Source organism: Massilia sp. Soil_C_3 (assembly GCF_057657035.1).
Window position 1 is genome coordinate 122,383 of sequence record NZ_JBDGJG010000011.1, and the last position, 45,574, is coordinate 167,956.

Here is a 45,574-nt window from a genome sequence, read left to right on the forward strand (position 1 = left end):
GCGGCGGCGAAATGGTGTCGAGCGCGCCCGTCACGAGCCAGGTACGGCTGCCATTGGGCATCAGGTCGGCGGCGTTGGTGTCGGCCAGTACCTCGGGCCGTCCGGCGCTCGGCGTGCCGGCCAGTTGCGCGAGGTCGCGGTCGCAGCTGGACTTGATCAGTGCCGCCTCGTGGCGCAGGTCGGCCAGGCCGCCTAGGCTGACGATACGGTCGACCTTGACGCCATCGGCGCGGTACAGAGGGCTGCCGGCCGGAATGCGCGACCGGCCCGCGATCCACTGCACCAGCTGGCCGCCGGCCGAGTGGCCGACCGCGACGATGCGTTCCAGGTCCAGCTTGTGGGCCGCCGCATTGGCCGCGAGCAGGTCGAGCGCCGCATGCATGTCGAGGTACATGCCGGGATAGCCGCCGCCTTCCTCGTCCACGCGCCGGTATTCGACGTTCCAGACGGCGATGCCGCGCGCGGCCAGGGCGCCGGCCATATTGCGCAACTGCGTGATGCCGCCGAACTTGCTGGTCCAGCAGCCCCCATGCACCAGCACCGCGACCGGAAACGGTCCGGCGCCCTGCGGCACGAACAGTTCGGCGTATTGCGAGGGGGCGGGGCCGTAGGCAAGCTTGGCCGTGGGGGAGGGGCCGGTCAGGGCCAGGTAGGCGTCGAGTTTCATCGGGGCGGCGGCGTGGGCGTTCAGGAGCGCGCCGAGCAGGAGGGCAGGAAGCAGGCTGGCCAAGCGCATGGGAAGTATTGCCTAAGTGGGTAAAACGCCACTATAGCCGAGTTGTTATTGCTGAAGGACATTGCATTGGTGCTAGCTCAATCGAAAAACCGGGCTGCTTGATCCGTGCTAGTCTGCGCACGAATGCACCACAGGCAACCGCGTTGCCTTCCATGTCATCGCGCGCCCGTCGGCATCGCCGCGGCGCGCGTCCAACCTGAGAGGCCCATATGAGCGAACTACAGTCGTACGAATCCTGGCGCGAGCGCGTCAATCAGCACCTCCATTCCACGCCAGACCCGGAATATCCGGGCGAACCGCCGGCGCCGCCAGCGCCGCCGCCGGTGCCGGACGACGTCCCCGACCCGGTGAATGCCCCGGTCGAGGAACCACGCCTGCCCGAACCGCCGATCCGGGCGAACTAAGTAGTCCGGGGCTCAGACCCCGGGCGTTCCCTGGCGGTTGCCTTCCGGCGCACCGCCGCCTTCATTGCCTTCCTTGCCGCCATGCGGCACGCCGTCTTCGGCCTGCCGGTTCGATGGCAATGGAGGAATTTCGCGAATCATTTCATCGGTTTCATGCTGTCCCGGAGAACGTTCGCCGCTGCCGATGTCCGCCTCGTCGTACATCGTGCGGCCCTTGTTCTTGGGATCGATACTGGGCGTCGGGTCGTTCATGCTGTGCTCCGCTAAAGTTGTCAATGTCGTACGATCCTAACAGGCTGCCCACGGTCCCGGCGCGCGGCACGAAGCCGCCCATGGTGTTGCTTTTTCGTCGTCCGCAACGTGGGGTGTGCCCGCTGTCACACTGCGGCAACGATGGGGTTTCTATAATGAGCTTGTAACAATAAAAAAACAGGAGGAGATGATGGGTTCGACCTTGTACAACAAGATTTACCTGGGCCGCCGCCCGCTGCTGGGTTCCGACCGTGGCCGGCTAGCACTGCTGCTGGGGGTGATTGCCGGCGCCGGGATCGGCTGGTACGCGCTGCGTTCGCTGCGCTGAAGGTTGCCGCGATGGGCCGGGGCGCGTACCATGCGCCCTTTGCTTAATTGAATGCGGTAATGAAAAACGAAAAGCTGACAACGGACGAATACGACGCGCTGGAACTGGTGCGCCGTGGTGGCAAGCAGGATCTGGCGACGGCCTGCGTCGGGCGCAACACCAAGCGCCTGTGCGGCATCAAGCTCATGTCCTTTGGCCGCGACAAGCGGCTGACGCTCACCGAAAAGGGCGAAGAAGTGCTGTTCCTGCGCCGCTGCGTACTGGGCCTGCGCGCGCTCGCGGCCGACCCGATGGCGGCGGTCGACGAAGACGTGCTGCGCTTCCTGGGCCGCAAATCGCACATCCTGCCGCTCGAGGCGGGCGGCCATGCGCTCAGCGAGCGCGGCCGCGAATCGCTGGCCGACATCGACCAGCAGGAAGAACGCCGCTGATCCTGGCGTCTAGCGCCGGCACCTGGGGTCTGTCTGATTGAGGGTGCAGGTGAGGGTGCAGGATTAGCAAAATGTTTTTCACGTCAGTCTCGCGACCCTGGCACGTCATTCCCGCGCAGTCGGGAATCCAAGTCTTATGCTTCACTGCTGCCCCTCCACGAAGTGGCTGCGCGACGAACTTAGATTCCCACCTGCGCAGGAATGACGTGCTGAGGCTGCGGGACTGGGGTGTTCAGGCTGCGGGACTGGCGTACAAACGAACGCTGCGACTCCGGATTCAGTCAGACCCTAGCTGGCGCGCCGCAGCTTCGGATAGACCAGCGCCCGCACCGCCACCTCGGCCGGCACGTTCATCGTGGCCAGGAATTCCGCAGCGCGCGCCAGGCCGAGCGTCGGGATCGACGCTATCGCCTGGTTCACCAGGTCGCGCGTGCGACTGTCCACACGCTGCCTGCGGCCGGCCTGCACGCCGGACTCGCTTGCCGCGTCGGGCGTCTCGTTGATCATCATGGTTCGTACTCCATCAGTGCAAGATAGGCACGAGTATTGTACGTCTACCGATGATCAAATGGCTATGGAAATGTTTTCGAGAAAGCAATTTTGATGCTGCGTGGATAAAGGCGTTGCGGCGCCGCCTCGGGTGCGATGCCACGCACGTATTTAGACGGGTAGCGACGCTTCCTGCTCGACGATCTGCGCCGGCAGCGCGCGGCGCTGGCGCAGCATCTGTTCGAATTCATGGGCCACCAGCGGCTTGCTGAAGTAATAGCCCTGCATCTCGTCGCAGCCGCGGCTGCGCAGGTAATCGAGCTGTTCCGCCGTTTCCACGCCCTCGGCGATCACCGCCAGTTTCAGGTTGTGGGCCAGGGCGATGATCGAGGTCACGATCGCGGCGTCGTTGGCGTCATGCGTGATGTCGGCCACGAAGGAGCGGTCGATCTTGAGCACGTCGATCGGGAAGCGCGACAGGTAGGAGAAGCTCGAGTAGCCGGTGCCGAAATCGTCGATCGACAGGTTCACCCCGAGCGCCTTCATCCGGTGCAGCAACTCCACCGCCGGCGTGACGTCGCTCATGAACAGGCTTTCGGTCAGCTCGATCTCGAGGCAGGCCGGGTCCAGGCCGGTGTCGTTCAGGGCCGATTCCAGGCTTTGCAGCAGGTCGGGGGCGCCGAACTGGCGTGCCGACAGGTTCACCGCCACCCGCAGGCGCGGCAAGCCGGCGTCCTGCCAGGCCTTGTTCTGGGCGCAGGCGGTGCGCATCACCCATGCCCCGATCTGGACGATCAGGCCGGTCTCCTCGGCCACGCCGACGAAGCGGCTCGGCGGCACCATGCCCAGCTCCGGATGGTTCCAGCGGATCAGCGCTTCCATGCCCACGATCTGGCCGCTCTTGAGGTCGACCTGCGGCTGGTAGTGCAGCACGAATTCATCGCGTTCGAGGGCATTGTGCAGCGCGCTTTCGATGCGCACCCGCTCCAGCGATTCCTCGTTCATGGCCGGGGTATAGAACTGGAAGTTATTGCGGCCCAGTTTCTTGGCGCGGTACATGGCGATGTCGGCATGTTCGATCAGGTTGTCGCTCGACGTGCCTTCGCTTGGATACACCGCCACGCCGATCGAGCAGGTGACGAAGAACTCCTTGTTGCCGAGCATGACTGGCTGCGCCACGGCATCCATCACCCGCTGCACGATGGCCGGATTGAGCGGCTCGTCGGCGTGCTCGTTGAGGATCACCACGAATTCGTCGCCCGACAGGCGCGCCACGGTGTCGGCGTCGCGCAGCGACGAGCGCAGGCGCGCCGCCACCGTCACCAGCAGCACGTCGCCGGCCTTGTGGCCCATGCTGTCGTTGACGAACTTGAAGCGGTCGAGGTCGATCAGCATCACCCATACCGGACGTCCGCTGCGATTGGCGTAGGCGATCGCCTGGCCCAGGCGGTCTTGCAGCAGCGAGCGGTTGGGCAGGCCGGTCAGCACGTCGTGCTGGGCCACGTGGTGCACGCGCTGCTCGGTCAGCTTGCGTTCGGTGATGTCGCTGCCAGTGCCGCGGTAGCCCTGCAACACGCCATCGTCATCGAAGACGGGCTGGCCGTTCACGCAGAACCAGCGGGTGTCGCCGCGGTCGTCGACGATCTGGTATTCGAGGTTCGCGAAGGCTTCATGGGCCTGCATCCTGGCCAGGTGTTCGCGCCCGCTCTCGCTGTCGAGCAGGCCCTGCACGTATTCCCAGCGGGTCTTGCCGAGCAGGCCCTGGACCGCCACGCCCGACTTCTCGGTGAAGCCGCCGGTGATCATCGTGAAGCGGAAATCCTGGTCCTGCTCCCAGTACCAGTCGGACGACATCGCGACCAGCTGGCGGAAGCGCTGCTCGCTTTGCAGCAGCGCTTTTTCGGCGCGCTCGCGCGCAGCCATGTCCTCGATCAGGTGACGGTTGCTGCGGCGCAGGTCCGAGGTGCGCTGGCGCACCAGCTGCTGGACCTTGCGCGCGCGCATGCCCGCCGACTGGACGAAGGCGGTGCCGAGCAGGGTCACCAGGATGCCGCCCACCAGCAACGCCACCGAGGCCATGTGGTCGGCCAGGAAGGGGCGCGGCGCGGCGGCGACCTCGACCCGCCAAGGGCGTCCGCCGGCCTGCAGCACGGTGGCGCGCTCGCCATGGTCCGGCCGCAGCCAGCTGGCGAGCGCCGGGCGCGCCCGGGGCCCGGTGGGACCGGTCGACATCAGCAGCGCCGCCGGATCGGCCCGTTCGCCGGCATACACCGACACGAAGATATCGGTGCGGTCCAGCAGGCCGGTCTCGAGCAGCGATTGGTGGATCAGTTCCTTGCCCCGAACGACGACCGCGGTATTGCCGAGCAGTTCGCCGCGCTTGCCGAGCACCGGCATGACCAGGTCGAAGACCGTGGTCCCCGTCCGCCTGAGCGTAAACAGGCTGGTGGCGGTAGGCTGGCCGCTGTTCTTCGCTTCGTCGAGCGCGGTCATGAGCGATGCATCGCGGCCCAGGTCCAGGCCGAAGGCGCCCTCGTTGCCGGCCATCGGCTCGACGTACTCGATCACGTGGTAGCGGCCGCGCGCCGGCGCCGGCGCCAGGCCGTTCGGTGTCATTTCCGTCAGGACGGCGCCCGGCCGCACGCGCTGCAGCTCGGCCTCGACCGCCGCGCGCTCTTGGGCCGGCACCACCCGGTGGTAATGGAAGGCCTGGATGAAGCGGTGCCGCTCCAGCAGGCGCGAGGTGAAGTCGGCGAAGCGTTCGCGGCTGACCGGCTCGCCATTCGAGAACAGCTGGTTGGTCACCGCCAGCACTTCGATCGCCCCGTCCATCCCCTGGCGCACCGCCGCCACCCGCTCGTCGGCGCGCTGGGCGAAGGCCAGCGCCATATTGTCGTACTCGAGGTGGCTGACGCCCACGAACAGGCCGAAGGAAGCGGCCAGGCCGCCGCCCAGGGTGAGGGCCGCCGCGAGTGTCAGTGAACGGATCGGTCGGCGCGGCATCGGGTCGTGTTCCTGGGTGTGACAGTGTAGGTGTTAAACGAAAACTGCTTGCCGGTAGGCATTAATCCGCGCAAGTGTGTCATAAACCCGATTAGCTCGCAAACGAATCGTATCGTGCGAGACAATTCGTCCACACGCTCACATCCGGCGCCGCGCCAGCCAGGCCACCAGCAGGCGCGCCAGCAAGCGGTTGCTCCAGCCCAGGCCGCGGTCTTCCTTGCATGCCATGCGGGTAAGCAGGCGTTCGCCGCGCCCCGGCGTCGCGCCCGGGTGGGCGGGGCGGATCGCGAACAGGATGCGGTTATTGCCGGCGATGCGGGCAAACCAGGCCAAGCGGCCGTCGAAGGCGGCGCGCAGTCGCTGCAGCGCGCCCGCATACTGGGGATCGTAGGTAAACACGTTCGCCACCAGCACGCCGCCCGGATGCAGGGCGCGCCGGCAGGCGGCATAAAAGGCGCTGCCTGCGAGGGCTGACGGCAGGCCCTGGCTGTCGAAGCCATCGACCAGCAGCACGTCGCAGCAGCCCGGCATGCGCGCCAGGTAGTCGGCCGCATCGCAGTGCAGGACGCGCAGGCGGGCGTCGTCGGGCGGCAGGCAGAACTGGTCGCGCAGGGCGATCACGTCATCGCGAATCTCGAGCACGGTGATGCGGGCGCGCGGAAAATGGCGGTGGCAGAATTTGGCCAGCGAGCCGCCGCCCAGGCCGACCATCACGATGTGGCGTGGATCGGGCACGAACAGCGCGAAGCACATCATGGCGCGCGTGTATTCGAGCACCAGCGCGTCGGGGCGCGAGAGCAGCATTTCGCTCTGGACGTCGCCTGGGGTGAACTCGAGGGTGCGGCGGTCGCCCTCGGTGCGTACCAGGGGAGGACGGGTGTCGTCGGTGGCGGGGCGGTCGAGGGGAGCGGGCATGCGGCAAAGTATATGCGAGCGGGGCGCCCGGTTGGCGCCGCCCGCATCGTGGTGTCAGGCGCCCGGCCCCATCAGCGGCACCACGCCGAAGATGACGGCGGCCACCAGCATTACCAGCGAGGCCGAGATCGACCAGATCAGGGTATAGCGCTGGTGGTCGCCGAATTCGACCTTGCACATGCCGACCAGCAGGTAAGTCGAAGCGACCAGGGGGCTGAGCAGGTGGACCGGCTGGCCGATCACCGAGGCACGGCCGATTTCCGCCGCCGTGATGCCATACACCTCGGCCGCCTTGGCCAGCACCGGCACCACGCCGAAATAGAAGGCGTCGTTCGAGATAAAGAAGGTGAACGGGATGCTGAGAAGGCCGGTGACGATCGCCATATAAGGCCCCATCCAGTCCGGCACCGCGGCGATCACGCTCAGGGCGATGGCGTCGACCATTTTCGTGCCCTGCAGGATGCCGACAAAGATGCCGGCCGCGAAGATCAGCGAGACCACCGGCAGCACATTGGCCGCATGCGCCTCGATACGCGCCTTCTGCGCTTCCAGGCCCGGATAGTTCACGGTGATGGCGATTGCGAAGAAGATCATGAACAGCACCGGCAGCGGCAGGGCGCCCAGCACCAGCAGCACCAGCAGCGCCACCGTCAACAGGAAGTTCACCCAGATCAGCTTGGGACGCGCGGTGTCGGGCGAGGATACGCCGACCGGCGGCTCGTCGCCACCGCCGGAATTGCCCGAGCCGCCCGACCCGCCGACCGGGCCGGCATCCGCCTCGATGCGGCCGGCCGAGAAGGCGTGCACATTGCCTTCGCGCGCGGCGGCTGGCGCAGGGCTCCATTGGCCGGTGGTGCCGTTCATGCTGCCGGCTACGGCGAGTTCAGCGAAGGCCGGCTGCAGGACGGGCGCCGGCGCCGCTTTCCTGACCTCGGCCCTGGCCTGGCCCGGCAGGCTCACGGTGCCCAGGCGCTTGCGTTCCTTCATACCCAGCATATAGGCCACGAACAGCACCCATACGGCGGTCACCGCCATCGCCGGGATCATCGGCACGAAGATGTCGCTCACGTCCACGCCCAGCGCGGTGGCGGCGCGTGCCGTCGGACCGCCCCAGGGCAGGATGTTGAAGACGCCGCCGGCCAGCATGATGACGCAGGCCATCACCAGGCGGCTCATCCCCAGGCGCATGTACAGCGGCAACATGGCCGACACCGTGATCATATAGGTGGTGGCGCCGTCGCCGTCGAGCGAGATGAACATCGCCAGCGCAGCGGTGCCGACCACGATCTTCATCGGGTCGCCCTGCACCAGTTTCAGGATGATGCGCACGATCGGATCGAACAGGCCGGCGTCGATCATGACGCCGAAATACAGGATGGCGAACATCAGCATGACGCCGGTCGGCGCCAGGGAGCGGATCCCGTCCAGCATCATCGGCCCCAGGCCGGCGCCGAAGCCGCCGATCAGGCCGAAGGCGATCGGCACGACGATCAGCGCCACCAGCGCCGGCAGGCGCTTGGTCATGATCAGGAACATGAAGACGACGACCATCGAATAGGCGAGGATGGTCAGCATGTCATGCTCCGCGAGGGATAAGGGATGGCGTGGCCAGGACGGCGCGCGCGAAAGCCGGCTGCTTCATGATGTCTCCGATCGTTGTCGTTGTGGGGTAGGCCCCCGTTTTCGCCAACTATAGGCCGCGCAAGCTTTCAATCAGCTTTCAGCGCGCGGCGCATCGAAGATCACTTCCACCTTAAGGCCGCCGGCCTCCGCGCGGCTGAGCGCCAGGGTGGCGCCGTGCAGGCTGGCGACGTCGCGCACGATGGCCAGCCCCAGCCCGGTGCCGCCGGGATTGGCTTCCAGCGTGGACTGGGCGCGGTAGAAGGGCATCACCACCTTGTCGATCTCGGCCTCGGTGATGCCGGGACCGCTGTCGCTCACCGCCAGAACGATACGATCGTCGCGCCGACTCACCCACAGCAGCACGCTGCCGCCCGCCGGTGTGTAGCGGATCGCGTTGTCGACCAGGTTGGCCACCAGTTCGTGCAGCAGCAATTCCTGGCCGACGACCGTGGTGTCGGCGTTGGCCTCTGCCTCGAGCGCCAGGTCGATGCCCTTTTGCACCGCCGGCAGGGCCAGTTCCAGGCCCACCTGGCGCGCAATGGCCGCCAGCGCCACCGGCCGCGCCAGCTCCGAGCCGCCGCCGTGCTCGATGCGCGCCAGCACCAGCAGGCGGTTGGCCAGGTGGATGGCCGAGTCGGTGGTGCCGGCGATCGAGGCGACGATGGCGCGCATCGCCGCCGGATCGTTTTCGCGCAGGGCCAGCGCGGCCTGGGTCTTGAGCACCGCGAGCGGGGTGCGCAGCTGGTGCGAGGCATCGGCGATGAAGCGGCGCTGGCTGGCGATCAGGTCCTGCATGCGCGCCATGGTGCCGTTCATGGCGGCCACCAGCGGCCGCACCTCCTTGTGCACCAGGGCCTGGTCGATGGTCGACAGGTCGGACAGCGGGCGCGTCTCGACCTCGTTCTTGAGCCGCATCAGCGGCCGCAGCACCAGGCGCACCGCGAACCACACCAGCGCCGCCACCGCCAGCACCAGCAAGGCCTGGCGCCACAGGGTGTTGAGGAGGATGTCGCGCGACAGGGCGTTGCGGGCGTCGAGCGTCTCGCCGACCTGGATCAGGGCGATGCCGCGCATCGAATCGTCGTAGACCGGCTGCAGCAAGGCCGCGATGCGCACCGGCTCGCCGTTGTAGCTGGCGTGGTAGAAGCGCACCAGGGCCGGGTACAGGTCGCTGCGCGGCACGTCGGCCGGCACCGGCGGCAGGTCGCCGTAGCCGCTGACGGTCTCGCCATCCAGGCCGGTGACCTTGTAGTAGATGCGGCCCAGGGTGTCGGTCTCAAAACTGTCCAGCGCCACATAAGGCACGTTGGCCACCACTTTGCCGTCTCTCACCGTCACGCGTTCGGCCAGCGCGCGCGTGGACGACAGCAGCGAGCGGTCGTAGGCCACGTCGGCCGCTTCCAGCGCGTCGCGGTACAGTGACACGGCATTCGCCGCGACCAGCGCCACCAGCGGCAAGATCAGCCAGCGCAGCAGCTGCTGGCGCAGGCTGCCGAGCGGCCGGGCCGCCGCGCGTTGCAGCAGGGAGATGCGCTGGGCCATGGCCTCAGGCGGGTTTTTCTTGCATCAGGTAGCCGATGCCGCGCAGGGTGACGATGGCGGCGTCGCCGCCGGGGCGTTCGAGCTTTTTGCGGATGCGGTGGATGTACAGCTCGATGGCGTCCAGATTGGCGTCGTCGCTCAACGCGAACACTTCCTGGAACAGCTTTTCCTTCGACAGCGCGCGGCCCGGCCTCGCGATCAGCGCTTCGAGCACGGCGTGTTCGCGCGGCGTCAGCGCCAGCGGCTCGCCGCAATAGGAAAACATCCGCGAGACGGTGTCGAAGGCGAGCTGGCCGCAGCGGTGCACCAGCGCCTCGTTGCCGCTGCGCCGGCGCAGCAGCGCTTTGACGCGCGCTTCGAGCTCGGCCAGCTCGAACGGTTTGGCCAGGTAGTCGTCGGCGCCCAGGTTCAGGCCCTGCACCTTGTCTTCCAGGCCGCCGCGCGCGGTCAGGATCAGCACCGGCGTGCCGCCGCGCGCGCCGCCGCGGGCGCGCAGGCGGCGCAGCACGTCCAGGCCATCCATGCGCGGCAGGGTCAGGTCCAGGATCACCAGCGCGTAGTCCTGGGTGTGCAGCAGGGCGTCGGCATCGGCGCCGGTGCTCGCGCATTCGACGGTCAGGTGGGCGTCGCGCAGCGCCTTCGACACCCAGTGCGACAGCTCGACGTGGTCTTCAACTAGCAGGATTCTCATCGCGCCAGTGTAAGCGGAAAGGGCGGACGGCGGTAGGGTGGACGGCTCCGCCGTCCACGCGGTGATGGTTGGCAGCCAATTCATCCGGCACGAAAGTGGAGCCAATATTGAAAGCAAACTGAAAGGTAGCCGCGCATATAGTCGAGCGATAAAGCAGCACAACCATAACAAAATCCGGAGACATCATGAAGCAGTCGGCCCTCGCGCTCGCCGTCCTGGCAGCGCTTTCCCTGAACCATTCCGCCCACGCCCAGAGCAATGTACAGGTCTATGGCCTGATCGATGCCGGCGTCGAATACGTCAACCACGCCGGCGAGGACGGCGGCAACATGGTGCGCGTGATCTCGGGCGGCAAGAACACCTCGCGCTGGGGCTTTCGCGGCAGCGAAGACCTCGGTGGCGGCCTCAAGGCGATCTGGCAGCTCGAGGGCGGCATCCTGATGGATACCGGTGAAAGCGACGGCGCCGTGTTCAAGCGCCAGGCTTGGGTCGGCCTGGACGGTTCGCTCGGGCGCCTCGTCATCGGCCGCTCGTTCACTACCACCTATGAACTGGTGATCAAGTTCGATCCGCTGGGCTTCGCCCCCAATTATTCCTGGGCCACCGGCGCCAGCGCCACCGGGCCATCGAAGTACGGCATGACGACCCAGTTCGACAACCTGGTCAAGTACACCGGCAAGAGCGGCGGCTTCACCTATGGCGCCACGGTCGGCCTGGGCGAGCGCTCGGGCAGCCTGGCCGAAGGCCGCAAGCTGGCGGTGGGCGGCTCGTGGTTCAACGAGCGCGGCCTGGGCCTGATGGCCTCGTATGAGCAGATCAATGGTAACGCCGTTGCCGGCGTGCCCGCGCGCGACGAGACCACCGCCTACCATCTGGCGGCGGATTATCAGACGGGCAAATGGCGCTACACCGCCGGCATGCGCGGCTTCAAGCTCGAAGCGGCCCGCGCCGGCGCCGACCTGCGCGCCGACACCTATTGGGGCGGCATCTCGCGCACGATCGACAACGTAACCCTGACCGGCGCCGTTTATCACGTCAATACGAAGGACGTACCCGTGCTGGAAGACGCCGACCCTACGATGTTCGTCGTGCGCGGCATGCTCGCGCTGTCAAAACGGACGACGCTCTACGTGTCGGCCGCGCATGCAAAAGCCGACCACGGCCAGCTGGTCGGCCTGTCGCGCGACGAGCCGGGCTTCGGCTCGACCCAGACCGGCATCACGGCTGGCATGCAGCATCGTTTCTGAGGCGGACCGTCACTGCGGCCGGCATGGCGCTATCATGCGTCCCATGAGATTCGTGCACATCCTCCTCGCCATCCTGGGCCTGGCGCTGGCCGCGCCAGGCGGCGCCCAGCCGCGCGCCGAATGCCTGATCCCATCCAAGCCCGGCGGCGGGATGGACCTGACCTGCAAGCTGGCCCAGAAAGCCCTGCACGGCCAGCCCGGGGCGCGCGAGCTGCAGCTGAGCTACTTGCCTGGCGGGGTGGGCGCCGTGGCCTGGCACACGATCGTGTCGCAGCGCCGCGCCGAAGCCAATACCCTGGTCACCTTTTCCGGCGGTTCGGTGCTCAATCTCGCCCTCGGTAAATTCGGCGACGCCGACGTCGACGACGTGCGTTGGGTGGCGGCCTTCGGCGCCGACTACGGCATGATCGCGGTGCGCGCCGATTCGCCCTGGCAGTCGCTCGACGACCTGCTGAACGCCCTGAAGCGCGATCCCAAAAAAGTCTTGATCGGCATGTCAGGCACGGTCGGCAGCCAGGACTGGATCAAGATGGCGCTGCTCGCGCAGATGGCCGGCATCGACCCGCGCAAGATGCGTTTCGTCGCCCTCGAGGGCGGCGGCGAGCAATTCATCGCGATGCAGGAAAATCACGTGCAGGCGGTGTCGGGCGACACCTCCGAGGCCTTGCTGTACACGGGCGGTGGCAAGGTGAGGGTGCTGGCGGTGCTGTCCGAACAGCGCCTGCCGGGGGCATTGGCCGGTGTGAAGACCGCGCGCGAGCAGGGCTACGACGTGGTCTGGCCCGTGATCCGCGGCGTGTGGATGGGGCCGGACGTGCGCGAGGCCGATTACCGGCGCTGGGTGAAGGCTTTCGATAATATGGAGGCCAGCCCGGAATTTGCCGACAAAAGGGCCCGCGCCGGCCTGTATCCGTTCTCGCTCACCGGCGACGCGCTGACGCGGTATATCAAGCAGTCGGTCGCCGGCCACCACCGCCAGGCCCGGCAGTTCAAGCTGCTGCGCGAACGCTAATTGGCCGACGATGCGCGGCGGCGCACGCCGAGCAGGCCGGCCAGGCCGATGCCGATCAGGCCCAGGCTGGCTGGCTCGGGCACTTCGCCCGGCCCTTCACCGGTCCAGGCGCCAACCGTCAGGTTGTCGAGGCTGGCGAAATTCTCCCGGCCCATGCTGCTGAGGGTGACCGAGGCGATGGCGACGTCCGACGTGAAGCCGCGGTAGCTGTCCTCGACCGAGCTGGGTGTGAAGCGCGTGATCGTGCCGTCGCTGAGCGCGATGATGATCTCGGTCGCGCGGAAGGCCAGATCGATGCCGGTATTGTAGAAATTGGCGCCGAAGGCGGTGACGGCGGCGCCCGTGAACGAGATGGTCAGCGAACTGGGGGAAGTCGACGTGCTCAGGAAGTTACCGTCCCCGTACAGGCCGCGACCGGCAAACGCCGTATAGGCGTAATCTCCTTGCGCGAAGTCCAGCGCGCGCGGAGCATCCGAGAGGGCGGTGTCGAAGGTCTCGGTATAGGCGCCTCCCGCCACCTGCGACAGGAAGGCGGCGGACGAGGTATGGACGACGGCGGCATGGGCGGGTGCAAGTAAGGCACAGGCAAGTGCGACCAATGCAAAAGCATATTTCATGGCGATCCTTTCGGGTTGGGAGAGTTGCAGTTCAGTAAACACAATGCCGCGGTTTGGCATGTATTGACAACAACGTCGGCCCAACGCAAATGGATGCGGATTCGCATGCGGTGTGACGGCGCGGCGCGGTGCACAATGACGATTGCCCCGCAATCGGCGGTGCCAGCGCCGGGTAACGCGTATACTGTCGCTCCGTCATTGACACCAGGAATAGAAACGCAATGAACAGTGCCCCGATTTCCCAGACGCTCCGCTCGCTCGTCCGTTCCCTGCCGCGCACCGGCATCACCCTCAGCGAACTGATACAGCGCGTCGGTAACGATGGCCTGCTGATCCTGGTCACCCTGCTGACGCTGGTGTTCCTGATCCCGGTGTCGATCCCGGGCGTGAGCACCGTGTTCGGCGCCGCCATCCTGCTCATCAGCGTCAGCCGCCTGTTCGGCCGCAACCTGTGGATTCCGTCGAAGATCGAGCACCGCATCATCGGCACCCGCAAGCTGCGCCCGCTGCTGCGCAAGGCCTTGTCGTGGCTGAAAAAGCTCGAACGGGTCAGCCGTCCAAACCGCATCCAGTGGCTGGTGGCCGACGGCACCATGGCGTTCATTAACAACCTGGCCCTGATCCTCGGCGCCGTGCTGCTGATGATGCCCTTCGGTCTGATTCCATTCAGCAATACCTTCCCGGCGGTGGCGATCCTGTTCCTGGCCATCGGCCTGCTGCAGCGCGACGGCCTGTGCATCCTGCTGGGCCACGTCAGCAATGTCGTGACGATCCTGTATTTTGCCGTCCTGATCGGCGGCGGCGGCCTGGCCATCCGCGAGGTGTTCAACCGCTTCGCCGGCTGAGGTTGATGTCCGGGAGCAACGTCGAGGCGGAAGAGTTGGCTTGTTGCAAAGCATCTTCTTCTGATAAGCTGGCTGCTGCGACGAAAGAGCCCATGTTCCTGGACCATCCCACCATGACCGCGACCAATGCCGTGGCCGAGCCGGACCGCCTGGAGCGGCTGCAGCGCGTGTACGGCTACGCGGCAGCGCTGGCGGACGGCGTTGGAGACGGCGGTTTCGTCGATAAGGTCACCCAGCTGCACGATCACAAGGGCACCCTGATCGTGTTCTGGCACGAACCGCCCCTGGATGCGGAGCGGGACTATTTCACCCGCGCCTGGGCCAGCAAGGTCGGCGACGGCACCCTGAACGTCGAACATGAGTACTGACACAATGATGCTGGACGCGTCGACCATGGTCCTGGTACTGGCATTGGGCAACCTGACCCTGTGCGCGCTGCTGACCTTCTTCAATCACGGACCGACCCGCTCGCCGGCGCTGGTGCTGTGGAGCCTGTCGAAACAGATCCAGGGCGGCGCCTGGCTGCTGCTGGCCCTGGGCGACGCCGGCGTGGTGCCGGCCCCGATCGCGGTGCCGGGCGGCTATGCCTTGCTGTTCGCCGGCGTGGCGGTCGAAGGCGGCGCCTCGTGGGAGGCGGCGCGGCGGCGCGCCTGGCGCACCCCGACCATCGTCGTCGGCGGCCTCGCGATCCTGGGTTTCTTCCTGTGCTACCTGATCGACGAGGAAGCCTTGCGCGCCGTGGCGGCCTCGCTGCTGCTGGGCGGCTTCTATTTCTCGGGCGCGCTGGCCCTGGCCTGGCGCTGGCGCAACGTCAGCCTGCTGCAGCGCTTCCTGGCGCTGGCCAGCATGGCGCTGGCCCTGGTGGTGGCCGCGCGCGGCCTGTCGGTGCTGTTGTTGCCGGGCGGCTGGGGCTGGCTGACGAGCGAGCTGCTGGGCCAGCTGTCCAGCGGCGCCCTGTACCTGCTCATGCTCGGCAATGCCTTCGGCGTGTTGCTCCTGACGCGCGAACGCCTGCAGGACGCGCTCGAGCGCGCCGAGGTGGTCGATCCGCTGACCGATGCGCCGAACCGGCGCGGCTTCTTCCAGCTCCTGGGCCCGTGGATGGCGCTGGCGCGCCGCCCGGGCATGCCGACCGCGCTGGTGGTGTTCGATCCGGACGGCTTCAAGCGCGTCAACGATAGCTACGGCCATCCGGCCGGCGACGTCGTGCTGCGCCAGATGGTCGAGCTGTGCCGGCGCCAGCTACGCGACAGCGACCAGCTGGGCCGCGTGGTCGGGGTGGAGTTCGCGCTCCTGCTGCCGCGCACCAACCTTCTTGATGCCGCGCTGGTGGCCGAGCGCATCCGCGCTGCGATCGAATCGACGCCATTCAAGGGCGAGCGCGCGATGATCAAGCTGACCGCCAGCTTCGGCGTCACCACCATCCGCCCCGAGGACAGCACCACGACCCTGTTCCAGCGCGCCGACGAGGCCTTGCAGCAGGCCCGGCAGGCGGGACGCAACCGGGTGGAGCTGGCCAGCGAGACGCTGGCCGAGGTTTGAGCGGTCTCTCCCAAGGGAGAGTTCGCACCGCGCCGTCACGCGCATGTCACGGACGCGGCTTATCCTGCGGCCTGTTCAACTGGACATGCCATGCAAGCCTCATCGATCGAATCATCTGAACCACCTGTCTACGCCGCCGTCGAGCTGGGCTCGGACAGTTTCCGCCTGCACGTCGGGCATGTCGAGGACGGCGTGCTGCGCCTGGTCGCCACCATGGCCGAGCCGGTCCGGCTGGCCGCGACGCTCGACGAGGACGGGATGCTGTGCACGGTCGCGATGCGGCGGGCGCTGGACTGCCTCGACGCCTTCCGCGGCGCGCTCGACGCCTGGCGCCCGCAGGCGGTGCGCGTGGTGGCCACCTCGGCCATGCGCATGGCACGCAATGCGGCGCTGTTCCTGCCCGCGGCCGGCAAGGCGCTGGGCCGACCGATCGAACTCATTGCGGGCGACGAAGCCGGGCGCCTGGTCTACCTGGGCGTGGCGGCCTCGCTCGGCGCACCGGATACCGCTGCCCGGCTGGTGGTGGATATCGGCAGCGGCTCGACCGAGCTGGTGCTGGGGCAGGGCGCCACGATCCGGCGCATCGAATCGTTCGCCGTCGGCGCCGTGCGCCAGAGCCTGACTTTCTTCCCCGATGGACTCCTGGACGCCGCCGGTTTCGACGCCGCGGTGCGTTCGAGCCGCAGTCGCTTCGCCGAGGCCAGGCTGGGCGCCCAGCGCTGGCAGCAGGCATATGGCGCCTGCGGCACGGTGCGCGCACTGGCCGAGATCGCACAACAGCACGGCGAGCAAGGGGTGTTGAGTCGCGCCGGCCTCGAACGCCTGCGCACGGACTTCATCCGGATCGGCCGCGTGGCCGGCGTGCGGCTGGCCTATCCGGCGGCCGAGCGGGCGTCGCACCTGCCGGGCGGGCTGGCGATCCTGATCGGTTTGATGGAAGAACTCGACATTGCCGCGCTGGTCGCGGTGCAGGCCGGCCTGCGCGTCGGCGCACTATGGGATTTGCACCAGCGGGCGGCGGCGGTGGGCACCGCCGCGCTGGTTGATTCGCTAGCGCACCCGCCCGGCGTCGTCTGACGCTTCGGCTGGCGCCTGCGGCGGCGGCACCGTCAGCAGCGCCGTGCCCGGCGGCTCGTCACGCAGCCAGCCGAACAGGATCGCCATCATCAGCGGGCCAACGAACAGGCCGATCACACCCAGGGTCGAGACGCCGCCCAGCAGGCCGAATAGCACCGCCAGGAAGGGCAGGTTGACGCGCTGCCCGATCAGTTTCGGGCGGATGAATTTATCGACCAGGAACAGCTCGACCGCGCCCCAGGTGAACAGGCCCAGCGCCTCGGCCGAATGGCCCTGGCCGAACAGCAGCAGCGAGACCATCGTGAACGACAGCGGCGCGCCGCCCGGGATCAGGGCCAGGTAGCCGGTGATCACGCCCAGCAGCACCGGGGCCGGCGCGCCGGCCACCCAGTAGGCCACGCCCAGCACGATGCCTTCCAGGATCGCGATCGAACCGAGCCCCAGCGCGGTGCCGCGCACCGATAGCGGCAGCACGCGCCGCAGCTTGGTGTACTGGTCGGGCAGCAGGCGCGCGCCAGCGCGGTCGATATAGTGCATGACGGCCGAGCCGTGCACGTACAGCACGAACAGCGTGAGCAGGGTGAGGAACAGGTACAGGGCGTTGGCCAGGATCGTGGAACCCCAGACGCGCGCGGTGTCGGTCAGGTGCGGCATGAAGTCGCCCACCGTGGTGCGGACCAGGGCGTTGAGCCCGCCCGGCACGGCGAGGTGCTCGAGCCACCATTTGACGGCGGGTTCGGCCACCAGCGGCAGGTTGGCCAGCCAGTCCGGCACCGGCACCCCGGTCTGGTTGAAGCTGATGAGCATGCGCTGCAGGCTCGCCAGCTCGTAGGTGAGCGTGTGGAACAGCAGCACCGACGGTCCGACGAAGCTGACGATCAGGAGCAGCAGCATGAAGCTGGCGCTGGCCAGCGGCGCCCAGCCGCGGCGCAGCAGGCGCTGGTGCAACGGCCAGGTGATCACCGCCAGCAGGCCGGCCCAGGCGATCGATCCAAGAAAATGCTGCAACAGGAAGGCCAGGGCGATGGCGAACAGCACCGGCAGGATCAAATGAGCTTTGTTGCGCATACTGGCCCGGATTGAATCACGTTTTCCTCAAAAAGTTTCTACATCGCGCGGAGTTTACAGCAGAGTTGTCCGCTCGAAAGAATAATACAGGATGCCTTCCCATAAAAGCGGAGTTTGCAGAATGAATACTTCTGAAAAACAGAAAGCCGCTCCTATGAAGATCGTATTGTGACACCGATCGGCGCCGACGGCAGCAAGCGCGCGGTATGTACGCTGCCCTGCGGGAATTTGCTAAATCGTTTATACTATTTGCCCTCGCAACGATGGAGCAGCACCATGCCACGCAAGCCGGCGACCGCGCCCGAACCAGCAGCAACGCGCGCGCAGCGCCCCAGGGCGAAGAGCGCCACTCCAAAACCGGCGGCCAGGACGGTGGCGAAGTCCGCGGCCAAGCCTGCAGCCAGGCCAGCCGCCAAGGTCGCACCGACGAAGGGCGGACTCAAGACGGCGGTCAAGTCGGCCGCCAGGGCGCTCGCGAACCCACCGACCAGGAAGGCAGTAGCCAAGCCCGCATCCAAGCCCGCAACAAAGGCCGTGGAGCGCGCCCCCGTCCAGGATGTGCGTCCGGTGCTGGTGCGCGACAGCTTCACCATGCCCGAGGGGGAATACGCGGTGCTGCTAGAAGTCAAGCAGGCCTGTTTGCGGGCCGGCATCGACGTCAAGAAGAGCGAACTGCTGCGCATCGGCGTGGCCCTGCTGGGCCAGCTCGACGTGGCCACCTTGCAGGGCGTGCTGGCGGCGCTGCCCCAGCTCAAGACCGGGCGTCCGTCGGCGCAGGGATGAACACGCGCTAGTGGATCGCCGACGCGCTCGTCAATTCCTTGAGTTCGCGGATCGGGATATTCGATTTCTCGTGCATGCGCAATAGGATGGTCGCGCCGACATTGAGTTTGCGGTGGCGGATCTTGCTGATGATCGGCGGCTGCACTTCGAGCACGCGGCACAGCTCCGCGTCGTTCTTCAGCTGCAGGCGCTCGATCAGCGTGTCGAGCAGTTTGTTGGGCACGAAACTCGAGGGTTCAAGCGCGCGCGCTCGATGCATGGCCTCGAGCATTTCCTGTTTTTTCTGTCGTACCGTCATGTCGATTCTCCAATATGAAAACATGATTCAAGACAGATCGATTGTTCTGGAAAAGTAGCCCGGCTTGTTGTATTCGCTTTTCGCGGCGGGTCGTTGTGATATTACTACGATTATGTTGCGCACGATTCGCGAAATTTAACTAAAAATGCTGCAATTGTGCGTTTCTTCCAGGAACTTATGCTAATTTCAGTCCGGAATGCGTGAGCAGCAGCACCTTGTCGGCCATGGCGGCCGCGGCGTGCGAGTGGGTGACCATGATGGCCCCGGCGCCGTGGGCGCGGGTCTCGTGGCGTAATAGCTGGAGGATGACGTCGGCCGTTTCGGGATCGAGGTTGCCGGTCGGTTCGTCCGCCAGCAGCAGGGCCGGGCGGTGCACCAGGGCGCGCGCGATCGCCACCCGCTGCAGTTCGCCGCCCGAAAGCTGGCGCGGGAAATCGTCGCCCCGTCCTTGCAGGCCGACGGCGTCCAGCATCAGGTCGGCCCGCCCGGCGGGCTCCTTGTTGAGCAGCAGCGGCAGCGCCACGTTCTGGCGCAGGGTCAGGTGCGGCAGCACGTGAAAGGCCTGGAAGATGAAGCCCATGCGGGTGCGCCGCAGGCGGGTGGCGGCATCGTCGTCGAGGCTGGACATCGGCGCGCCGTCCACGATCACCTGGCCGGCGTCGGGCGTGTCGAGGCCCGCGATGAGGTTGAGCAGGGTGGATTTGCCGACACCCGATTCGCCCATGATCGCCACGAACTCGCCGGCCTCGAACACATGCGACAGCTGCGCCAGCACCGTGCGGCCGCCGTAGGATTTGGTGAGCTGGTCGAGTTCGAGCATGCAGGTCGAGGTAGGTCTATCGGGTCAGGGCGCGCCGCAGCGCATAGCTGGCCGCATCGACCAGGGCCACCAGCACCAGCATCGCGATCACCACGGTGGCCGCGCTGGGCATCTGGAACAGCGACAGGTGGTACTTGAGCATCTGGCCCAGGCCGCCGGCCCCGACCACGCCCAGCACCGCCGCCGCGCGAATATTGTTCTCCCAGCGGTACAGCGTGTACGACAGCATCTGCGGCAGCGCCTGGGGCAGCGTAGCGTACAGGAAGGCCGCCAGCGGCCGCGCGCCATTGGTGCGCAGGGTCTCTTCGGCATGCGGTTCGACGTTTTCCAGGGCGTCGGCGAACAGCCGTCCCAGCACCCCGGCGGTGTGCGCGGCCAGCGCCATGGTGCCGGCCATCGGTCCCAGGCCGGCCAGCACCAGCAGCACCGCGGCCCACACCAGTTCGGGAATCGAGCGCAGCACATTGAGCACCAGGCGCGTGGCGGCGCGCGCCACGCGGCCCAGGCGTCCGGCGCCGGCCAGCGCCAGCGGCAGGCCGACGATGGCGGCGAGCAGGGTGCCGATGGCCGACATGGCCAGCGTCTCCCACAGCGCGCCCAGTGCCTTCATGAGGAAAGGCCTGCTGGTCTCGGGCGGTGCGAAGCCGGCCAGGAATTCGCGCGCCGAATCGATTGCCTCGGCGGTGAAGAAGGCGCTCCACTGCAGTGGCAGCGAGGCGAAGCTGGCCACGACCAGCGCCAGGAGGCCAAGCAGGATCAGCCAGCTCGTGAGGTCGCGCGGCGGCGCCGGTGGCAACGTAGATTGCTTCATCCCAGCCTCCGGCGCAGCAGTTTGGACACCAGGTCGGCCGCCGCCACCAGCAGCACGAACATGATCAGCATGGTGGCGACTTCGCCGCCAGCCATCATCTTGGTCGATTCGTCCAGGCGCTGGCCCAGGCCGCCGGCGCCGACGAAGCCCATTACCGCCGAGCCGCGGATTGCGCACTCCCAGCGGTACACCGTGTACGACACCAGTTCGGCGCTCGAGTCGGGCAGGGCGCCGTACAGCAGCGCCGGCAATCTGCCGCTGCCATTGGCGAGCAGGATGTCGGTGGCATGGGCGTCGCTCGACTCGAGGATCTCGGCATACACCTTGGCCAGCATGCCGCTGTACGACAGGGCAATCGCCAGCACGCCGGCGGTCGGCCCCAGGCCGACGATGCGCACGAACAGCAGCGCCCACACGAGCTCGGGCACCGAGCGCAGGATCATCAGGATCCAGCGCAGGCACTGGCGCACGAGCGCCGCGAACGGATGGACGCGGCCGGTGCCCAGGCGCGAGATCGACAGGCGTTCGGTGATGACGAAGGTGGCGGGAATCGCCACCAGCAAGGCCAGCGTGAGGCCGGCGGTGGCGATCGCCACTGTCTGCCAGGTCTCGCGCAGCACCATGGCCAGGAATTCGGGGTCGGCGGCGGGCACCAGAAAATCGGACAGGAACATCCCGGCCGCGCGCAGGCTTTGCGCGTCGAACAGCAGCCAGGGCTTGAATTCGGCGCCCGCCAGCAGCGGGTACAGCAGGACGACGAAGATCGCGGCCCAGGTGACGCGACTGCGCCACGCGGGATCGCGGTGAAGGACTGCAGTGGGGCTCATCAGAAGCAGGCGCCGACGGCGATCTGGCCGGGTGTCTCGTGCGGGGTGGCGGGCGCCGTCTCGACCTGCTCGTTGGCGTACAGCTCGGCGATCATGGCGTCGCTGACGTCGTCGCGCGCCGCATCGAACACGATGCGGCCGTCGCGCAGGCCGACCAGGCGAGCGAACTGCTCGCGCGCCAGGTCGACCTGGTGCAGGCTGCACACGAGGGTCGCCCCCCGTTGTTGCGCTTCCTGGCGCAAGGTGGCCAGGGTGTGGCGCGCCAGCGCCGGGTCGAGCGCCGAGATCGGCTCGTCGACCAGCAGCGCTTCGGCGTTCGAGAGCAGCAGGCGCGCCAGGCCGCAGCGCTGGCGTTCGCCGCCCGACAGGCGGTCGACCCGCGCATACAGCTTGTCGCCCAGCGAAAAGCGCGCCAGCGCGGCATGCGCGGCGGCGGGATCCTGCGGACGCACCAGCGAGGCTAGGGCCTGCCACAGCGACCAGTGCGGCAGGCGCGCGGCCAGCACCGCGGTGACCACGCGCTGGCGCGCTGGCAGCGGCGGCGCCTGCGGCGCCAGGAACAGGCGCGCACGCAGGTGGTGGCGTTCGGCCCCGCTTAACTGCCACGGGTCCTGCCCCAGGATTTCGAGGGTGCCCTCGGCCGGCCGGTGGGCGCAGGCGAGGGTGGACAAGAGGGTGGTCTTGCCGGCCCCGGAAGGGCCGATCAGGGCGACCTGCTCGCCGGCGCGGATCGTGAGGTCGAGCGCGTGCAGGGCCGGCGCGCGGCTGCCGGCCAGGTGGCGCACGGTCAGGCCGCGCAGGCGGTAGGTCGCCATGGTGATCCTTCCGGTATTACTTCAGCAGGCCCGCATTGCGTGCAGCGGCTTCGATCGCGCCATAGTTGGCGGTCTTGGTCGGCACGAACTTGGTCGCGCGCTGCAGGTCGAGGATCTGCTTGCCTTCGGCGGTCGAACCGTCCAGCGCCAGGAAGGCGTCGGTGATCTTCTTCTTGAGCGCCGGATCCATATCGGTACGTACGGTCCAGTTGTAGTCGAAGTAGCCCGGGGTGGTGTAGAACACGCGCACCTGTTTCGGATCGACCTTCTTGGTCTCGACCAGCTTTTCCCAGACCGAGATGTTCAGCGCGCCGGCATCGACCTTGCCTCCGGCCACGGCCGCCACGGTCGCGTCATGCGCGCCCGAGAAGGCGATGCGCTTCAGGTCGGTGTCCGGGTTGACCTTGGCTTGCAGCAGGAACGAGCGCGGCATCAGGTGGCCCGAGGTCGACGATTCCGAACCGAAGGCCAGGGTCTTGCCCTTCAGGTCTTCCAGCTTGGTGATGCCTGGCGCAGTGGTGATGAAGACCGAGCGGAATTTCTCGTCTTCCTCGCGCTGCACCAGCGGGGTGACCTGGCCCTTGCTGCGCACATTGGCTTGCACGAAGGTGAAGCCGCCGAACCAGACCATGTCGATCTTGCGGTTGATGAGGCCTTCGACCGAGGCGGCGTAGTCGGTCACCGGGGTAAACTCGACCTTCAGGCCGGTGGCCTTGGCCAGGTATTCGCCCAGCGGCTTGAACTTGCGCTGCAGTTCGGTCGGCGATTCGTCGGGGATGGCCGAGACGCGCAGCACGCCATTGCTCTGTGCTGCAGCAGAGCCTGCGATCAGCATCGTGCCAGCAACGGCTGCACACAGGGTTTTCAGGACGTGACGGCGAATGGACATGGTCATGGGAGCTCTTATGGGTGACGAAGTACCGGTTAAAGTACTGGTTAATGAAACGTGGAAACGAATTATAAATGCCCGACAGCGCGGGATGAGTATTCCACATGGCAAAAGACCACTGTTTTTCCCACTATGGGACGGCGGGTATTTACCAGCACGCTAGAATTGTGGCGCGCACAGCAAAAATAGAGAATCCGCTATGATGGATAAAACAGCAATACATAGACGTTAAACTCATATGCCATCTCGCATGGTGCGGCGTGGCGGCACGAATGATAAACCTTATGCTGACATCCTGCACATCGGACAAGCCCACGGCTGCCTCCACCTCCGCGATCGCCAACGCCCACGATGCACAAGAGCTGCACGCGGGCCTCGGCGCGGCCGAACCCTGCATTTCTCCCAAATTCCTGTACGACGCGCTCGGCTCCAAGCTGTTCGAGGCGATCTGCGAACTGCCCGAGTATTATCCGACCCGCACCGAGGCCGCGATCTTCGAACGCCATGGCGCCGAGATCGCGCGCGTGGCCGGCAGTGGCGCCACACTGATCGACCTCGGCGCCGGCAACTGCGCCAAGGCCGCAAAGCTGTTCCCGCTCTTGCTGCCGGCGCAATATGTGGCGGTCGACATCTCCAGCGAATTCACGCATGACGCCCTGGCGCGGCTGCGCCAGCGATTCCCGCAGATCGCGATGGAAGCGCTGGGCATGGATTTCTCGAACCGCTTCGAGCTGCCCGACCTGGTGCGCGCCGAGCGCCGCCTGTTCTTCTACCCCGGCTCGTCGATCGGCAATTTCACGCCCGAGCAGGCGCACGAGTTTCTCATGCGCCTGCGCGCGCAGTGTGGGCCGGACGGCGGCATCCTGATTGGCATCGACCTGGCCAAGGACAAGGCGACGCTCGACGCCGCCTATGACGACGCGCTGGGCGTGACCGCCGCCTTCAACCTGAACATCCTGCGTCATGTGAACGGGTTGGTCGACGCCGACTTCGACATCCGCCAGTGGCGCCATCACGGTTTCTACAACGCCGCGCGCGGACGTATCGAGATGCACCTCGAGGCGCGCACCGCGCAAGAGGTGCACTGGCGCGGCGGCGCGCGCCGCTTCGAGGCGGGCGATTGCATCCATACCGAGAACAGCTATAAATACCAGCAGGCCGACGCAATCAAGCTGCTGGAGCGTTCCGGTTTCGAGGCGACCCGCGTCTGGACCGATCCGCAGCGCTGGTTCGCCGTGATCCACGCACAGGCAATTTCCCTATGAACATGCTGCGCGACGAGGGCCTGCCACGCACCTTCGCCCGGGTGCGCGGCCGTTCGCTGCACCTGGCCGAGGTGTTGTCCGACGAAGATTGCTGCGCGCAGTCGATGCCCGACGCCAGCCCGATCAAATGGCACCTGGCGCACACCACCTGGTTCTTCGAGACCTTCATCCTCGAGCCGCGCGAGCCGGGCTTCGCGCCGTTCCACCCGGCGTTCCGGGTCATTTTCAACTCCTACTACAACGGCGTCGGCGACAAGCATCCGCGCCCGCAGCGTGGCCTGCTCACGCGTCCGGCACTGGACGAGGTGAAGGCCTACCGCCATGACGTCGACCGCCGCATGGACGCCTTGCTCGCGCGCGGCATCGATAGCGAATTGGCGGCCCTGGTCGAACTGGGCCTGCAGCACGAGCAGCAACACCAGGAGCTGATGCTCACCGACGTCAAGCACCTGCTGGCGCAGAACCCCCTGTATCCGGCCTATGCGGCCGAGCCCCTGGCGGCCTCCCAGCCGGCGCAGCAGCTCGAGTGGCTGCCGTTCGAGGGCGGCCTGGCCGAGATCGGCCACAAGGGCACGGGCTTTTGCTTCGACAACGAGCTGCCGCGCCACCGCACCTATATGGCGCCGTTCGCGCTGGCCTCGCGCCTCGTTACCAATGGCGAATACCGCGAGTTCATCGAGGCCGGCGGCTACCGCGACCCCGCCCTGTGGCTGGCCGAGGGCTGGGACCGGGTGTGTTCGGGCGAGATCACGCAGCCGCTGTACTGGATCGAGCAGGACGATGGCTGGCACGAGTTCACGCTGCACGGCGTGCAGCCGCTCGACCCCGAGCGTCCCGTCACCCACGTCTCGCTGTACGAAGCCGACGCCTATGCGCGCTGGCGCGGCGCCCGCCTGCCCACCGAGGCCGAGTGGGAATTCGCGGCGCGCCAAACCAGCCTGGGCGCGCTGCCGGCGCATCATCCGGCGGCGGCCAATGGCACCGGCCTGCAGCAGATGTTCGGCGCATGCTGGCAGTGGACCAGCAGCAGCTACGCGCCGTACCCCGGCTATGCGCCAGCGCCGGGCGCCATCGGCGAATACAACGGCAAGTTCATGATCAACCAGTACGTGCTGCGCGGCTCGTCCTGCGCCACGCCCGACGGCCATGCGCGCGCCAGCTACCGCAATTTCTTCCCATCCGGCGCGCGCTGGCAGTTCACCGGCATCCGGCTGGCAAGATGAGCCGGCGGCGTGACTGGCGCGCGCGCCTGAAGGACCAGCGCGCCAATATCTACATCCTGTCGCATCCCCTCAAGTTCACCCTGCAGGTGCTCAAGGGCTTTCGCGCCAACCAGGGCCTGCTGCTGGCCGGCGCGGTCGCCTATTACGCACTGCTGTCGATCGTGCCCTTCCTGATGCTGGTGGTGGTGGTGCTGTCTCACTTCATCGACCCGCACGAATTGCTCGACACCTTGCGGCGCTACCTCGAACTGCTGGTGCCGGGGCAGTCACGCCCGATCGTGACCGAGGTCGCCAACTTCCTGCAAGACCGCCAGTTGCTGACCTGGGTGCTGGCGCTGACCATGCTGTTCTTCAGCTCACTCGCGTTCACCGTGCTGGAAAATGCGATGAGCGTGATCTTCGTGCACCGGGTCGCGATTCGACGCCGCCATTTCATGGTCTCGGCGGTGCTGCCGTATTGCTACATCCTGGCGCTGGGCATCGGCATCATGGTGGTGACCCTGGTCGCCGGCGCGCTGCAGGTGATGGGGTCCGAGAGCGTATGGCTGTTCAACTACAAGTGGTCGCTGGGCGGGGTGTCGGGGGTGTTGCTGTATCTGCTGGGACTGGCGGGCGAGATCCTGGTGCTCACTTCGATCTACCTGGTGATGCCGGTGGGCCGGCTGTCGATCTGGCACGCCTTCATCGGCGGCGCGACGGCGGCGCTGCTGTGGGAGGTCGCGCGCCACGTGCTGGTCTGGTATTTCTCGACCTTGTCGCAGGTGAACCTGGTGTATGGCTCGATGACGACCGCGATCGTGGTGATGTTCTCGCTGGAGATCGCGGCCACCCTGCTGCTGCTGGGAGCCCAGGTGATCGCCGAGTACGAGCGGGTGGGGCAGGCCGGCGGCGGGGAGCCGCCGGCCAAGCCAACGTGCGATATTCCGCCGCTGGCGAGAGGTTGAAAAAATAGGGTGGACGGCACAGCCGACTCGGCGTCCCCGTCCACCCTATCTATTATTTCCGATGTATTACTTTGCTTCGTCTTTTGGCTTGATCATCAGGCTGGCGATGCAGCTACCAGCGATCAGGACTGCCACGACGGTCAGCGAAGCCTGCACCGGGATGTGATACCACGGCATGATCAGCATCTTGACGCCGATGAAGGTCAGGACCATCGCCAGGCCATACTTGAGCAGGTGGAAGCGGTCAGCCACGTCGACCAGCAGGAAATACAGCGCACGCAAGCCCAGGATCGCGAACATATTCGACGTGAACACGATGAACGGGTCGGTCGTGATCGCGAAGATCGCCGGGATCGAGTCCACCGCGAAGATCAGGTCGGTCACTTCGATCAGGATCAGCACCAGGAACAGCGGCGTGACGAAACGCAGGCCATCCTTTTGCACGAAGAACTTCTCGCCATGGTCGCCCTCGGCCACGCGCAGGTGCTTGCGCGCCAGCTTCAGGATCGGGTTGTTGGCCACGTCCGGTTCTTCGTCGACCGCCACCAGCATGCGGATACCGGTGAACAGCAGGAAGGCGCCGAACAGGTACAGGACCCAGCTGAATTCGCTCACGACCCACGCGCCGGCGCTGATCATGATGGCGCGCATGATGATCGCACCCAGCACGCCATAGATCAGGACGCGGCGCTGGTATTGCTGCGGCACCTGGAAGGCGGTAAAGATCAGCAGGAACACGAAGACGTTGTCGACCGACAGCGCTTTCTCGATCAGGTAGCCAGAGAAGAACTCGAGCGACTTCTGGCTCGCGATCTCGGGGCCGGCGGTGTCCTTCAGGTAGAAATACAGACAGGCGTTGAAGATCAGCGCCAGGCTGACCCAGACCAGCGACCAGATGCCTGCTTCCTTGACGCTGACCTTATGCGCCTTGTTACCGCCAAAGACGAACAGGTCGAGCGCGAGCATGACCAGCACGAAGCCGACGAAGCCGGCCCACATCATGGGGCTTGCGATGGTTTCCAATCCGTTCATCGGGCACTCCTTGTACTGACAGTGAGACGAGGGGGCATGACAGTCCTCCAATGGGTAAAAACCACACTATAAGTTGCGCCAATACATCGTACAAATCGAATATAGTTTGATGTAACATCGAGTTTTTCGATCTTTACGCGAGAGCGCCGTGTCGACACTCAACTATAAACACCTGCGTTACTTCTGGATGGTAGCGAAAACCGGCAGCATTGCGCGCGCAGCCGAGCAGCTGCACCTCACCCCGCACTCGATCTCGGGCCAGCTGTCCGAATTCGCCGACAGCCTGGGTGTCGAGCTGTTTCGCCGGGTCGGGCGCAAGCTCGAACTGACCGACACCGGGCGCCGCATCGTGAGCTATGCCGAAGCCATCTTCAATACGGGCGACGAGCTGCTTGAGCTGGTGCGCGACCAGGCCTTTGCGACCACGTCCTATCGCGTCGGTTGCGCCGATTCGGTCTCCAAGCTGATCGCCGTCGACCTGGTCGAGCCGGCGCTCAGGCTGAAAGACCCCGTCAAGCTGATCTGCCGTGAAGGGCGGCTCGACAGCCTGATCGCCGACCTGGCCGTGCACCGGCTCGACCTGGTGGTCGCCGACCGCCCGATCCCGGGCCACTTCAGCGTGCGCGCCTATAACCACTTGCTGGGCGAGAGCCCGATGACGGCCTTCTGTACCGAAGCGCTGGCGGCCACCTTCGACCAGCCGTTCCCGGCCTGCCTGCACAATGCGCCCATGCTGCTGCCGGGCGAGGATTTCGCGATCCACCAGCGGCTGCTGCGCTGGCTCGAACGCTGCGACGTGCATCCGCGCGTGGTGGGGGAGTTCGACGACAGCGCGATGATCCAGGCCTTCGGCCGCTCGGGCGCCGGCGTGTTCTTCGCGCCGAGCGTGATTGCGGCCCAGGTCAGCAGCCAGTACGGCCTGGTCGCGCTGGGCGAGGTCGAGTCGGTGGTCGAGCAGGTGTATGCGATCACGACCGAGCGCCGCATGAGCCATCCGGCCACGGTGGCGATCAGCAGGCTGGCGCGCGACAAGCTGTTTGCGCGGGGCGATGGCCGCAGTGAAGGCGGGGGTGACGGGCGAGGTGGCCACTGACGGGCGCCGCGCGGCGCCCGGGTCGGTAATACGTCAGGCGCGAACGGTGACGCCGGCGGCGCCGGCTTCGATGCGGCCGACCACCGCCGCCTCCGCGAACCCTTCGCGCGCGAACAGGGCCAGCACCTCGTCGACCGAGGCCGGATCGCAGGCCACCAGCAGGCCGCCCGAAGTTTGCGGATCGGTCAGCAGCGCGCGCTGGGCCGGGGTGAGGGCATCGTCGAGCTGCACGTCCTTGCCGTAGGCATCCCAGTTGCGTCCCGAGGCGCCGGTGAAGAAGCCGTCGTGCGCCAGTTGCAGCACGCCGGGCAGCAGGGGGATCGCCGGCATATCAAGTGTCGCGTGCGTCCGGGCGCCGCGCGCGAGTTCGAGCAGGTGGCCCAAGAGGCCAAAGCCGGTGACGTCGGTCATGGCGTGCACGCCGGGCATGTCGGCCAGCAGGCGGCCCGGCTTGTTCAATTTGGTGGTGTTGGCGATCATGGCCGCATAGCCGTCCTCGCCCAGCACGCCCTTCTTGAGCGCAGCCGACAGCACGCCCACGCCGAGGGGTTTGCCCAGCACCAGCACGTCGCCGGCGCGGGCGGCGCTGTTCGTCTTGACCTTCGACGGGTGCACCAGGCCCATCACCACCAGGCCATAGATCGGTTCAACGGAGTCGATCGTGTGGCCGCCGGCGATCGGGATGCCGGCTTCGCGGCAGATGGATGCACCGCCTTCCAGGATCTGGCCGATGGTCTCGAGCGGCAGCTTGTTGATCGGCATGCCGACCAGGGCCAGCGCCATGATCGGGGTGCCGCCCATCGCGTACACGTCCGAGATCGCATTGGTGGCGGCGATGCGGCCGAAGTCGAACGGGTCGTCGACGATCGGCATGAAGAAATCGGTGGTGGCGACCAGCGCCTGCTCGTCATTGAGCAGGTAGACCGCGGCGTCGTCCGAGGTCTCGATGCCGACCATCAGCTCCTTCGGCAGCGGAAAGCCGCCGGACGACTTGAGGATCTCGGCCAGCACGCCGGGCGCGATCTTGCAGCCGCAGCCGCCGCCGTGCGAGAACGAGGTGAGTTTGATGGGTTGGTCGCTGGTACTCATGGGATATCCGGTTATCGTTGATCGTGGAATTATCGCGCAAGTCGGGCGCCGGCGCTTGGCGGCGAGCCCGCGAGGTACTTTTTTCGTTGGCCCAAAAAACGTCGTCCCCGCGAAGGCGGGGACCCAAGGTTGCCGGCACAGCCACTTCGGTATCCGTAAGTGGCCTGCTGAGAAACTTGGGTCCCCGCCTGCGCGGGGACGACGGGTTACTGCAGTTTGCTGTTAAGCGTTCGGAGATTACTCGCCGAACGAACGGCGTGCGCCGTCCATCGAGCGCGGGTGGGCGCCCTTGTAGCCGCCTTCGCGGCGCTGGCCCTGGGCCTGGCCTTCGCGCGGGCCGCCGAAGCGGTTGCCGTCGCGTGGCGCACGGTCGGCGGCCGGACGGTCGCCTTGCGGACGCGGCGCGTAACCCTCGCGCGGGCCACGGTCGGCGTAACGGCTCTCGCCGGCAGGACGGTCGCCCTGCGGACGCGCCGCGAAGCCTTCGCGTGGCGCGCGGTCGGCGTAACCGCCTTCACGCGGGCCGGTCGGCTTGCCGAAACCGCGCTGGGCCGGCTTGCCGGCATTGCGGCCGTCGCCCGGCTTCCAGCCCGGACGCGCTGCCGTGCGTGGCGCCGCGCTGCGCTTCGGCTCGAAACCTTCGACCACATTGACCGGGATCGGCTGGCGGGTGAAGCGTTCGATGCGGCGGATGTTCATGTTCTCGGCGTGGTTGACCAGCGAGATCGCGGTGCCGTTGCGGCCGGCGCGGCCGGTACGGCCGATACGGTGCACGTAGTCCTCGGGGAACTTCGGCAGGTCGTAGTTCACCACGTGGGTGATGGTCGGCACGTCGATGCCGCGCGCGGCGACGTCGGTGGCCACCAGCACGCGCACGCTGCCGCGGCGCATGCCGTCGAGCGTGCGGTTACGGGCGCCCTGGTGCATGTCGCCATGCAGTGCGGCGGCGGCGAAACCGGCGATGTTCAGGCGGTCGGCAATCATGTCGGCGTCACGCTTGGTGGCGGTGAACACCACGGCCTGGTCCATCGACTCGTCGCGCAGCAGGTGGTCGAGCAGGCGGTTCTTGTGCGACAGGTCGTCGACAAAGTGCACGCGCTGAACGATGTTCTCGTGGCGGTTGCCGGCGCTGGCGATCTGGATCGTCATCGGATCGGTGGTGATGCGACGGGCCATATTGCCCACGACGCCGTCCAGGGTTGCCGAGAACAGCATGGTCTGGCGGGTCGATGGCGTCGCGGCGACGATTTTCTCGATGTCGTCGATGAAGCCCATGTCGAGCATGCGGTCGGCTTCGTCCAGCACCAGGATCTCGAGCTGCGAGAAGTCGATCTTGCCCGAGTCCATATGGTCGATCAGGCGGCCAGGGGTGGCGACCAGGATCTCAGGATTCTTGGCCAGCAGTTGCATCTGCTTCGGGTAAGGCATGCCGCCCAGGATCGAGACACAGCGCACGCGGCGCATATGGGCCGTGTACTTGTCGGTGTTGCTGGTCACTTGCAGGGCCAGTTCGCGGGTCGGGGTCAGGACCAGCATCTTCGGCTGGGCCGGCTTGAAACGGACGCGCTCGCCGCGTGCCTTGGCAGCCTGCGCTTCTTGTGCAGGGGTCTTGCCGACCGGGGTAGGCTCGGCGTTGGCCAGGCGATGCAGGGCCGGCAGCATGAAGGCCGCGGTCTTGCCCGAGCCGGTTTGCGAGGACACCAGCAGGTCGCGGCCGGCGATGGCTGCAGGGACGGCTTGCAACTGGACCGGGGTCGGGGTGGTGTAGCCGCTGTCGACGACTGCCTGGACGATGGACGCGTGCAGGCCAAGTGCTTCAAAACTCATGTGTTTTACTTTCGAAATAAATCATGCGTTCGCACATGTGGCGCGAACGTAAAAATGCAACGCGAACCGACAAACGAAATGACTTAGTAGTGAAAGAAATTTCGGCACAAAAGCTTTGCGCCGGGACGGTGTCTGGAAACGACACACAAGGCGGGAGGCTTTGGAAAGGCGCTCTATGTCGAGCTGCCTGGGGTTTGCGTAGCTGCTGGTTGTACTGCTAACGCTGTTGCTGCCGGCTCATCGAATCTCCTGGAGATCGTATCGAGCGGGCGCGATGTCGCAGCGCACAAACAGAACTATACAGGTTTTTCCGTTTGTTTGCACGACAGCGCGTAAAACCGTGCAGCTAATGCTGCACGGCAACATCAGCGCTGCTTGCGCTTGGAAGAAGTATTGCGGGCGATGCGCTTGCTGTTTTTGCTGGCGCTCGCCTTGGCCTTGAAGCGCGAGGCATTGCGCTTGGCCTTGCCGCGGTCGGCCTCGAAGGCGACGACGGCGTTCTCGATGATGTTCTCGGCGATGTCGCCATGGCTCGAGGCCGAGGTCTTCGGCACCAGGATCGTCGAGCCGGCTTTCAGGCGCGACTGCGGCGGGATGTTGTTGGCCTGGCGGATGACTTCGGGCGTGGTGCCGAACTTCGAGGCCAGCTGGGCGATGGTCACGCGGGCGCCGGTGATCCTGTGCGTGGTCCAGGTCGACAGCGCATGGCCCCATTGCGCCAGGTTAATGTGGAATTTCTCGGCGTTCTCGGTCGGCAGCAGGATCTTGGTGCGCTCGCCGCCGATGATGACCGGCTTCTTGAATTGCGGATTGAGCGCCTTGAATTCGTCGAGCGACATTTCGGCCAATTGGGCCGCGATGGCCAGGTCGATGTCGCTGGTCTTGTCGACCGTGGTGAAATAAGGCTGGTTGTCGATCGCCGGCAGGGTGACGCCGTACTGCGAAGGATTGGCCACCACGTTCTTGACCGCCTGCAATTTAGGCACGTAGTTGCGGGTCTCGGCCGGCATCAGCTCGGCCAGGCTGTCGAAGTCGGTCGGCTTGCCCAGTTCCTGGTTTTTCTTGATGGCGCGTTGGACATTACCTTCGCCCCAGTTATACGCCGCCAGGGCCAGCGGCCAGTCGCCGAACATCGTGTACAGGCGCTGCAGATAGGAGAGGGCGGCGTCGGTCGAGGCGACCACGCCACGCCGCTCGTCCTTGAACATATTCTGGCGCAGGTCGAAATCCTTGCCGGTGCCCGGCACGAACTGCCACAGGCCGGCGGCGTTGGCGCTCGACATGGCTTGCGGATTGAACGCCGACTCGATCACCGGCAGCAGCGCCAGCTCGGTCGGCATGCCGCGCTTTTCCAGTTCCGACACCACGTGGTACAGATAAGGCGAGGCGCGTCCGGAAATGCGCGACAGGTTGCCCGGATGCGCGGCATAGGCCTGGGCGTGACGCGTTACCAGGGCATTGTTCAGGTCGGGAATCGCGTAGCCGCTGCGGATGCGGCCCCAGACGTCGGTCTCGCGGTATTCGTCGGCATCGAGCTTCATCGTCGACGGCGACAGTGCCGGGCGTTCGTAGCTGGAAGCGGCGTGGGCGCCAGAAGCCGGGGCCGCGTCCATCGCCTGGCAGAGCGGTGCTGCTGCCAGGAGGGCCAGCGCAGCCAGGGTGAAGATGGAACGTTTCGTATCGTGCATGGGCTTCATGTGAGGCGTTTCCAATGTTGCGTCCAGGAACGAAGGGACAGGACAGAAGGGCAGTGTACGTATCAATTGTCGAGTCAGTCAAGAATTAAGTCGCTGTCGTTACAATTCAAATCGAAGGACAGATGTCATCCGTTGGCATCATGAAAACAGAAGATGCCGCACATATCACGGATATTGACGAGCAGGACGCTGTTTGCCCGACCCATCCCGGATAACGGCCGCGTCTGGCAAACCTTAGCGCCGTGGCGGGGTCGAACTATGAGTGGGCGCAAAGAGTGCGTACAATCCAGGCTTTGCCGTTCGCCTTGCTTTCGAAAGTTTCACCATGAGCACCCCCAATCTGAACGCCGACGACGATGCCATCGTCGCCGCCACCCTCAAGTGGCTGGAGCGGGCCGTCATCGGCCTCAATCTCTGTCCCTTCGCCAAGTCGGTCCATGTCAAGGAGCAGGTGCGCTACGTCGTCTCGAACGCCACCACGCCCGAGCAATTGCTTGAGTCCTTGATGGATGAGTTGCAGCGCCTGTCCGATACCAGCCCCGAGCAGATCGACACGACCTTGCTCATCCACCCCTTCGTGCTGAACGATTTCGAGGACTACAACGAATTCCTGGACGTGGCCGACGTCGCGGTCGAGGACATGCAGCTCGACGGTGAGTTGCAGGTGGCTTCCTTCCACCCGGATTACCAGTTCGCGGACAGCGACGCCAACGACATCGCGAACTACACCAACCGCGCGCCGTACCCGATCCTGCACCTGCTGCGCGAGGACAGCATCGCGCGCGCGGTCGAGGCCTTCCCGGAAGCGGAAGAGATCTTCGAAAAGAATATCGCCACCATGGAAAAGCTCGGCCACGAAGGCTGGGACAAGCTCGATGTCGGCCCGGCCTGAAGACCGCGCCGCCGCGCCGGCGCCGGCCGAGCGTCCCGATACCCCGTGCGTGGCGGTGTGCTCGACCACCTTCGACGAGGTGTGCCGCGGCTGCGGCCGCACGGTCGCCGAAGTCGCCCACTGGGTGTCGATGGACGCTGCCGCGAAGGAAGTCGTGTGGCAGCGCATCCTGGCGCAGGGTTATCCGCGCCGGAATAGTTAAGTTAAGTGCCGCGAAGCCTGTCAATAGGCCCCGATGAAATCCTTCTTGCCGATCGGGACGCCGTTGTGGCGCAGGATCGCGTAGGCCGTCGTCGCGTGGAAGAAGAACTGCGGCAGCGCGAAGTGCGTCAGGTAGTGTGCGCCGTCGTCGAAATGGCGCGCCCGGTCGCCGCTGCCATGGGTGATGGCGCGGGTGGCGCCGGCTTCCACGTCCGCTTGTTCCAGGCTGTCGATGAAGCCCAGCGTCTTGCTGATCCGTTGCTGCAGCTCGGCGAAAGTGCGCTCGCCATCCTCGTAGCGCGGCGGCTCGACCCCGGCCAGGCGCGCAGTGGCGCCCTTGGCGAAGTCGGTAGCGATCTGGATCTGCCTGGCCAGCGGGAACATGTCGGGATAGAGGCGCGCCTGCAGCAGGGCGTCCGGCTCGATGCGGCGTTCCTGGGCGTGGGCCTCGGCCTTTTCCAGCACCGCGGCCAGGCTGCCCAGCAGTTGGCGGAACACCGGCACCGAAGCGGCATACAGGGAATGGCTCATCTGGTTCTCCTATGTAAGAATCGCCCCATCATAACAAGTCCTGTCGCGCCCCGCCGACGGTGTCATCCGCATAGTTAGTGACTCCCGGCAAGCAACTGTGCATAATCTGGCAATCCTTTATGCATCGGGCTCGCCCGACAGTCCCGCGTCCATGTCGAGTCCCGTTGCCCGCACCCCGTCCCGCCTGCGTTCGCTGTACGGCCGTTCGCTTTACGGTGCGCTGCTGCTGGTGGTGTTCGCCGGCCTGCTGGCCCCCGCCGTGGTCGGCGGCTACCTGCTGGTCGGCCTGCAGCAGCGCGCAGGCGCCAGCCTGAACGACACGCTGCAGGGCAATTATGCGCTGGTGCTGGCGCTGCAACTGGCGGTGTCGCTGCTCCTGATCGCGCTGCTGCTGCGGCGGCGCCTGCTGTCGCCACTGCGCCAGTTGATGCGCTTTTCGGACCGCCTGGCGCGCGGCGACTTCGAGACCCCGCTGGCGCTGTCGGCCCACGACGAGCTGGGGCGACTGGGCGAGCAGATGGAACGCATGCGCCTGGCGATCCGCGACCTGTTCGCCGACGTCGCGCGCCGCGAGGAACAGTTCCGCACCATCGTGACCCAGGTCCCGGGCGCCGTCTACCGGGTGCGCGCGGGCGGGCCGATCGAATTCGTCAGCGACGAGATCGAGAAGATCACCGGCTACCCGTCGGCGCGCTTCATGTGCGCCACTACCTCCGACTGGGCCACCATCGTCCATCCGGAAGACCGGCGCGTCTACTACCGCACCGTCCGCGACGCGGCCCGGTCGGGCGCCGCTTACGAGATGGAATACCGGATCGTCGACGCCCATGGCATCGAGCGCTGGGTGCAGGAACACGGCCAGCCTCAGGCCGCCTGGGATCCGGCGCTGCATGGGCCTGATGGCGTGCGGGTGGACGGCATCATCTCGGACATCAGCGAGCGCCGCCACGACGAGATGCGCATCGAGGCGCTGCTGGCCGAGCAGGCCGCGATCCTGGACAACGTCATGTTCGGCGTGCTGTTCGTGCGCCAGCGCCGCATAGTCTCGAGCAACCGCCGCTGCGAAGAGCTGTTCGGCTACGGCGAAGGCGAGATGGTGGGGCAGTCGACCGCAGTCCTGTATCCCAATCAGGAGGGCTATGACCGCATCGGCGTCGAACAGTATCCGCTGCTCGAGAAAAGCATGGACCTGGGCGAGGAGCGCCAGCTGCGCCACCGCGACGGCAGCCTGTTCTGGTGCCTGATGAGCGGCTGTGCGCTCGAGCCGAACCGCGCCAACGAGGGCAGCATCTGGGTGTTCGCCGACATCACCGAACGCAAGCTGGCCGAGGAAAAGCTGCGCCTGTCGGCCAATGTGCTGGAACACATCGCCGACGGCGTGATGGTGCTCGACGTGCATGGGCGGATCGCGGCCACCAATCCCGCGTTTACTCGCATCACCGGCTATGCCGAGCATGAAGCCGTGGGGCGCTCATCGAGCCTGTCTTCGCACGACGGGTCAGGCAGCCGCAACGATCCCTCCCTGTACCAGGAACTGTGGCGCGAGCTCGACGTATCCGGCTTCTGGCGCGGAGAGATCTGGGACACGCGCAAGGGCGGCGAAGCCTACCTGGAAGCGCTCACGGTGTCGGCGGTGCGCGACGACGACGGCGCCACCACCCACTATGTGTGCGTGTTCAGCGACATCACGCGCGAGCGCGAATCGCAGATCCAGCTCGACCACCTGGCCCACCACGATGCGCTGACCGCGCTGCCCAACCGCCTGCTGTACCACGACCGCCTGCGCCACGCGATGGCGCGCGCCGAACGCGACGATGAGCAGCTGGCGGTGATGTTCATCGACCTTGACCGCTTCAAGAACGTCAACGACACGCTCGGCCACCACGTGGGCGACGAGTTGCTCAAGCAGGCGGCGCTGGCGCTGTCGCGCTGCCTGCGCGAAGGCGACACCCTGGCCCGCCTGGGCGGCGACGAATTCATCGTGCTGCTGGAAGACGTCGACGGCATGCGTGGCGCCACGCGCGTGGCCGACAAGCTCATGGCGATGTTCGAGCAGCCCTTCGACGTCTCGGGCTATGAGCTGTTTGTCACCGGCAGCGCCGGCATCAGCCTGTATCCGCAGGACGGGCGCGACATGCACATCCTGATCCGCAATGCCGACGTGGCGATGTACCAGGCCAAGGCGCGCGGCCGCAACGGCTACCAGTTCTACGCGCCGGCGATGAGCGGCGACGGCGAGCTGCGCCTGCGCATGGAGGCGCTGCTGCGGCGCGCGATCGACAAGCACGAGTTCTATCTGGCCTACCAGCCGCAGGTCGAGATCGACAGCGGGCGCCTGATCGGGGTCGAGGCCCTGCTGCGCTGGAACAGTCCCGAACTGGGGCAGGTCGCGCCGAGCCGCTTCATTCCGCTGGCGGAGGACACCGGCTTCATCGGCCAGCTGGGCCAGTGGGTGCTGCAGGAAGCCTGCCGCCAGATGGTGGCGTGGGAAGCGTGCGGCCTGTCGGTGCCGAAGATCGCCGTCAACCTGTCGGTGCGCCAGTTCGAGCGCGGCGGCATGGCGGCCGCCGTGGCCGGGGTCTTGCAGGACACTGGCCTGGCGCCGCAGCGCCTGCAGCTCGAGGTAACGGAATCGGTGATCATGAACACGGGCGACGCGCTGCAGTACGTGAACGACCTGCATGCGATCGGCGTCTGTCTCGCGATCGACGACTTCGGCACCGGTTACTCGTCGCTGGCCTACCTGAAGCAGCTGCCGGTGCAGACCCTCAAGATCGACCGCAGCTTCATCAAGGACATCCCGCAGGATCCGGACGACGAGGCGATCGCGATCGCCATCATCCAGCTCGGCAAGAGCATGAACCTGTCGGTGATCGCCGAAGGCGTCGAGCGCGAGGACCAGGCCGCGTTCTTGCTGCGCCACGGCTGCAACCTGGCCCAGGGCTATTTGTATGGCAAGCCGCTCGCGCACGACGAGATCCTGGCGCGCTGGGGAGTGACGCACCATGCGTAGGCAGAGCCGCCGCAACTTCCTGCTCGCCGGCCTGGCCGCCGGCGGCGCGCTGCTGATCGGCTGGGGCGCGCAGCCGCCGCGCCAGCGCCTGCATCCTGCGCGCCCGTTGCCGCTGGCCGGCAACGAGGTCGCGCTCAATGGCTGGGTCGCGCTCGCGCCGGACGGCACGGTGTCGGTGGTGGTGCCGCGCAGCGAGATGGGGCAGGGCGTGCACACGGCGCTGCCGATGCTGGTGGCCGAGGAACTCGACCTCGGCCTGGACGCGGTGCGCGTCATCGCACCGCCGATCGACAAGATCTATGCCAACGTCACGGTGCTGAGCGAGAACCTGCCGTTCCACCCGGACGACGGCGGCCACACGGCCCAGGGCGCCCAGTGGCTGATGGCGAAGATCGGCCGCGAGCTGGGCATCATGTTCACCGGCGGCTCGAGCAGCGTGCGCGATGCCTGGCTGCCGATGCGCGAAGCGGGCGCGGTGGCGCGCGCGATGCTGGTAAAGGCGGCGGCGCAGGAGTGGGGCGCGCGCGTGAAGGATTGCCACACCGAAGACGGCTTCGTGATCCACGTCGACGGCCGCAGCGCCGGTTATGGCGCGCTGGCCGGGCTGGCGGCGCAGGCTGGCGCCGGTCTCACCGCGCGCGACGTGCGCCTGAAGGAACCGAAACACTTCCGACTGATCGGCAAGCCTTTGCCACGCCTGGACAGCCGCGCCAAGTCCGACGGCAATGCGCGCTTCGGCATCGATGCGCGGCCGGCCGGGATGGTGTACGCGGCCTTGACGATGGCGCCGACGATCGGCGCCACGGTCGCGGCGTTCGACGCCGATGCGGTGCGCCGCATGCCGGGCGTGCTCGCCGTGGTCGACGTCTCGTCCGCGCTCGAGGGCCGCACCGGCGCCGGGGCCGGCGTGGCGGTGGTGGCGGCGACCTGGTGGCAGGCGCGCCAGGCGGCCCAGGCCCTGCCGGTCACCTGGCAGCCGGGCGAGGGTGCGGCGCTCTCGAGCGCCGCGGTCCTGGCCGGCCTGGAGCGCGCGCTCGACGGGGAACGCGGTTACGTCTATCGCGAGACGGGTGCGCAAGAGGTCGAGGGCGCGGTGCGCACGGTGCAAGCCGAATACCGCGCGCCGTTCCTGGCCCATGCGGCGCTGGAACCGGTCAACTGCACGGCCCAGGTCGCGCACGGCAAGGTGCGGCTGTGGGCCTCGACCCAGGTGCCGAGCATCGCGGTCGATTGCGCCGCGCGCGTGGCCGGGGTGGCGCGCGAGGATGTCGCGATCGAGGTCATGCTGCTGGGGGGCGGCTTTGGGCGCCGGCTCGAAGTCGACATGGTGGCGCAGGCGGTGGCAGTGGCCAAGGCCACGGGCGGCCAGCCGGTGCAGCTGATCTGGACCCGCGAGCAGGACACGATGCACGACGTGTACCGGCCGGCGGCGCTGGCGCGCTTCACCGCCCATCTGGACGAGGACGGCGCCATCGTGGCCTGGGATAACCGATCGGCGAGCGGTTCCGTCGGCCACCAGTACGTGGAACGCAGCCTGGGCCTGCCGGGCGTGGGGCCGGACAAGACCACGGCCGAGGGAGAATACGACCATCAATATGCGATCCCGAACCAGCGCGTGGCGCACGTGATCGTGGACAGCCAGGTGCCGATCGGCTACTGGCGCTCGGTCGGGCATTCGCACAATGCCTTCTTCAAGGAGTCGTTCCTGGACGAGGTGGCGCACGCCGCCGGACAGGACCCGGTGGCCTTGCGGCGCACCCTGCTGGCGGGCCAGCCGCGCGCGCTGGCGGTGCTGGATGCGGCGGTGGCCGCCGCCGGCCAGGCGCCCGACGGTCGCGCGCACGGCGTGGCGCTGCACCGCTCGTTCGGCAGCACGGTGGCCCAGGTGGCCGAGGTCTCGGTCGAGGATGGCGAGATCCGCGTGCACCGGGTGGTGTGCGCGATCGATTGCGGCCTGGCGGTCAATCCGAATATCGTGGCCCAGCAGGTCGAGTCGGGCGTGGTGTTCGGGCTGTCGGCGGCGCTGGCCGGCGAGATCACGGTGGAAGGCGGCAGGATACTGCAGTCGAACTTCGGCGACTATCCGCTGCCGCGCATCGGCCAGGCGCCGCATGTGGAGACCATCGTGATGGCAAGCGGCGCGCATCCGGAAGGCGTGGGGGAGCCGGCCGTGCCGCCGGTGGCGCCCGCCGTGGCGGCGGCGGTGTTCAGGCTGACCGGCAAACGACTGCGCAGCCTACCCTTGAAATTGGCTTGATCTCTAGCGGCCGCCGGCGATGCAGGCCGCCAGTTCGTCCGGGGTCCCTTTCGGGAACGCTTCCTTGAGGTAGTCGAGGAAGGCCGACACCCTGGCGCCGAGCAGGCGCCGCGAAGGATACAACGCCCACAGGGCGACCTCCGGCGCATCCACATCGCCCCAGTGCACGAGGGTGCCGGCGGCCAGGTCGCGGCTGACGAGCGACAGCGGCAGACGCCCGGCGCCGACGCCGGCGCGCACCGCATCGAGCACCATGATGAGCGACGACAGGGTCAGGACGGGATCGACCATCACGCAGGTCGTGCCAGTGCCGGTATCCGGGCGCAGCTTCCATGCGCTGTCGCCCGCACCGCGCACGACGGCCGGCGCCGACTCTCCTTCTCCTGGACGCGCCACGCCAGGGCCGGCCACGACCACCAGCCGGTCGCGCAGGAAGATGCGCCCGACGAGCTGCTCGTCCGGATCAGGATCGACCCGGATTGCCAGGTCATAGCCTTCCTCGACCATGTCGACACTGCGGTCCTCGGTCGTGATCTCAAGCCGCACATCCGGATAACGCAGGGCGAAGCCGGCGGCCAGCCTGCCCATCGCGAGCTGCGAGAACAGTAGCGGCGCGCTGATGCGCAGGCGGCCACGCGGGCGGTCCGCGCCCGACGCGATCGCCTCGGCCGTCTCATCGATCTCGGCCAGCAAGACCCGGGTGCGCTCGTGCAGCGCCAGCCCCTCCTGGGTCAGCTTGAGCGTGCGCGCCCCCCGTTCCAGCAGCCGCAGGCCGAGGCTGGCCTCAAGTCCGGCCACCCGGCGCGACAGGGTCGCCTTCGGCCGGCCGCTAGCGCGCGCGGCGCGGCCGAATCCGCCGTGGCGGGCGACGAGATTGAAATCGGCAAGCGCAAGCAAGTCCATATGTTCCAGCACTGAGACAGGGTGTCCAAATATAACGGCTTTCGGACCGTCTGTGGGATGCGTAGCATACGAAGTGTCAGCCGACATCACCTTCTCAACATCAGCTCACCAAGGAGAACGCCATGATTTATTCGACGGCCACCGTCCCCGTCAACCCGCAAGGAGAGACCCCGTTGACCCGCGCCCAGGCCTGGGCCGGCCTGGTGCGCAAGGCGCGCGACGCGCGCATGTTCCTGCCGCCGGGCCTGTGCACCCGCTCCGACGTGGTGGAAGAGAGCGCGACCCACATCGTGCGCGAGGCCACGATCGCCGGCCAGGACCTGCGCGAAATCATCGGCTTCGAGGTGGAGCGCAAGGTGTCCTTCTTCCAGGCCTCGGGCCCGCGCGAAGGCGTCATCGTCAACGAACTGTTCGAGGATGCCGACGGTGCGCTGCAGCTGCGCTTCTACTGCTACCTGGGTTTGCGCGACAAGGCGCCGGGCGGCGCGCAGGAACAGGCCGAGCAGGCATGGATGGATGGCGAGAACGGCTACCGCAGCGCCTTGCTGTCGACGCTCACGCGTACGCGCGAACTGCTAGCGCAGGGACAGCTTTGACGGCTGACGCGATCAGGGCGGGGTCAGCGCGCGCCGAGCAGCGCGCGCAGATTGCATTCCTCTTGCCAGGTGCGGCGTTCTTCGCTCGACTGCCCCAGGCGCGCCAGTTCTTCGTCGCTCTGCGCGGCCTGGGCCTGGATCAGCCGATCGGCCACGCCGCCGTCCGGCACCATGGTGCCGAAGAAGGCGACCGTATCGCCGCGCTGCAGCAGCAGGGTCGGGAAGTTGTCGACGTCGAGGTCGCCCACCAGGTCGGCCTGGTCTTCGATGTCGATCCAGACGAACTGCTTGTCCGGGTGGCGCAGCGCCAGCTCTTCGAAGGTGGCGCGGTAGGTGGCGCAGGTGCCGCACCAGGCGGCGCACAGGCAGGCGACGGTCCAGCCGTCGCTGTTGATGGCGGCGGCGACGGCGTCGCGGGTGGTGGAGTCGAGGGTCAGGCTCTGCATGTGCGGCATTGTACAGCGACTTTTTAATCGTGTTGCACTGCGATGGCGATTCGCGGCGCCACCATGGAAGGCGCCGGGCCGAGAGGTTAAAATAGCGGCATGTCTACCATCCTTGCTATCGAAACCTCGGCCGAGCTGGCGTCCTGCGCGCTGCTGGTCGGGGACAACGTCATCGTGCGCTCGACTCCCGGCGTGCGCAGCCACTCGCAATCGGTCCTGCCCATGGTGCAGGAGTTGTTGAACGAGGCCGGCATCGCGCTGGCCGACTGCGACGCCGTCGCCTTCGGCGCCGGCCCAGGCTCCTTCACCGGCGTGCGCACCGCCTGCGGCGTGGCCCAGGGCCTGGCCTACGGCGCGAAGCTGCCGGTGCTGCCGCTGGTGACGCTGGAGGCGATGGCCGAAGCCTGCCGCGCCGCCACTGGCGCTGGCGACGTGCTGGCGGTGCTGGATGCGCGCATGGGGGAGGTGTACTGGGCTCAGTACCGGTTCCTCGATGGTGGCTGGAGCGAGGTGGTGGCGCCGACCCTGTCGACGCCGCAGGATGTGGCGCCGCTCGCGGCCGACCGCCTGCAAGCTTGCGGTAATGGCTTCGCAGAGTATGCCGACGCCTTCGCCGACAAGCCGTTCGCGCAAGCCGCCTTGCCCGACATCGTGCCGCATGCGCGCGAGCTGGCGCTGCTGGCGCGCGCCGCGCTGGCGGCAGGGGAGGGCGTGCCTGCGGCCCAGGCCCAGCCGATCTACCTGCGCAACAAGGTCGCGTATACGAGCGCCGAGCGTCAGGCCATTAATCAGTCCGTTAATCAGGCCAAGGCTGGCGCATGAGGGAGCTGGAAGGCACCGGCTTGCGCCTGGCCCCGATGACGGCGGCCGACGTGGACGAGGTATGGGCGCTGGAGTGCGGCGTCTTTCCCTATCCCTGGAGCCGTGGTAACTTCGTCGATTCCGTGGTCAGCGGCTACGACTGCTGGACCGTGCGCGATGCGGCCGGCGAGCTGGCCGGCTACTATCTGCTGATGTACGCGCTCGACGAGGCGCACCTGCTCGACGTCGCCGTGGCCGGTAAGCGGCAGCGCCAGGGCCTGGGCCGGCGCCTGCTCGACGAGGTCGCGGCGCGCGCGCGCAGCCAGGGCATGACGTCGATCCTGCTCGAGGTGCGGCCGTCGAACGAACGGGCGCTGGACGTGTATCGGCGCCATGGCTATGTCCATATCGGCCGCCGCAAGGGCTACTATCCGGCCGGCCCGGCAAGCCGCGAGGATGCGATCGTGATGAGACTGGATTTATGAAGAACACGAGCCAGCGCGACGCGCTGTTCCTGGCCGAGATGGGCATCGGCCCGCTGTGGCAACTGCGCGATGTGCCGCAGTCCGAGGCGGATCCGGAAGCGGCCGTCGTCGAGACGGCGCCGCAAGCCGTTGCGCCCGCAGTGGCGCCTGCAGCCGCACCAGTCGCTGCACCTGCGCCTGCATCTGCGCCCGCGCCTGCACCTGAGCCAGCACCGGCCGCGCGCGTCCACACGCCGTTGTCCGCGCCGCCTTACCGCAATCCGCCGCCGGTTGCCGACGACTCGGCCTGGGACGACAGCCCCGCGCCCGAACCGGCGGCGCCCGACGTCGCCAATCTGGACTGGGCCGGGCTGCGCCAGGCGATCGTCGCTTGCAAGGATTGCGCCTGCGGTGAGGGCCGCAAGCCGGTGTACGGCGCCGGTCCGCGCCAGGCGCGCTGGCTGATCGCCGCCGGCACCCCGAGCGCGCTCGACGAAGAGTCCGGCCAGCCGCTCACGGGCGACCCCGGCAAGCTGCTCGACAATATGCTGCACGCGGTCGGGCTGTCGCGCGAGCGCGATGTCTATGTCACGCCGCTGGTCAAGTGTCGGCCGCTGAACGCGAAGGGTGGCGACCGCGCGCCGACGCCGGGCGAGATCGCCGCCTGCCGTCCCTTCGTCGAACGCGAACTGGCGCTCACCGGGGCCACGACCGTGCTGACCCTGGGCCAGGTCGCGACCAATGGCCTGCTGGGCCGCGCGCTGCAAGAGCCGCTGGCCGGCGCCCGCGGCGAGGTCCATCGTCTTGGCGAAACGCCGCTGGTGGCAACGCTGCATCCGGGCGAACTGCTGCTGCGCGGCGAGAACAAGGCCCTGGCCTGGGCCGACCTGTGCCGGGCGCGATCCCTTGGACCGCGCGGCTAGTTACCAGGCCGGCTTTCAGCGCCGCTGGGGTCACCTGCGGCAAGACCGGGTGCGCGCACTGGCATGGCTGCTCGACTCGCCCGACCTGCTCGATGCGGCGGCGCCTGAGTGGGCCGGCCGTATCGCCACACTGGGCCCCGTCACGCAAGACGTGGCCGACTGGCTGGCCCGACTCGACCTGGACCCCGCCAGGCTCGATGCGGCCCTGGGCGACAAGACGTACACCCGGCTTGGACTGTACGCCGAGAAGCTGATGGCCTTTTATTTCGCCGAGCAGGGCCGCCTTGTGCGCCACGGTCTGCAGGTGCGCGCCAGCCGCAACGACACGATAGGCGAATTCGACTTCCTGCTCGAGCGCGGCCCTGAGGCGCTGACGCACATCGAATTCGCCACCAAGTTCTACCTGCTCGACGGCGGCGGACCGCACGAGCTCGATGCCCTGGTCGGCCCCAACCTGGCCGACACCCTGGGCCTCAAGATGCGCAAGGTCTTCGAACGCCAGCTGGCGCTGGGCGAGCACCCCGCGGCGCAGGCGCTGCTGCCGCTCCCCGTGACCCAGGCGCAAGCCCTCATCAAGGGCTGGCTGTTCTACCCGTCCGGCAGCTGGCCCGCGATGCAGGGCATCACGTCCGGCCACTGCCGCGGCTTCTGGTGCGCGCTCGACGAACTGGACGCTGTCCCCGGCGAGGATTTCCTGATCCTGCCCAAGCTCCAGTGGCTCGCCCCATTGCGCGCGCAGCCGGCGACGCCACTGATGGACCGTCCCCAACTCCACGCCGCCCTGGCGGCGCAATTCGCATCCTCCAGCACACCAGTACTGGTCGCCATCATGCGCCGCCACGGCGAATTCATCGAAGAAGTCGACCGTGGCTTCATCGTCCCCAACGACTGGCGCTCACGCGCCGCACAAGCGCGGCTAGCCAAGCCAGCTTGACCCCGCCGCCACCCCTCCAATGAGGGTCAGTGTCGAATTGTTTGACAACTTTCGGGCTCCCCCGATAATTCGCCCCCGAGTCCTCCCTTTCCAGATGGCCGACTCGACAGTGAACAATGAGGGTCGGAGTCGAATTGTTTGACAACTTTGAGGAATTGCCCAATAAATCGACTCTGACCCTCATTATTTTTTTGGCGGTCGGATCTGTTTAAATTGGGTTGTGGCAACAAATGAGGAGGATGCTGAGCCGCAGCGAAATGCACCGATAATGAACTACCTAACTGCCCCATATTTTCTTGCAAAATAATTAGGGTCAGAGTGAGATGCACCGGAATGGTGGACAGGGTTAATCAGGCACAGCTGAGAATTTTTTCCACC

46 protein-coding genes (1 of these 46 cut by a window edge) are annotated in these 45,574 nt (G+C 66.8%); 23 read left to right on the plus strand and 23 right to left on the minus strand.

What is annotated here, in order from left to right:
- Window positions 1-736 carry the 5' portion of an alpha/beta hydrolase gene (locus AC3A6F_RS22105; protein ID WP_487685025.1) on the minus strand. Its footprint begins 161 nt before the window's first position, so only the first 736 of its 897 coding nucleotides appear in the window; it begins with the start codon at window positions 734-736; its stop codon lies beyond the left edge, outside the window.
- A gap of 209 nt (window positions 737-945) precedes the next feature.
- Between AC3A6F_RS22105 and AC3A6F_RS22110 the strand changes: the two genes are divergently transcribed.
- Complete coding sequence (locus tag AC3A6F_RS22110) at window positions 946-1,140, plus strand: hypothetical protein (protein WP_487685028.1); 195 nt, start codon at window positions 946-948, stop codon at window positions 1,138-1,140.
- Window positions 1,141-1,152: 12 nt separating this feature from the next.
- Here the strand turns inward: AC3A6F_RS22110 and AC3A6F_RS22115 are convergent, their stop codons facing one another.
- Window positions 1,153-1,392, minus strand: a complete 240-nt coding sequence (locus tag AC3A6F_RS22115; RefSeq protein ID WP_487685031.1) for a hypothetical protein — start codon at window positions 1,390-1,392, stop codon at window positions 1,153-1,155.
- 190 nt (window positions 1,393-1,582) lie between these two features.
- Between AC3A6F_RS22115 and AC3A6F_RS22120 the strand changes: the two genes are divergently transcribed.
- Together AC3A6F_RS22120 and AC3A6F_RS22125 are read left to right on the plus strand one after the other, a co-directional pair.
- Window positions 1,583-1,720 (plus strand): hypothetical protein, encoded by a 138-nt coding sequence (locus AC3A6F_RS22120; RefSeq protein WP_487685034.1) that lies wholly within the window; start codon window positions 1,583-1,585, stop codon window positions 1,718-1,720.
- 59 nt (window positions 1,721-1,779) lie between these two features.
- Window positions 1,780-2,151, plus strand: coding sequence for a hypothetical protein (locus AC3A6F_RS22125; RefSeq protein ID WP_320475491.1), 372 nt, complete (start codon window positions 1,780-1,782; stop codon window positions 2,149-2,151).
- A 288-nt stretch (window positions 2,152-2,439) separates the two neighbouring features.
- On the opposite strand, the gene AC3A6F_RS22130 is transcribed toward AC3A6F_RS22125, so the two are convergent.
- The 6 genes from AC3A6F_RS22130 to AC3A6F_RS22155 form a co-directional block, all read right to left on the minus strand.
- Window positions 2,440-2,661, minus strand: a complete 222-nt coding sequence (locus AC3A6F_RS22130) for a hypothetical protein (protein ID WP_487685037.1) — start codon at window positions 2,659-2,661, stop codon at window positions 2,440-2,442.
- Between the two features lie 150 nt (window positions 2,662-2,811).
- A complete protein-coding gene (locus AC3A6F_RS22135) occupies window positions 2,812-5,643 on the minus strand; it encodes a bifunctional diguanylate cyclase/phosphodiesterase (RefSeq protein WP_487685040.1) in 2,832 nt (943 codons plus the stop codon).
- A 138-nt stretch (window positions 5,644-5,781) separates the two neighbouring features.
- Window positions 5,782-6,558, minus strand: a complete 777-nt coding sequence (locus AC3A6F_RS22140) for a fused MFS/spermidine synthase (protein ID WP_487685043.1) — start codon at window positions 6,556-6,558, stop codon at window positions 5,782-5,784.
- A gap of 54 nt (window positions 6,559-6,612) precedes the next feature.
- Window positions 6,613-8,133, minus strand: coding sequence for a CitMHS family transporter (locus AC3A6F_RS22145; protein WP_487685046.1), 1,521 nt, complete (start codon window positions 8,131-8,133; stop codon window positions 6,613-6,615).
- 138 nt (window positions 8,134-8,271) lie between these two features.
- The gene (locus AC3A6F_RS22150; RefSeq protein WP_487685049.1) at window positions 8,272-9,723 is read right to left on the minus strand and encodes a sensor histidine kinase; all 1,452 of its coding nucleotides are present in this window, start codon (window positions 9,721-9,723) and stop codon (window positions 8,272-8,274) included.
- A gap of 4 nt (window positions 9,724-9,727) precedes the next feature.
- Window positions 9,728-10,414, minus strand: coding sequence for a response regulator (locus AC3A6F_RS22155; RefSeq protein ID WP_040777660.1), 687 nt, complete (start codon window positions 10,412-10,414; stop codon window positions 9,728-9,730).
- A gap of 185 nt (window positions 10,415-10,599) precedes the next feature.
- Here AC3A6F_RS22155 and AC3A6F_RS22160 point away from each other — a divergent pair, with 185 nt between their 5' ends.
- A complete protein-coding gene (locus AC3A6F_RS22160; protein ID WP_487685052.1) occupies window positions 10,600-11,661 on the plus strand; it encodes a porin in 1,062 nt (353 codons plus the stop codon).
- 43 nt (window positions 11,662-11,704) lie between these two features.
- Window positions 11,705-12,673 carry a tripartite tricarboxylate transporter substrate binding protein gene (locus tag AC3A6F_RS22165; protein WP_487685149.1) on the plus strand — a complete coding sequence of 323 codons (969 nt, stop codon included), beginning with the start codon at window positions 11,705-11,707 and terminating at the stop codon, window positions 12,671-12,673.
- On the opposite strand, the gene AC3A6F_RS22170 is transcribed toward AC3A6F_RS22165, so the two are convergent.
- Window positions 12,670-13,290 carry a PEP-CTERM sorting domain-containing protein gene (locus tag AC3A6F_RS22170; protein WP_487685055.1) on the minus strand — a complete coding sequence of 207 codons (621 nt, stop codon included), beginning with the start codon at window positions 13,288-13,290 and terminating at the stop codon, window positions 12,670-12,672. The genes AC3A6F_RS22165 and AC3A6F_RS22170 overlap by 4 nt on opposite strands.
- A 221-nt stretch (window positions 13,291-13,511) precedes the next feature.
- On the opposite strand from AC3A6F_RS22170, the gene AC3A6F_RS22175 reads away from it, so the two are divergent.
- The 4 genes from AC3A6F_RS22175 to AC3A6F_RS22190 all read left to right on the plus strand — a co-directional run bounded on the left by AC3A6F_RS22175 (window position 13,512) and on the right by AC3A6F_RS22190 (window position 16,754).
- On the plus strand, window positions 13,512-14,135 hold the full coding sequence (locus AC3A6F_RS22175; protein WP_487685058.1) for an exopolysaccharide biosynthesis protein: 624 nt from the start codon (window positions 13,512-13,514) through the stop codon (window positions 14,133-14,135).
- Window positions 14,136-14,227: 92 nt separating this feature from the next.
- Entirely contained in the window at window positions 14,228-14,503 is a 276-nt protein-coding gene (locus AC3A6F_RS22180; protein WP_487685061.1) for a hypothetical protein, read from the plus strand.
- Window positions 14,493-15,677, plus strand: a complete 1,185-nt coding sequence (locus AC3A6F_RS22185; protein WP_487685064.1) for a GGDEF domain-containing protein — start codon at window positions 14,493-14,495, stop codon at window positions 15,675-15,677. Before AC3A6F_RS22180 ends, AC3A6F_RS22185 begins: the two co-directional genes overlap by 11 nt.
- Before the next feature lie 90 nt (window positions 15,678-15,767).
- Complete coding sequence (locus AC3A6F_RS22190) at window positions 15,768-16,754, plus strand: Ppx/GppA phosphatase family protein (RefSeq protein ID WP_487685067.1); 987 nt, start codon at window positions 15,768-15,770, stop codon at window positions 16,752-16,754.
- On the opposite strand, the gene AC3A6F_RS22195 is transcribed toward AC3A6F_RS22190, so the two are convergent.
- On the minus strand, window positions 16,728-17,822 hold the full coding sequence (locus AC3A6F_RS22195; RefSeq protein ID WP_487685070.1) for an AI-2E family transporter: 1,095 nt from the start codon (window positions 17,820-17,822) through the stop codon (window positions 16,728-16,730). The two genes, AC3A6F_RS22190 and AC3A6F_RS22195, sit on opposite strands and share 27 nt — an antisense overlap.
- A 276-nt stretch (window positions 17,823-18,098) precedes the next feature.
- Between AC3A6F_RS22195 and AC3A6F_RS22200 the strand changes: the two genes are divergently transcribed.
- A complete protein-coding gene (locus tag AC3A6F_RS22200; protein WP_487685072.1) occupies window positions 18,099-18,605 on the plus strand; it encodes a hypothetical protein in 507 nt (168 codons plus the stop codon).
- Between the two features lie 7 nt (window positions 18,606-18,612).
- Here AC3A6F_RS22200 and AC3A6F_RS22205 read toward each other — a convergent pair whose 3' ends face one another.
- The 6 genes from AC3A6F_RS22205 to AC3A6F_RS22230 all read right to left on the minus strand — a co-directional run bounded on the left by AC3A6F_RS22205 (window position 18,613) and on the right by AC3A6F_RS22230 (window position 23,071).
- Window positions 18,613-18,903 carry a hypothetical protein gene (locus AC3A6F_RS22205; RefSeq protein ID WP_123068909.1) on the minus strand — a complete coding sequence of 97 codons (291 nt, stop codon included), beginning with the start codon at window positions 18,901-18,903 and terminating at the stop codon, window positions 18,613-18,615.
- A gap of 175 nt (window positions 18,904-19,078) precedes the next feature.
- On the minus strand, window positions 19,079-19,723 hold the full coding sequence (locus AC3A6F_RS22210) for an ABC transporter ATP-binding protein (protein WP_487685075.1): 645 nt from the start codon (window positions 19,721-19,723) through the stop codon (window positions 19,079-19,081).
- 16 nt (window positions 19,724-19,739) lie between these two features.
- On the minus strand, window positions 19,740-20,534 hold the full coding sequence (gene phnE / locus AC3A6F_RS22215; protein WP_487685078.1) for a phosphonate ABC transporter, permease protein PhnE: 795 nt from the start codon (window positions 20,532-20,534) through the stop codon (window positions 19,740-19,742).
- Window positions 20,531-21,361, minus strand: a complete 831-nt coding sequence (locus AC3A6F_RS22220) for a PhnE/PtxC family ABC transporter permease (protein WP_487685081.1) — start codon at window positions 21,359-21,361, stop codon at window positions 20,531-20,533. Before AC3A6F_RS22220 ends, phnE begins: the two co-directional genes overlap by 4 nt.
- The gene (locus AC3A6F_RS22225) at window positions 21,361-22,176 is read right to left on the minus strand and encodes a phosphonate ABC transporter ATP-binding protein (protein WP_487685084.1); all 816 of its coding nucleotides are present in this window, start codon (window positions 22,174-22,176) and stop codon (window positions 21,361-21,363) included. The genes AC3A6F_RS22220 and AC3A6F_RS22225 overlap by 1 nt, the downstream gene beginning before the upstream one ends.
- A gap of 16 nt (window positions 22,177-22,192) precedes the next feature.
- Complete coding sequence (locus AC3A6F_RS22230; RefSeq protein WP_487685087.1) at window positions 22,193-23,071, minus strand: putative selenate ABC transporter substrate-binding protein; 879 nt, start codon at window positions 23,069-23,071, stop codon at window positions 22,193-22,195.
- 278 nt (window positions 23,072-23,349) lie between these two features.
- Between AC3A6F_RS22230 and egtD the strand changes: the two genes are divergently transcribed.
- From egtD to AC3A6F_RS22245, 3 genes are read left to right on the plus strand one after another with little or no spacing between them, the layout of a single operon-like run.
- The gene (egtD, locus tag AC3A6F_RS22235) at window positions 23,350-24,330 is read left to right on the plus strand and encodes an L-histidine N(alpha)-methyltransferase (RefSeq protein WP_487685089.1); all 981 of its coding nucleotides are present in this window, start codon (window positions 23,350-23,352) and stop codon (window positions 24,328-24,330) included.
- The gene (gene egtB, locus AC3A6F_RS22240; protein ID WP_487685092.1) at window positions 24,327-25,553 is read left to right on the plus strand and encodes an ergothioneine biosynthesis protein EgtB; all 1,227 of its coding nucleotides are present in this window, start codon (window positions 24,327-24,329) and stop codon (window positions 25,551-25,553) included. The genes egtD and egtB overlap by 4 nt, the downstream gene beginning before the upstream one ends.
- On the plus strand, window positions 25,550-26,497 hold the full coding sequence (locus AC3A6F_RS22245) for a YihY/virulence factor BrkB family protein (protein WP_487685095.1): 948 nt from the start codon (window positions 25,550-25,552) through the stop codon (window positions 26,495-26,497). Before egtB ends, AC3A6F_RS22245 begins: the two co-directional genes overlap by 4 nt.
- Before the next feature lie 66 nt (window positions 26,498-26,563).
- Here the strand turns inward: AC3A6F_RS22245 and AC3A6F_RS22250 are convergent, their stop codons facing one another.
- The gene (locus AC3A6F_RS22250; RefSeq protein WP_487685096.1) at window positions 26,564-27,529 is read right to left on the minus strand and encodes a TerC family protein; all 966 of its coding nucleotides are present in this window, start codon (window positions 27,527-27,529) and stop codon (window positions 26,564-26,566) included.
- A gap of 148 nt (window positions 27,530-27,677) precedes the next feature.
- Between AC3A6F_RS22250 and nhaR the strand changes: the two genes are divergently transcribed.
- Window positions 27,678-28,622, plus strand: a complete 945-nt coding sequence (gene nhaR / locus AC3A6F_RS22255; RefSeq protein WP_487685099.1) for a transcriptional activator NhaR — start codon at window positions 27,678-27,680, stop codon at window positions 28,620-28,622.
- Between the two features lie 33 nt (window positions 28,623-28,655).
- Here nhaR and selD read toward each other — a convergent pair whose 3' ends face one another.
- From selD to AC3A6F_RS22270, 3 genes are all read right to left on the minus strand, one after another.
- The gene (gene selD, locus AC3A6F_RS22260; RefSeq protein WP_487685102.1) at window positions 28,656-29,711 is read right to left on the minus strand and encodes a selenide, water dikinase SelD; all 1,056 of its coding nucleotides are present in this window, start codon (window positions 29,709-29,711) and stop codon (window positions 28,656-28,658) included.
- A gap of 237 nt (window positions 29,712-29,948) precedes the next feature.
- Complete coding sequence (locus AC3A6F_RS22265) at window positions 29,949-31,538, minus strand: DEAD/DEAH box helicase (protein WP_487685105.1); 1,590 nt, start codon at window positions 31,536-31,538, stop codon at window positions 29,949-29,951.
- A gap of 365 nt (window positions 31,539-31,903) precedes the next feature.
- Complete coding sequence (locus AC3A6F_RS22270; protein ID WP_487685108.1) at window positions 31,904-33,235, minus strand: transglycosylase SLT domain-containing protein; 1,332 nt, start codon at window positions 33,233-33,235, stop codon at window positions 31,904-31,906.
- Between the two features lie 325 nt (window positions 33,236-33,560).
- Here AC3A6F_RS22270 and AC3A6F_RS22275 point away from each other — a divergent pair, with 325 nt between their 5' ends.
- Both AC3A6F_RS22275 and AC3A6F_RS22280 read left to right on the plus strand, forming a co-directional pair.
- Complete coding sequence (locus tag AC3A6F_RS22275) at window positions 33,561-34,127, plus strand: DUF1415 domain-containing protein (RefSeq protein ID WP_487685111.1); 567 nt, start codon at window positions 33,561-33,563, stop codon at window positions 34,125-34,127.
- A complete protein-coding gene (locus tag AC3A6F_RS22280) occupies window positions 34,111-34,329 on the plus strand; it encodes a DUF1289 domain-containing protein (RefSeq protein ID WP_487685114.1) in 219 nt (72 codons plus the stop codon). Before AC3A6F_RS22275 ends, AC3A6F_RS22280 begins: the two co-directional genes overlap by 17 nt.
- A 20-nt stretch (window positions 34,330-34,349) precedes the next feature.
- Here the strand turns inward: AC3A6F_RS22280 and AC3A6F_RS22285 are convergent, their stop codons facing one another.
- Complete coding sequence (locus tag AC3A6F_RS22285; protein ID WP_487685117.1) at window positions 34,350-34,859, minus strand: DUF1993 domain-containing protein; 510 nt, start codon at window positions 34,857-34,859, stop codon at window positions 34,350-34,352.
- Between the two features lie 151 nt (window positions 34,860-35,010).
- On the opposite strand from AC3A6F_RS22285, the gene AC3A6F_RS22290 reads away from it, so the two are divergent.
- Both AC3A6F_RS22290 and AC3A6F_RS22295 read left to right on the plus strand, forming a co-directional pair.
- Complete coding sequence (locus tag AC3A6F_RS22290) at window positions 35,011-37,872, plus strand: sensor domain-containing protein (RefSeq protein WP_487685120.1); 2,862 nt, start codon at window positions 35,011-35,013, stop codon at window positions 37,870-37,872.
- Window positions 37,865-40,129 carry a xanthine dehydrogenase family protein molybdopterin-binding subunit gene (locus AC3A6F_RS22295; protein WP_487685123.1) on the plus strand — a complete coding sequence of 755 codons (2,265 nt, stop codon included), beginning with the start codon at window positions 37,865-37,867 and terminating at the stop codon, window positions 40,127-40,129. The genes AC3A6F_RS22290 and AC3A6F_RS22295 overlap by 8 nt, the downstream gene beginning before the upstream one ends.
- Window positions 40,130-40,132: 3 nt before the next feature.
- Here the strand turns inward: AC3A6F_RS22295 and AC3A6F_RS22300 are convergent, their stop codons facing one another.
- A complete protein-coding gene (locus AC3A6F_RS22300) occupies window positions 40,133-41,032 on the minus strand; it encodes a LysR family transcriptional regulator (RefSeq protein ID WP_487685126.1) in 900 nt (299 codons plus the stop codon).
- 122 nt (window positions 41,033-41,154) lie between these two features.
- Between AC3A6F_RS22300 and AC3A6F_RS22305 the strand changes: the two genes are divergently transcribed.
- Complete coding sequence (locus tag AC3A6F_RS22305; RefSeq protein ID WP_487685128.1) at window positions 41,155-41,628, plus strand: AtaL-like protein; 474 nt, start codon at window positions 41,155-41,157, stop codon at window positions 41,626-41,628.
- Window positions 41,629-41,651: 23 nt separating this feature from the next.
- On the opposite strand, the gene AC3A6F_RS22310 is transcribed toward AC3A6F_RS22305, so the two are convergent.
- Window positions 41,652-42,074, minus strand: a complete 423-nt coding sequence (locus tag AC3A6F_RS22310) for a thioredoxin family protein (protein ID WP_487685131.1) — start codon at window positions 42,072-42,074, stop codon at window positions 41,652-41,654.
- A 99-nt stretch (window positions 42,075-42,173) separates the two neighbouring features.
- Between AC3A6F_RS22310 and tsaB the strand changes: the two genes are divergently transcribed.
- Genes tsaB through AC3A6F_RS22330 form a run of 4 tightly spaced genes read left to right on the plus strand, consistent with a single transcriptional unit; the run spans window position 42,174 to window position 45,196 of the window.
- Window positions 42,174-42,896 carry a tRNA (adenosine(37)-N6)-threonylcarbamoyltransferase complex dimerization subunit type 1 TsaB gene (gene tsaB, locus AC3A6F_RS22315; protein ID WP_487685134.1) on the plus strand — a complete coding sequence of 241 codons (723 nt, stop codon included), beginning with the start codon at window positions 42,174-42,176 and terminating at the stop codon, window positions 42,894-42,896.
- Entirely contained in the window at window positions 42,893-43,360 is a 468-nt protein-coding gene (gene rimI / locus AC3A6F_RS22320; protein WP_320475524.1) for a ribosomal protein S18-alanine N-acetyltransferase, read from the plus strand. Before tsaB ends, rimI begins: the two co-directional genes overlap by 4 nt.
- A complete protein-coding gene (locus tag AC3A6F_RS22325; protein WP_487685137.1) occupies window positions 43,357-44,262 on the plus strand; it encodes a uracil-DNA glycosylase in 906 nt (301 codons plus the stop codon). The genes rimI and AC3A6F_RS22325 overlap by 4 nt, the downstream gene beginning before the upstream one ends.
- Window positions 44,246-45,196: a DUF1853 family protein gene (locus AC3A6F_RS22330; protein ID WP_487685140.1), complete on the plus strand. Its 951-nt coding sequence runs from the start codon at window positions 44,246-44,248 to the stop codon at window positions 45,194-45,196. Before AC3A6F_RS22325 ends, AC3A6F_RS22330 begins: the two co-directional genes overlap by 17 nt.
- The last annotated feature ends 378 nt before the right edge of the window (window positions 45,197-45,574 follow it).

Bases quoted from the DNA above. Each gene is read 5' to 3' on its own strand.
- phnE (WP_487685078.1), bottom strand. From the start codon at position 20,534: ATGAAGCAATCTACGTTGCCACCGGCGCCGCCGCGCGACCTCACGAGC.
- AC3A6F_RS22205 (WP_123068909.1), bottom strand. From the start codon at position 18,903: ATGACGGTACGACAGAAAAAACAGGAAATGCTCGAGGCCATGCATCGA.
- AC3A6F_RS22145 (WP_487685046.1), bottom strand. From the start codon at position 8,133: ATGCTGACCATCCTCGCCTATTCGATGGTCGTCGTCTTCATGTTCCTG.
- AC3A6F_RS22285 (WP_487685117.1), bottom strand. From the start codon at position 34,859: ATGAGCCATTCCCTGTATGCCGCTTCGGTGCCGGTGTTCCGCCAACTG.
- AC3A6F_RS22300 (WP_487685126.1), bottom strand. From the start codon at position 41,032: ATGGACTTGCTTGCGCTTGCCGATTTCAATCTCGTCGCCCGCCACGGC.
- AC3A6F_RS22170 (WP_487685055.1), bottom strand. From the start codon at position 13,290: ATGAAATATGCTTTTGCATTGGTCGCACTTGCCTGTGCCTTACTTGCA.
- AC3A6F_RS22270 (WP_487685108.1), bottom strand. From the start codon at position 33,235: ATGAAGCCCATGCACGATACGAAACGTTCCATCTTCACCCTGGCTGCG.
- AC3A6F_RS22230 (WP_487685087.1), bottom strand. From the start codon at position 23,071: ATGACCATGTCCATTCGCCGTCACGTCCTGAAAACCCTGTGTGCAGCC.
- AC3A6F_RS22220 (WP_487685081.1), bottom strand. From the start codon at position 21,361: ATGAGCCCCACTGCAGTCCTTCACCGCGATCCCGCGTGGCGCAGTCGC.
- rimI (WP_320475524.1), top strand. From the start codon at position 42,893: ATGAGGGAGCTGGAAGGCACCGGCTTGCGCCTGGCCCCGATGACGGCG.
- AC3A6F_RS22130 (WP_487685037.1), bottom strand. From the start codon at position 2,661: ATGATGATCAACGAGACGCCCGACGCGGCAAGCGAGTCCGGCGTGCAG.
- AC3A6F_RS22120 (WP_487685034.1), top strand. From the start codon at position 1,583: ATGGGTTCGACCTTGTACAACAAGATTTACCTGGGCCGCCGCCCGCTG.
- AC3A6F_RS22155 (WP_040777660.1), bottom strand. From the start codon at position 10,414: ATGAGAATCCTGCTAGTTGAAGACCACGTCGAGCTGTCGCACTGGGTG.
- AC3A6F_RS22185 (WP_487685064.1), top strand. From the start codon at position 14,493: ATGAGTACTGACACAATGATGCTGGACGCGTCGACCATGGTCCTGGTA.
- AC3A6F_RS22305 (WP_487685128.1), top strand. From the start codon at position 41,155: ATGATTTATTCGACGGCCACCGTCCCCGTCAACCCGCAAGGAGAGACC.
- selD (WP_487685102.1), bottom strand. From the start codon at position 29,711: ATGAGTACCAGCGACCAACCCATCAAACTCACCTCGTTCTCGCACGGC.
- AC3A6F_RS22250 (WP_487685096.1), bottom strand. From the start codon at position 27,529: ATGAACGGATTGGAAACCATCGCAAGCCCCATGATGTGGGCCGGCTTC.
- AC3A6F_RS22125 (WP_320475491.1), top strand. From the start codon at position 1,780: ATGAAAAACGAAAAGCTGACAACGGACGAATACGACGCGCTGGAACTG.
- AC3A6F_RS22310 (WP_487685131.1), bottom strand. From the start codon at position 42,074: ATGCAGAGCCTGACCCTCGACTCCACCACCCGCGACGCCGTCGCCGCC.
- AC3A6F_RS22160 (WP_487685052.1), top strand. From the start codon at position 10,600: ATGAAGCAGTCGGCCCTCGCGCTCGCCGTCCTGGCAGCGCTTTCCCTG.
- AC3A6F_RS22290 (WP_487685120.1), top strand. From the start codon at position 35,011: ATGTCGAGTCCCGTTGCCCGCACCCCGTCCCGCCTGCGTTCGCTGTAC.
- AC3A6F_RS22295 (WP_487685123.1), top strand. From the start codon at position 37,865: ATGCGTAGGCAGAGCCGCCGCAACTTCCTGCTCGCCGGCCTGGCCGCC.
- AC3A6F_RS22110 (WP_487685028.1), top strand. From the start codon at position 946: ATGAGCGAACTACAGTCGTACGAATCCTGGCGCGAGCGCGTCAATCAG.
- AC3A6F_RS22225 (WP_487685084.1), bottom strand. From the start codon at position 22,176: ATGGCGACCTACCGCCTGCGCGGCCTGACCGTGCGCCACCTGGCCGGC.
- AC3A6F_RS22180 (WP_487685061.1), top strand. From the start codon at position 14,228: ATGTTCCTGGACCATCCCACCATGACCGCGACCAATGCCGTGGCCGAG.
- AC3A6F_RS22165 (WP_487685149.1), top strand. From the start codon at position 11,705: ATGAGATTCGTGCACATCCTCCTCGCCATCCTGGGCCTGGCGCTGGCC.
- tsaB (WP_487685134.1), top strand. From the start codon at position 42,174: ATGTCTACCATCCTTGCTATCGAAACCTCGGCCGAGCTGGCGTCCTGC.
- AC3A6F_RS22195 (WP_487685070.1), bottom strand. From the start codon at position 17,822: ATGCGCAACAAAGCTCATTTGATCCTGCCGGTGCTGTTCGCCATCGCC.
- AC3A6F_RS22245 (WP_487685095.1), top strand. From the start codon at position 25,550: ATGAGCCGGCGGCGTGACTGGCGCGCGCGCCTGAAGGACCAGCGCGCC.
- AC3A6F_RS22275 (WP_487685111.1), top strand. From the start codon at position 33,561: ATGAGCACCCCCAATCTGAACGCCGACGACGATGCCATCGTCGCCGCC.
- AC3A6F_RS22175 (WP_487685058.1), top strand. From the start codon at position 13,512: ATGAACAGTGCCCCGATTTCCCAGACGCTCCGCTCGCTCGTCCGTTCC.
- AC3A6F_RS22210 (WP_487685075.1), bottom strand. From the start codon at position 19,723: ATGCTCGAACTCGACCAGCTCACCAAATCCTACGGCGGCCGCACGGTG.
- egtD (WP_487685089.1), top strand. From the start codon at position 23,350: ATGCTGACATCCTGCACATCGGACAAGCCCACGGCTGCCTCCACCTCC.
- AC3A6F_RS22140 (WP_487685043.1), bottom strand. From the start codon at position 6,558: ATGCCCGCTCCCCTCGACCGCCCCGCCACCGACGACACCCGTCCTCCC.
- AC3A6F_RS22325 (WP_487685137.1), top strand. From the start codon at position 43,357: ATGAAGAACACGAGCCAGCGCGACGCGCTGTTCCTGGCCGAGATGGGC.
- AC3A6F_RS22280 (WP_487685114.1), top strand. From the start codon at position 34,111: ATGTCGGCCCGGCCTGAAGACCGCGCCGCCGCGCCGGCGCCGGCCGAG.
- AC3A6F_RS22190 (WP_487685067.1), top strand. From the start codon at position 15,768: ATGCAAGCCTCATCGATCGAATCATCTGAACCACCTGTCTACGCCGCC.
- AC3A6F_RS22200 (WP_487685072.1), top strand. From the start codon at position 18,099: ATGCCACGCAAGCCGGCGACCGCGCCCGAACCAGCAGCAACGCGCGCG.
- egtB (WP_487685092.1), top strand. From the start codon at position 24,327: ATGAACATGCTGCGCGACGAGGGCCTGCCACGCACCTTCGCCCGGGTG.
- AC3A6F_RS22135 (WP_487685040.1), bottom strand. From the start codon at position 5,643: ATGCCGCGCCGACCGATCCGTTCACTGACACTCGCGGCGGCCCTCACC.
- AC3A6F_RS22150 (WP_487685049.1), bottom strand. From the start codon at position 9,723: ATGGCCCAGCGCATCTCCCTGCTGCAACGCGCGGCGGCCCGGCCGCTC.
- AC3A6F_RS22265 (WP_487685105.1), bottom strand. From the start codon at position 31,538: ATGAGTTTTGAAGCACTTGGCCTGCACGCGTCCATCGTCCAGGCAGTC.
- AC3A6F_RS22115 (WP_487685031.1), bottom strand. From the start codon at position 1,392: ATGAACGACCCGACGCCCAGTATCGATCCCAAGAACAAGGGCCGCACG.